The sequence below is a fragment of the Bradyrhizobium sp. 2TAF36 genome, from assembly GCF_052114925.1.
GTDB classification, from domain to species: domain Bacteria; phylum Pseudomonadota; class Alphaproteobacteria; order Rhizobiales; family Xanthobacteraceae; genus Bradyrhizobium; species Bradyrhizobium barranii.
Map to the genome: position 1 here is coordinate 1 of NZ_JBFRFR010000066.1, position 51,481 is coordinate 51,481.

Sequence of the window (51,481 nt, forward strand, 5' to 3'; positions counted from 1 at the left end):
TCTTTCTTCATCTTCACTTGTCAAACAGCCCGGGACCACGAGGCCCCAACCTTCCAGAGTGGAAGGGTTCCGACACCCTTACCGACGATGAATGAACTCCAATCGACTTACGTCGACTGTTGTGTCACTCAACAAGGTGAGGAGCATCAAGAGCGTGCATGCTTCCCTTGGCATCTAGGCCAAAGAGAGCGCCCGACAGACGAGCAACGCTGGAAAACGCATAGACGCTCACTCACCTGACTTCAAGCAGAAAATGAAAAATTTCCACTTCGCCAATCTTCTCGTATCCGCGTAGCAGAGCAGCAAGCCTGCTCGTCCTGGTTAAGCCCAGACGTTCATCGACTTTCCACCCGGGCACTCAGATAGTCAGGACCTCGGAAGAGACCGCTCTGGCCGTCGAGTTAGGGAACGATGCCTCTGCACGCCCACGCGACGTTTGCAAAGGACCTCGGGCCGTCGGGCCGGCCGGCCTCGTAGGCATCGCGCACGGCGGCGTCGGTGCGCGCTCGCTCCGCAGCGTCGAGCGCTGCCACATACTTGCCGAGCGGCCCTTCGCCAGCGGCAATCGGCGTCCAATAGTCGGCAAAGCTTTTGTAGTCCATGCGGATCATCAGCTCTACTTCCGCAATGCTCACGAGACCCTGTTCGGCAAAAGTCCGTCTCAGTTCGCCCGGCTGCATCATTGGTTGAAAGCAATAGCGACTGCGCAGCTGGCGCCCGCTTTCACCGAGTGCCGCCACCGTGTCGACCATCATGCGCATGCCGGGCATCCCGCCGAGATGATCCCACACCGCTGCCGCGACCACGCCGCCCGGCCGAACGACGCGGCGCATCTCGGCTACTGCCTTACCGGCTTCGGGAACGAAGTGGAGCACGAGAAGCGCCAAAGCGCGATCGAACGTGCCGCCCTCGAAGGGCAGTGCACAGGCATCAGCCTGCCGGACTTTTATTCGCGGGTTTGTGTTGCGCCGGATCACGTCCTCGACAAAGACTGGTGAATAGTCGATCGCGGTAATCTCGGCGAGGTCGGCGGCTCTGGCGAGCGTGAAGGTCAGGCTACCGGTGCCACAGCCGATGTCGAGAATCCTTTCGCCGTCGGAAATCCCTGTGAAGTCGATGAATTTCCGCGCGAGTCTTCGGCTCCAGCGGCCCATGAGCTGCTCATAGCCCGCGGCGTTGTGGACGTTGAATTCTGAGGTCATCGAAGTCTCCGTGCGCTTCCCAGATTTTTAGATCTCCACGAGGTGGCTGCACAGCCGCTAACACAATCGCATTGCGATCGCGGCGAGAACGCCGTGCTGCTTGCTCTGTGGATGCGTATGAGAAGATCCGTCACGGCGAGCTCCTTTTGAGGGCTACCATGCCTCATCGAGGCCGAGTTGCCCAAACACCTCGCGACGAAGCTCAACGAAGTGCGGATCGCCCCGGTGGCGAGGATAGGGCTGGCTGTTGACGACTTCAGCCTTGACCCGTGCAGGCCGGTCGCTCAGCACGATGACACGGCCAGCAAGCAATAGCGCCTCCTCGACATCGTGCGTGACCATCAGCGCCGTGAAGCGCGAGCGCTGCCAAAGTGATACGAGTTCCGCCTGCATCGCGATGCGAGTCAGCGAGTCGAGCTGGCCCAAAGGTTCGTCGAGAATGAGCAGCTTTGGGTCGTTGACAAGCGCACGCGCCAGAGCCGCGCGTTGCGCCATGCCACCGGAAAGCTGGTGCGGGTAGGCATTGGCGAAGCCCGTGAGCCCCACCAGGCGCAAGGCGTCTTCGATACGCCCGCCATGAGTGCGTAGCAACCCGCGGGCTTCCAGACCGAGCGCAACGTTGCTCCGTACCGTCCGCCATGGATAGAGCGTTGGGTCTTGAAAAACGACGACGCGCGACGGATCGGGTGCTTCGATCTCTCTTCCCTCCGCTAGCAGGAAGCCGGCTGTTGGAGTGTCGAGCCCCGCGACCAGCCGCAGCAGGGTCGATTTTCCGCACCCACTCGGCCCCAGGAGAGCGACAAATTCGCCGCGGCCGACCTGAAGGCTGATGCGGTCCAATACCGGCAGGGGCTGCCCTTCGAGATCGAAGCTGTGGCTCACTTCGCGGAGCGTTAGCGTCGATCCACGGACCGCGTGATCGCTTGCGATCGCCGCTACCATCGCACCAGACCTTTCTGCCAGGATAGCAGGCGGTCCCGCAAGCGGAACAGCAGCGTGATCAGCCCTGAGCACAAGAACGCCATGAGCAGCAGCGCGGCGTACATATTGGCATAGGCCGCCCAACCTTGCGCCCATTGCAGGTACCAGCCGAGCCCCGCCTTCACGCCCAGCATCTCGGCTACGACAAGAACCGCAAACGAGTTGCCGAGACCCATGAACAGGCCAACAAAGACATGTGGCATTGCCGCCGGAATGGCAACCTTGAGCACGAGGAAGCGCTGGGTTGCTCCCAATGTCCGCGCAATATCGTAATAGGCGCTCTTCACGCAGGCGACGCCCGACCAGGTCAGCACGGTGACCGGAAACCCGGTGGCGAGCGCAATCAGGAAAATGCTGGCGCTGAAGCTCGACGGGAAAACAAAAAATGCGAGCGGCAGCCAAGCTGTCGCGGGCAGCGGCCCGATGAACCGCAAAACTGGGTGGATCCAATAACCGGCGAGCCGCGACCAGCCGATCGCCACGCCGGTTACGAACCCCACCGCCGCACCGAGAAAGTAACCGGTCGCGAGCAGACGCGCTGAGGCGAAGATGCCTTCAGCCAGCCGCCCCCAATCATCGATTACGACTTCGACAACGGCCTGCGGCGGCGGAAAGAACGGCAACGGCAGCAATCCAAGCTTTGCTGTGACGGCCTCCCAGGCAGCAAAAAACAGCGCGAGCGCAAACAGCCACGGGGAGAGCCACTGGAGACGCTGAAAAGCAACAAAACGAACGCCGGCAAAGGCTGCCAGGGCGAGCGCAAGGGCCAACGCGCCGCAGGCAATCGCGAAGCCGCCGGTGTAGGCCCAATCGCTCTCGGGCTTATCCGGCCAGAGCGCAGTGAGCACGGCGACCATAGACCATGCGGCGGCAACAGACAGTCCGCCGATCAACGACCGAGTGGTCGAACTTTCAAAAAAGCCGAAACCCGATTTCTCTGATGGCCTCGGCACTTCATCGATGACCGAGCTCACTGCGGATCTTCCCAATCGGCTCAGCTTAGAACGTCAAGATAAATCCGCTCGGCGAATTTGGCCGGGTCAGTGCTTCGCTTCATGACGTTCACTGCCTTGAGTTCGTCGGTGTAGAGTAGAAGCTGCTTCTTGAGCGTTGCCCCGACCGGGTGATTGTGGTGAGTATGGCTGCGATACATCGTGGCGAGATCCTCTACGGATCCTCTCCCGCCGTAGCCCGAATAGATTGCTGCGGCATCGGCGGGATCGCTGGCAACTAGGTCTGCCCCCTCCAGTATCGATCGGGTCAGAGCGGCCGCCACCGGCATTTCGCTTCGGGTGAGGCTGCCACGTATCGCGAGAACGCAGCAGGTGCGGTCGGCGAATTCACCCGTCAAGTTCGTCGCGATCTCGTTGAGTTTGCCTTCCTTGAGCCAGAGGTAGGGCAGCGGATCTATCTCGGCCAGCGCCTGCACTTCGCCCTTGTCGACGGCAAGCGCGAGCAGATTGGCCGGGTACTGGCGCCACTCTACCTCTTGGGCCGGATCGATGCCCTTTTTGGCGAGGTAGATCGAAAAGAAGTTCTTCGCTGGGCTCGCTTGATCGCTAATCCCGATAGCCTTGCCGCGCAGGGATTCCAGGCTGTCAATATTCGCAGCCTTGGAGCCGAGGAGCCGGATGCAGCCGCCGTGCACACCGGCGGTGATCCGAACGTCGAAACCTTGCTCCAGCGGTTTGAGCCAGCGCAGGGCCAATCCCAAACCGGCATCCGCCTTGCCAGTTGCAATCGCCTCCAACAACTGGTCGGTCGAACCGCCGAAATTGACGAATTCGACATCGAGGTTGTGCTTGGCGAAGATACCCCGCTCCTTTGCGACTGCCGCAGCGACGGTGCACGCCGCGTTCGCATTCCAGGCGAGTYTGAGTTGGCGGGGTGGGCCCTGCAGCTCTTCACTGCTCGCTGCGGCGCGACAAATAAGAGGCTCGCCGGGAATATAAGACAGCGATCCAGTCCCGGATGCCGTCAGCGCGCGAGCCGCTCCAAACATTCCAAGCGGCGCCGTGGCGCCGAGGGTGCAAACCAACGTCAACACCGAGCGGCGGGAGAAGGCGCCCCGCTTCGCTTCGGACAGACCTTTCGTCAAGCTGTTGCCAATTTCGCGCTTTTCCATGTGTCGCTCCCAAACTCGCGTGTGAATGGAATAGAACTGGGCGGCGCTTTGCGGGGCCTTAGCTCACCTCTCTTTGGGCATCATCCGAGCCCGTCTGCTACACGGGTGTGAAGAGCTTCACATTAACGCAAAAAATTGAAAGGAGATAGCCGCGCGGCGATTAAGGCTCTTGTCAATCGTGTTGACCTACTCACGGCGGCGTCTGTCGCATTTGATCGCGATCGGCGCGAGTAGATGGTCAATATCTGAGTCGACACGCACCAGCATGCATGGAGCCTGCGTTGCGCGAATTGAGCAACGCCCGGACCGAGATCATGCAGGATAGGCTGAACTTCGACGCTAAGTTCAGCATGCTTTGGAATGGTCGGCTTCCCGCTTCGCTAGCTTGATCCCGGGAATGGCATCAATGTTGCGCCGGGGCATACTTACAAGGAGGTCGCATGATTACCGCCGTTGTACGATACACACTGCCGCCGCAGATCGACCACGCCGCGTGTCGCGAGCACTTTCACAAGATCGCCCCCAACTTCCGCGGGGTGACGGGGCTGATCAGCAAGCACTTCATCTGGTCCGAAAGCGGCTGGGCGGGCGGCGTGTACCAGTGGGAGCGTATCGAGGACGCTACGGCGTTCTACACCGGGCCGTGGCTCGAGGGCATCATCCAGCGCTACGGCATGAAGCCGCAGATCGATTTTTACGAGGTTTTTGCGGTAACAGACAACACGCGCGGTAAGGTTGWGCTGTTCGAGGAGGCCGTTGCTCCAAATGACCCCAGCAGATAGCTCTTCTACCGCACTAGCGCGTAGAGGTGGCGTTGTATGAGAGGATAGCTGCGGAATCCTCACGTCATCGTAGGTAGCAAGTCCACGCCGCGACCGAATGCGACGATCACTCTGATCTTGGCTCTTCGGAGACGTGCCGATCAGGGCAAATGTCCGCGTTTCGCCAAGAACTGCCCTCCCCGTTAAGTCGCAGTTTGACCCAACCCGGACATATCTTGCACCGGAGACAAGTAGCCCTTTTGGGCGTCCGGTAAGGCCGCCGCCTCGCCGGACCGATTAAGCTTCGACCGCTTTAGTTGAATGTTTGCAGCCTCAATTTGAGCGATCCGTCGGCTTGGCGTTCGAAGACGTGCGTCGCCAAACCACTGAAGGGAGACGGCTTGCCCTCCTTGTCCTTACCCGTAGCGCTCCACTTGGCTGTGCCGAAGACTACCTTGTCGTCTCCGCCGGCATCGATCATCTCCAACTTGTGATCCGTCACACCGCTCGCGAAGAGTCCGGCAAAGAACTTCTCGATCTCGGCCGGCCCCGACGCGACCTGATGTGTGGGCGGCATCAATTTTGCCGTCGCGACATAGGAGGCGCCGATGGCTTTCTCGTCGTGCTTATTAAATGCGGCATCCCAAGCGGCGTAAGCCTTCTCCACGTCCCCCTTGGCGTCCGCGGCCAACGAAATTCCCGGCGCGCCGAGCAGACAAATGAGTAGTGTTGATGTTTGAGCCAACTTCATAGGATACTCCTCTGTTGGATAACGCCTTTCCCGAATGATTAGATCATCTCTCCGGTCGTCTGCCGCGGCTGCGCTCCCGCCAGCATGACGACACCGTCGCCGGTCGCGCTGTGGCCGGCCATTGTTTCATTACGAAAGAGGTGCAGGCGATGGCAACTTCAACGGCGCCGTTCACCTCGGGAGTCCATATCGCGCGTCATGACATCGCTAATGCATCCGGTCCACGCGCCGAACTTCAACCACCACGACCAGTTTTGCGAAGGCAAATTCAGCTGGTTGCCGGAAGAGTCCATCCAATAGTTCGCGGAACAGCAATTCCGGGCAATTACCGTCAACCACGTTGACAAATGGGAGAGAGCGACGGCGCACACATTGCCTAGACCGGAAATCCCCGAGCTGGTCACGGTGTAATTCGCCTTTTGGCCCTTAGCTGACTTTGCCGCGTTGGAGATCGCGCCGGAAGGGTTTGACCATACTTTCCTCGCCGGATCCGGCTCCGAGGCGGTCGACACCGCCCTTAAGATGGCGCTGGCCTATCACCGGGCGCGCGGCGAAGGCCATCGCCAGCGCCTGATCGGGCGCCAGCGCAGTTACCATGGAATGGGATTCGGCGGACTCTCGGTCTCGGGCATCGGATGGCAGCGGGCGCAGTTCGGCGTCATGCTTCCGGGGGTGTCACACCTTCCTCACACACATGATCTCGCGCGAAATGCGTTCAGCAAGGGCGAGCCCGAGCACGGCGTCGAATTTGCAGATGCGCTGGAAGGTCTCCTGACCGCGGTGGACCCCTCGACAGTCGCAGCCGTCATCGTCGAACCGATAGCTGGCGCCGGCGGCGTGCTGCCGCCGCCCAAGGGCTATCTCAAGCGGCTGCGCGAGATCACCAGCAAGCACGGCATCCTGCTGATCTTCGATGAGGTCGTCACCGGCTTCGGAAGACTAGGGGCGCCGTTTGCCGCACAGGCTCTAGGCGTCACGCCGGACCTCATGCGCGAATGGGATGAGTAACGGCGCCGTTCCAATGGGAGGCGTGCTGGTTCATCATCATGTGCACGAGGCCATGTCGCAGGGACCGGAGGCCACCGTCGAGCTCGCTCACGGCTACACCTACTCCGGCCACCCGCTTGCCTGCGCCGCCGCGATTGCCACCCTGGATGTCTATCAGGAGGAAGGCATCTTCGAGAAAGTCGCGCGCATCGCCGGGACATGGGAAGCCGCCATTCACGACATCAGGGGCGCCGGCGGCGCGGTCCGCGATATCCGCAACCTCGGGCTACTTGGGGCCGTAGAGATCAAAGCTGCCCCGAACGCTCCTGGTCAACGGGCCCGCGCCGTGGCGAACAATTGTTTCGAAAATGGGATCTTTGTTCGCGCTGTTGGCGATACACTGATCCTGTCGCCGCCTCTTATCATCAACGAGGAGCAGATTGGTCAGATCGCCGATGGCATCAAGAGCGGCATTCGGACATTGTAAGATACTGAGGCGCAAACAGAGGCCGCCGGAGACCGTTACAGGAATTTCTCGCGGCCCTGTGCTTTGATCTCGGTCTCCAGTTGCTGATCGAGCTTGTCGAGGCTTCGCCTCAAAACCTCGATTTCGTGCGGATCGAGCGCGGCCATGAGCTTGCGCTCGACCCGAACAACGAATTTCTCGATATCCTTGTAGACCTTGCGGCCATCGGTCGTGAGGCTCAGGCTGGCGCGGCGGCGGTCCGCTTTATCCACGTCACGATGAATCAGCCCTCGGCGCACCAGCAATTCGATGGAGCGCGCGACCTTGAACGCATCGGACGAGGTCAATGTCGCAAGTTGCGTGGCCGTCAGCGGCTGATGCCTGGCAATGACCGCGAGGCTTCGCCAGGCCGGCATCGTCAGCTCGTAACGATCTTCGTACATGGGGGAGATGAAGCTGCCCAGCCGCGAAGCGATGAGACCGAACCGGTATCCGGTCCAGTTCTCGAGCGGGAGGATCGTGCTGACCTTGTTCATCAAGACAATTTGCTCGCGGTGATGGGAGCAGAACCATAACGAGTTGCACTGCACCGCTCAACCGCTCGCTTTCCGGACGATCGCGTCATTGACGCAGGGGCGAATTACTTGCATAATGCAAATAATAAGCATTCAAAAGAGCTAGGGAGGATCACCATGTCGAAATCGACTGACGGCCAGGATCTGACGCTGGTTGGCCCGGGTACGGTCATGGGCGAGATGATGCGGCAATACTGGATACCCGCCGCCCTCTCTTCGGAACTATCGGTCGACGGCGATCCAATGCGCCTGATGCTGCTTGGTGAGCAGCTCATTGCCTTCCGTGACAGCTCGGGCCGGGTTGGCGTGCTGGATCATCAATGTCCACATCGCTGTGCCTCGCTGTTCCTCGGCCGTAACGAGCAGGACGGCATCCGTTGCGTCTATCACGGCTGGAAGTTCGACGTTGACGGCCGCTGCCTCGAAATGCCGAACGTCCCCCCTCCGCAGGATTTCAAGGAAAAGGTCCGCGCAAAAAGCTACAGGGTTCGCGAGTGCGCGGGCCTCATATGGGTTTACATGGGCGCGCGGGCCGAGGCGCCGCCGATGCCGATGCACGAAGCGCTGTTCGTTCCGGAGCAGGATCTGACCGTCACCATCCTCCAACGCGAAGCCAACTGGCTCCAGGGCCTCGAAGGCGATATCGACACGTCGCATTTCGGCTTCCTGCATGCCGGACACATCAACCCTGATGATTTCGAGGAAGGCCACCCGGCCCGTCACACGGTTTCCAACCGAGCGCCGGAGTACAAGGTCACCGAGACCGACTGGGGCACGATGTACGGCGCGTTTCGGCCGGAAGCGGACGATCGAATGCACTGGCGCATGGCGCATTTCTCACTGCCGTTCTGGACCCAGACCCCGAACGCCGACTTTGCCGACCACGTGGTCGCCAAGGCGTGGGTGCCCATGGACGACACCCACACGATGCTGATCTCGATCTATGGCGGCCGCGCCAAGGGGGCGACTTACTCGAGTTCCAAGCTGAAATCCGGTGGCGGCATCCCCGGGGCCGACGGTCTGGATTATCTGCCCAACACCACGGACTGGTATGGGCGCTGGCGTGCGGTCCAGAACATCGGCAACGACTGGCAGATCGATCGCGAAGCTCAGCGCACCAACAAGATCTACACCGGCATCCGCAACATCGTGATGCAGGACCAAGCCGTCACGGAAAGCATGGGGCCGATCGTCGATCACACCAAGGAACATCTCGCACCGAGCGACGTGATGATCGCGCGGACGAGGCGGCGCCTGCTCAACGCTGCACGGGCATTCGCCAACAGCGGCACCGTGCCGCCCGGCGTCGACGATGCCGAGGTGTTCTGGAACGCGCGCGCAGGCTCCTACTACGCTGACGCGAAGATCGACTGGCTCGAGGCCTATCAGGACAAGTTGAAGACCGCCATTCGCTGGCGTGCCCCGAGCCCGCAAGCCGCGGAGTAGCGACAATGGCCACGCCGGACCGGGAAAAGCGCGCGCGCATCACGCGCCGCGCTACGGTGTTTGGACTGACCGCCTCTTCGATCCTGCCATCGATCATGGCCCCGTCGAGAGCGGAGGGCGAATGGTCCGCGTTGGTCGCAGCCGCAAAGAAGGAAGGCCGCGTGGTGCTCTACAGCGCGTTCGTCGGCCTTGCCGCGCACAAGGAGCTCAAGAAGGAGTTCGAGTCCGCCTACGGAATCACCGTGGACATTCTCGAAGCGCGCGCGAGCGAAGTCCGGGAGCGCATCCGCATCGAGCAGGCCGCGGGCCGCAACGCAGCCGACGTCTCCGAGAACGGGCGGACCACGACCACGCTGCAGATCAAGGAGGAGCGTGTCTTCGAACCTCACGGCCCCCTCCCCAGCCTCGGCCGTCTCAAGGCGGACTTCCCAAGCGACGGCATGCGGCTCCCTGTCTTTGCGATCGTCTACGGCATCCTGGCGAATACCATGCTGGTCAAGCCGGCGGACGAGCCGAAAAGCTGGCTCGACCTGACGGATCCGCGCTGGAAAGGAAAAATCCTCAGCGACGATCTGCGGACGCTCGGCGGCGGCGGCGTGCTCTTCTCGGTCCTGCAGGACCTCTACGGGCGCGCCTTCCACGAGAAGCTTGCCCAGCAGGACCTGAAGTTCAGCCGGGAGATACCCGCAAATGAGCGCCGCGTAGCGCGCGGCGAATACCCGCTCTACATCCCCGACAGTCTGACATCGCTGCTCGAACTCAAGGGCCTCCCGGTCAAGTTCATCGCGCCAAAGGAGGGGCTGCCCTACGTCGGCTACGATCTCGCGCTGCTGAAGAATGCGCCTCACCCAAACGCGGCGCGGCTGCTGATGGAATACTATCTGGGCAAGACGATGCAGCAGAGCCTTGCGAGGCTCGGGCTGCTGCCGACCACGGCGGACGCGCTGACCGGTGTCGATCCCGCGGTGGCACAGATCGAAACAACGAAGCTTCTCGGCACCACCGATCCCGAACGCATGAACGAGATGCTGTCTTTGGCTCAGCAGATCTATCGCTGAGAGGCACCCCCGGCTTAAGGGGCTGCGCCGGCCTGCTCCGGCACTGCCCAAGCTGATTGCTGCGGAACGACGACGGTCACATTGTCTCCGACGGAGAAGCCACCGAACGGCGGCGCATCGACATTGAGGCGGCTATCGTCGGTCTGCACCACGACCGACCGGATCGGGCCGCGGAAGATCGTGTGCGCAATCTGTCCGGACCATCGAAGCTCGTGGTCACTGTGAGCCGCATCCGGCGCCGCGATACGCGCGTCCTCGGGACGAACCATGACGGTCACGGGCCGCCCGGGCCGGATCTCGCTTGCCGACTCGCACGCTCCACGCCAGCCCTTGCCGACGACGTTGAGCCGCACCCGGCGATCGTCGATCCGCGTGCAGGCCTCCACACTGGCCTCCAGCAGGTTCGGTGTTCCGAAGAAGGCCGCCACGATCYGGTTTGCGGGATAGCGATAAATTTCCTCGGGCGCACCGATCTGCTGGATTCGGCCGCGATCCATCACGACCACACGGTCGGACAACGCCATCGCTTCGGCCTGATCATGTGTCACGTACAGGCTCGTCATCCCAAGCCGTCTCTGGATCGAACGGAACTCGTCGCCCATCTGCAGACGGAGCTTTGCGTCGAGATTGCTGAGCGGCTCGTCGAGCAGCAGCACCTTGGGTTCGAAGACGAGGGCCCGCGCGATCGCCACTCGCTGCTGCTGGCCGCCGGACAGCGCCGGTGCCGGCCGCTCGGCGAAATCCTGCATTTCGACGAGGCGGAGTGCCCTGGCGACGAGATCGCGTATCTCGGCCGCGGATTTGCGGCGCACCCGCAGCGGATAGGCGACGTTCTCGAAGACGGTCATGTGCGGCCAGATCGCGTATGACTGGAAGACCATGCCGAGCCGCCGGCGCTCCGACGGAACAAAGACGCCGCGAGCCGCATCGCTGACGACCTCGTTGCCTATGCTGATGCGGCCACCGGAATTTTGCTCGAGGCCCGCGACCATCCGCAACGTCGTGGTCTTGCCGCACCCCGACGGCCCCAGCAGGGTGACGAATTCACCCTCGCTGACGCGCAGGTCGACGCCGTCGACCGCGACGAAATTACCGAAGCTCCGGCTCACCTTCTCAAGAACGACATTCGACATGGCACGATCCAAGCCTGGTCACATTCCACCGATACGGCTGCTGATGAACTTGAGTTGAACCCAACGGAAGACGATCACGAGAACCATCATGATGAGCCCAATGACACTGACCTGCTCCGCATTGCCGTTCGCCCACAGCTTCAGCAGCACGACAGACAACACCTCGGAGCCGACAGAATAGAGCAGAACGGATGCGCTCAGCTCGCGCATGATGCCGAAGAACACCAGCACCCATCCGACGGCGAAGGAAGGCCAGGCCAGGGCAAGGACGATGCGCCTCATGGTTTGCAGCCAGCTTGCGCCATGCACCCGGGAGCACTCCTCGAGGTCGAACGAAAGCTGCGCATATGCGCTCGACATGGCGCGCACCGAAAGCGGCGTCCCAAGCGAAATATAGGCCAGCAGCAGCGCCCAGATCGTGCCGTAGATCGGAATCGCGTGAGGCAGCAGAGCAAACCCCCAGAGAAACCCGACACCAAGGACGATGCCGGGCATCATCCACGGCAGCCAAGCCATCGAATCGATCAGCAACCGGCCTCGCCACTTCGTTCGGACCGAGACATAGGCGACGGTTGCGCCGAGCAACATCGTCAGCGTGGCGCCGACGAGGCCCAGGAACATCGTGTTGCTGAACCCGCGCCAGAACTCGCTGCTGCCGAACACCGCCTGATAGTGCTCGAGTGTCAGCATGTCCCACTGGTAGAACCCGAAGAACTTGAAGAACGAGCCGATGATGAGTTGCCCGACCGGGAGGACCACCGTCACCACAAAGAACAGAACGCAAAAGGCAAAGGTTGCCCATCGCCATGCACCGAGTTTCATCACCGAAGGTGAATAGCCCTTGCCGGTGATGGTCTGAAAACTCCGGCCGCGCAGCATCCGCCGCTGCAGAAGAACGATCAGGAACAATAGCGCCATGATGACGAAGCTGATCGCGGTTGCATACTGATATTGCGGCGGCGACCGCTGGTTGATCGAGTCGTAGATGTCCGTCGTGATGACCCGAATTCCCGCCGGTGAGCCGAAGAAGAGCGGCGACTCGAAATTCTCGATGCCGCGAATGAAGCTCAGGATGGCCGCACCGGTCAGCGCGGGCAGCATAAGCTGCAGCGTGACAGAGCGAAAAGTTCGCAGGCGTGATGCGCCGCACATGGTCGCCGCCTCCTCGAGACTCGGATCCATCGCTCGGAAGGCGTCCACGATAAGAAGAAACAGGAACGGCACGGAATACTGCATCATGTGCCAGACTACGCCGCCATATGAATAGACGTTGATCGGCGCTGTCTCTGATCCCGTGACCCACTGATAGAGCTGATTGAGCAATCCGACCTGCGGATTGCCGAGCATGCCCCACGCCATTGCGGTCAGGATCGGGGGAATGAAGAATGGCAGCGTGATCAGGACTTCCAGAGCCCCCCGGAATGGCGTGTCGGTTCGCGCCAGTATCCAGGCGAGCAAGACGGCCAGGATTACCGAAGGGATGGTCTTGGCCAGGGATATGCCGACGGTGTTGAGGAGTGTCACCGCGCTTTGCAGCGTGATGACGTCGCGATATCCGTCCAGATTGAAAGTGCCGGCCATTCCCGGCGGCGTCGAATGCAGGCTTCCATAGAGCAGCATCGACAGCGGATAGACGGAAAGGAAGGCGAGAACGACGACGAGCAGAGCGAGCGCCGCAAGGCGGCCTGCCGCAGTCGCCTGCAGCCACCGCCCGATCCCGCTCAGGCCGGTCGTACGCCTCTCGACGAGGTTGTTCACTCCCTCTCCGGCTGAAACGCTCATGGGTCTCTCAGGGGTAAAGCTTCTTGGCGAGATCCATCATCGAGGAGCGCTCAGCCAGCTTGGCGGGACCAATGATCTTGGCGTTCACGAACTGCTGCGCGTCCGGATTGGCGCGCTCGGCGGCCGCGGCGTTCACCGGAAGCATCCATGCGTTCGCGTAGAGCAATTGCGACTCGACGCTGAGGAAGTGGTCGATGAACAAACGCGCAGCGTTGGGATGCGGCGCGTTCTTGAGCACCGCGAGATCCATCTCCGCGAAAGGTGCACCCTCCTTCGGAATCACGACTTTCACCGGCAGCCCCTTCAGATCGGACGTAAAGGCAAAGATCTGYGGGATATAGATGGCGTACTCGCCGCGAGCGACGCGCCGCGCGTCGTTTCGCATATCGCGGCTGAACACGGGCTTTTGCTCGGCGAGCTTCTGGTTGAAGTCGGTGCCCATGGTCTTTTCCAGGATGGCGAACATGGTATTCCCGCTGCCGAGCGGCCGCATGTCGTCCGAGAGGATCTTGCCCTTCCATTTGGGATCGTTGAGATCGTTCCAGCTCGTCGGGATGTCCTGCTCCTTGACCAGCCGCGTGTTGATGAGGATGCCCATCGGCTGCATGAAGGCCGGCACGCTGTATTCATTGGCTTTGAACGGCGGTCGCAAATGGGCGGCATTCGGGATCGGCGGCAGTTTCTGCACGAAATCGCCGTTCTTGAGTTGCTCCTCGATCATGGTCGTCGTGACCATTTCCGCGTCGCCCAGAAAGCGGCCGGCCGCCTGCTCGGTGCGGATGCGCTCGGAGAGCTCACTGGCACGGAGGTCGAGACTCTCGACCGGAATTCCGTACTTCGCTTCGAACGACTTGAGGACAGCCGTGAAGTAGGGAGCGCCCAAGGCCATGTTGTAGACCACGACTTTGCCTTCCTTCTTGGCGGCCTCGACGACCTTGTCCCAAGAACCGTCCTCGGCTTGCGCGGAGCTCAACAGACCCACGAAACAGGCGACAGCCGCCGACATCCCTAGCTTGAACACCACTTACTCCTCCCAATGCGCTTTTATTTGCTTAATTGATTCACTGGTCTTCAGACTTCCAAGACAACATATTGCTTGTCGATCGTGACCTGAAACGTTTCGGCGCGCAGCTCGCCTTCGATCAGCGCGCCTCCGGGCTCGACTTTCAGCTCATAGCTTCGGACCTTGGTGCGATCCGGCTCGCACCATGACCGACCGGTTCGCAGATCGAATTCCCAGCCATGCCACGGGCAGCGCAACAACTCACCACGACGGCTGTATTGATAGTCACCGGGCCCCGTCGCCTCGACGAGCCCGACGATGCGTCCCTTGCACAGGGACGCCCCCTCATGCGGGCAACGATTGCCGACGGCGAAATACTCGCCCTCGACATTGAAGATGCCGATCTCGCGTCCATTGACCTGGACCAGCAGGCGCTGGCCCGGCGGGATCTGATCCACGGTCGCAACCACATGCCGCGCCATCAGTCCAGCCTGTAGAACTTGCGCGCATTCTCGTAGAGAAGCTGCTCGCGCTGGGCCTGTGTGAGGTTGGCACGAAACGCGTAGCGCGGATCGTCGAAATCCCAATGCGGGTAGTCGGTGGAGAACAGCAGCCGATCCCATCCGATCCTGTCGAACAGATCGATCAATTCGGCCGACGTCGCCGGCTCTTCCATCGGCTGCGTGCTGAACCACACCTGCTCGCGCACATATTCCGACGGCGGCTTCTTCACATGAGGAACCTCGCTCCGAAGGCGTGCCCAGTGCTTGTCCATGCGCGCATTGAGCGACGGTACCCAGCCCAAGCCGCCTTCCATGATCACGACGCGCAACTCGGGAAAGCGCGCCAGGACCCCTTCGAAGACAAGGCTCGCCACGACCGCCTGCATGGTCTGGGCGACCGAGTGATGTTCCTCCATGTAATAGGATGTCCATCCGCCGCCGGTCGATGGATGGCCATTGGTGCCACCGACATGAATCGTGATCGGCAGGTTGTTGCGCACGGCCGCCTCATAGATCGGCCAGTAGCGCCGGCGTCCGAGCGGCTCGTCCGTCTTGGGCAGGATCAAGATCTGGGTAAAGTTGGGATCCCCTCCCCTGGAATCGATCTCGGCGACGGAGGCAACCGTGTCTTCCTGGGCGATCAGCACCGAGGCCCTCAAACGCGGCTCCTGCTTCACCCAGCGTTCGACCTGCCAGGTGTTCATCGCGCGGGTCAATGCGACGCCAAGGTCGAGATTTCTCTGACTGCCCGGATTCCAGCGCAGGGGTATCAACATGCCCACCTCGATCCCGTTCGGATCGAGGTGCTGCTTCTTCATCAGGTCAAGGCTCGATCCCGGCGGCCCACCCTCCTCCGGATAGGCATCGATCCGCGCAGCGTCGGGCGACATGCGCGGATGCGACAGCGCCTCGGAGAAGGCGTGGCGCAGGTGGCTGCCATAGACCGTAAGATGCTCGATCCATTGCCTTTCCAGATAAGGATGCACCTCGGTCCAGGACGTCATCGCCGGATGGATGTCGCAATCGATGACTTTCAGCTTGTAGTTCGAGGCCCGTGGCCGTTCCAGTTCAACGGTGCTCATGGCACAACCTCCATGATCTGATCGGCCGTGGCCAATCGCGAGTAAGTGGCGAGCGCATTTTCACTGGCGATCTTGCGGAAAAGCGCATCAGGGAGCCGGCCGGAGAGAACCGCATCCCCGTCGAAATGCCAATGCGGATAGTCCGTCGAGAACAGGAACAGTTCGTCCGACTTGATGTGATCGGCGAGCCGCATGATGGCCTCGCCGTCGTCCGCCGCATCGACCGGCTGGACGGTGAAGCGCACATTGTTACGGATGATCTCCGACGGCGTGCGCGTGACCCACGGAACCTCGGCTCGCACGCCTTTCCATGTCTTGTCGGCGCGCCAGATGAACCCGCTCAGCCACGTCAACCCGGATTCGATTGCAACGACCTTGAGCCCGGGAAACTTCGCGAACACGCCCTCCGATATCAGGCTTTGAAGCTGGCTCTCGAATGCGGCGGATTGCGCCACATAGTCCTCGACATAGTATGACGGCCACCCGACGGCGGTAGGCGCATATCGATAGGCGCTTCCTGCGTGAATTCCGATCGTCAGGCCGAGGCGCTCGGCGCGTTCGTAGATGGGCCAGAGATGTCGCCGGCCCAGCGTAGTTTCACCGGACACCAGCATGAGGACCTGCACGAACCGGAAGTCGTCGGCGCGGCGGTCGATTTCCGCCACGGCGAGTTCCGCGTTGTGCGACGGGATCACGATCGAGGCGCGGAGGCGCGGATCCCGATTGAGCCAGTGATCCCTGATCCAGTCGTTGGTCGCCCGGCAGAACGCTGCCGCCATATCCTCACTGTGAAGGACCTGCGCGCCGTAGAGGCAGTTCAGAATTCCATAGCGTGGTCGAAACCGATCGAGCACATGGTCTTGCATCGCTTCGAGCGAGGAGCCCGCCTTCGCACCACCCGGGAGAAGCCAGTCCGGACGACAGGATAGTGGCGAGTTCTGCGGGTAGCTGGTCAGGCTCAGATTGAGACGGTCGAGCGCGCGGACGGAGACCATCTCGCGCCAATAATCGTCCAGATAGGGCAGGAGGACGCCCATCCCGGGCACAGCCGGATGAAGGTCGCAATCGATTGCGCCGGCATACGTCCTCGCCTGATCAAGACCGGCGACCAAGCCGTTTCCTTCCATGTCACTCTCGCCACTTTTTTCTTGGAATTGGAAGATTGGACGCTATGTTGATACATCAATAAATGTTTTGTCAAGAAATTTGATCTGGATCAATGCGCTGCAAAATGCGGGACTTGGAACGAAGTCCATTGGAGATCTTCGAAAATGCCGGCGACCAAGAAATTCGAGAGGGAGAAAGCTTCGGACGAACGTTCCCGGAATGCCGGAATGCTGGCCCGTGAACATGTGGCCGTGCTGGTGTCGACCCTCGGCATGCGCCTCAACAGAGGCGCGACTGCGTATTACCGCGCGGCCTGGAACATCGGCATCGTGGAATGGCGTCTTCTCATGACGCTCAAGAGCATCGAATCCCTCAATGTCAGTGAACTTTCCGACGCTGCCGACGTCGACAAGGCTGCAGCAAGTCGCAGTCTCGCCATCCTGGCGGATCGAGGGCTGATCTCGATCGAGCAGACTCGCTCCYGTGGCAGAGCCGCTATCGCCAAGCTTACCCGCGAAGGTAGAGATTTCGCCACTAGAATGGCCGAAGCCTCGCGTAAGCGCGAGGCTCGGCTATTCAAAGATTTCCCAATCGCCGACAAAAAACAATTGTCGCAACTTTTACTTCAGCTTTCTAATGCCTTGGATCATGCTGATTGGGAGCACTAACGGATCAGACAGCAGCGGAAGGATCAAGTGAGCTACGACGCTCAAGTCCACCCCGCAGAACGTTTCTCGATAGGATGTCCCCGTCTCACTCACGGCACGCGCGACGCTCTTGCCCTCCTTAGGGAGACGACCGGCGGTTTCGGATCGCCCCCAAGGTCCTGCTAGATGGCGCATTGTTCTGAAAGTTGTAGCCGTCTCTCGCTTTTCAACCCGGATCGGCCGCAACAATTCGTAGACGTGGCTAGGCTTGATCTCTGGGATCGTGAGTTTCCAATTGTCGGGCCAGCGTACCGTTTGAGCGACGACGGCCATTGACTGCGATGCTTCGTGCTCCAGATCGACCAGTGCTTGCGCATGTAGATTTCGGCGCACAGCTCGAAAGTAGGCAGGGTGACCTTGGTCTCTCCGGCTTTCGCTTCCTCAGGCGCCGCTCGCTTCTCCACACGATGTCGACGCCGGGTGCGCTGCGATCGCCTTTGACACGAAGACGCGCTGCGTCGCGGGCAAGCCGCGCGTCCTTTAGCGACACGTCTTTGAGCGATCCTAGACCGAGCCAGCGCGGCTTACCTTCTTTCCAGTATCGGTAGCACCAGTTCTGGCACTCGCGACGACGAGGTAGAGACCGTCGCCGTTGTTGTTGCTGGCTGAGAAGATGATGACGGCACTGCGAAAATGCGAATAACTTCCGTTGGTCACTTTTGAGGGGCTGTGTAATAGGCCAAGCGGTCTCCCATCCTCAAGCAAGTCGATCTGGTCGGACCACTGTCAAAGTCTTGGCACTGGCCTGTTTCCGGCGACAGTGGCCTAGTTTGAAATGACAACGTGGCCCGTTTTGTTCTGGGCCAACCATACGGTGTATTCACGGGCGGAACACGCCATAGATTGCCGAACTTTCCCGATCTTGGCACGATCTGCAATAGACGCCGCATTCTGACGGGCAATATCATTTCCCGTTTCAGGACTATGGAGGGCGGGCGCGCTTCGCGGGCTAGCTCTTAGTCCGTATTCCTGACCGCCTCAGCTAGTATGGCGTAAAGCTGGCGCTTGCTGAGCTCTTTGGGCTGCCGCTTCTCCAGTGGTTTCGACACCTTCTTACCTACAGTGCGGGCACAAGCGGCGGACAATGCCGCTCTCTTCCGGTCTACCCCTGTGAACGGAAATCGTCAGACTGCACCGGCGTGTATCACGCGGGCCAAAACCGGACTCGTGCACCGCAGAAAATGATGCGCATGATCTACTTATCCTATCGGTTCTGGTATGATCCCTAAGGTGGTTGAAGATCTCGGGAAGCGGATGAGCCCGAATTTTTCGAGCAGGAAGGGCATCTGCGGAACCGAACGTAGCATCAGACGTTCTTCCGGCGTATGAGCAGCGCCGTCGCCCCGGCGCAGCCCGCGCAGAGGCGTCGCGCTGTGCTGGTCGGAGAGAATGCTCATGAGACTCACTCTTTCGGTCATCAAGGCTGACGTTGGCTCAGTCGGCGGGCATACGAAGCCATCTTCACGCATGATGGCAGCTGTCGAGGGCGAGGTCGCGAAGGCGATCTGCAATGGTCTGTTGATCGACGGTTTTGTCTGCCACACCGGCGACGACATTGCGATCATCATGACGCACACACGTGGCGAGGGGAGCTCAGAGATCCATCAACTCGCCTGGAAGGCGTTTCTTACGGCCACTTCGGTTGCAAGGACTTCCGGTCTCTACGGCGCCGGCCAGGATCTTCTCGCAGACGCACCTTCCGGAAACATTCGCGGTGCCGGCCCGGGCGTCGCCGAGCTCAGCTTCGACCACAGCCTCTCGGGGCCGAGACCCGCGGAATCATTCATGGTGTTCGCCGCCGACAAATGCGGCCCCGGCGCCTATAACCTGCCGCTCTACCTCGCCTTCGCTGATCCCATGTATTGCGCCGGGCTGATGCTACCCCCGATGATCAAGGGATTCCGTTTCCATGTCATCGACATGGACCACACGGCGGGCGACAGCGTGATCGAACTCGACGCGCCCGAGGACAACTACCACATTGCCGCGCTGCTCCGCGACAACGAGCGCTTTGGCATTGATCGCATCGTTTCTCAAACATATGGCGAGGTTGCCGCCGCCGTGTCGGCGCAACGTCTTCACGCAATCGCAGGCAAGTACACCGGCAAGGACGATCCGGTCGCAATCATCAGGAACCAGGGAATTTTCCCGGCGCCCGAGGAGATTATCTCGCCCTTCGCCAAGGCACACTTCGTGGGTGGCGATGCGCGCGGCTCGCATGTGATGCCGCTGATGCCCGTGCCGCTCAATACACCGGTCACTGGCATGTACTGCCTGCCGATCGTTTCTTGCGCTGGCTTTTCGGTCGACAAGGACGGCCGCTTTTCCGAGTCCTATACCGATTTCTTCGACAACCCGGCGTGGGACGAGGTGCGCCGGCGCGCGCAACGCAAGGCAATCGAGATGCCCAGCCAGGGCTGGTCCGGCGCTGCGATGCTGCCATATTCTGAGCTGGAATATGGCGGCTTCCGCGACACCGTATCCGCACTCGTGAAGCGATTTCGGCTGCGTGAGGAGCGCAAGCCGGAGGCGGCCGAGTAGCGAAGCTGCGCTGTGCATTATTACGACCTGCCAATGCTGGGAGGTTTGGCTTGGCGAAAAGACGCATCGGCATTCTCACGGGCGGCGGCGACGTCGCCGGCCTCAACGCAGTCATCAAGAGCGTGACTTATCGCGGCAGTGAGAACGACATCGAGGTCGTCGGTCTCCGCCGTGGTTGGGAGGCCCTCACGCACTTGAACCTCGAGGACCCGACCAGCAGGTCTCACTATGTCATCCCGCTCAACCGTGAAAACACTCGCACTATCGACCGGCGCGGCGGCACCGTGCTGCACTCGAGCCGCATCAATCCGTCCAGAATACAAAAGCTGCCCGATCATCTCGTCGGCAGGGACGTTCCAGTCTCCCTGAGTACCAAGGACGGCATCGTAACCAAGACCTGGGACCTCACCGGCCAGGTGCTGGCGAACCTTTCGGGGCTCGGAATCGAACACCTGATCGCCATCGGCGGCGACGACACGCTCAGTTATGCGGCCAAGCTCAACGAACTCGGCGTCAAGATCATCGCCATCCCGAAGACGATGGACAACGACGTCCGCAACACCGAGTACTGCATCGGCTTCTCGACCGCGATCACCCGCGCCAGCGATGCCATCCAGCGACAGCGCACCACTGTCGGCTCGCATGAGCGAATTGGCATTTTCCGCGTCTTTGGCCGCGATGCTGGATTCACAGCGCTCTACGCCGCGTATGCGACCTCGATACGATGCGTCATACCGGAGTACAAGGTCAACCTCGACAAACTGATCCAGCTGCTCCTCGAGGAGAAGCGAGCGAACCCAAGCAACTACGCGCTGATCGTGCTCAGCGAGGGTGCCGAGTGGGAGGGCTTCAACCTGCAGGAATACGGCGAGCCTGACGCCTACGGTCACCGCAAGAAGGCCAACGTGGCGGAATCGCTTGCCGACGAGATCAGGCGGCGCGCCGGCGAGGAGACGATCACCTCCGACCTCACCTACGACCTGCGATCGGGCGATCCGGACTTCATCGACAAGCTTGTGGCCCTGACTTTCGGCAACATGGCCTACGATGCCATCCTGGAAGGCAAGACCGGCCTCATGTCGGCGCTGGTAGAGGGCTGCTACGACCTCGTGCCCATCCCTGACGCCAAGCTCGGCCCGCGCAAATTGGACGTCGCCAGCAGCTACAACACGGAGCGCTATCGCCCCATCTACGGCAACAAGCAGGGGTTGCCGATCTTTCTCAACCGCGCGTCATAGATAGATGGTGACCCAAGCGCCGGCATGACTGGTTGCTGCGGGTGCGTCGCAACCGGCCTTGTCGCCGCAGCGCCACCGAGATCGGGGAGACGGCTCATGAGGACCTTGCTGCTGCTCGTGCTTTCTATGGTGACCGTCGTGCGCGAAGTGACCGCACAGGACGCGCAATGCGTCCTCGAACGCGCCGCCATGGTCGAAACCATCCGGTCTTACGCCCGGTCCCACGTCAGTGTTTTGGGACAGCAGGGGCTGTCGGGGAGAGTCCTTGAGGCCATGGGGCAAACACAACGCCATCTGTTCATCCCTGAGCGATCTTGCTCCATCGCATACGCAGACATGCCGCTTCCGATCGGCGCCGGCCAGACCATATCGCAGCCATTCATCGTGGCCTTGATGACTCAGCTGGCTTACGTCGCGCCCGATGATGTTGTGCTCGAAGTCGGTACGGGTTCGGGCTATCAGGCTGCCATCCTTGCGCACCTGGCGCGAAAGGTCTGCACCATCGAGATCATCCCGCAGTTGGCCGCAGCCGCAGCCAAAACGCTCAAAGACCTCGCGTATGACAATGTGAGCGTTCGGCTTGGCGACGGCTATGCTGGCTGGCCCGATTGCGGTCCTTTTGAAGCAATCATCGTCACCGCAGCGCTCGGGCACGTACCGGCGCCGCTGATTGAGCAGCTCAAATTGGGTGGCCGGCTGGTGATGCCGGTGGGACCTGCCTACACCACTCAGCAACTCACGGTGGTGGAAAAAACCGGCCCGGGCAAGACAACAACGCGCGCCGCCAGCCTCGTGCGGTTTGTACCCTTTACGCGCTCACCAGATTAAAAGCCAATCGACGTTTAATTCTTGAGCAGCACTTGCGCAGTCGCCTCGCTGGCTGGAGCCTTGCGGAAAGCGCCAGCTGTTCGAACCTGTCGGCTTCGGGTCAAAAGCTGCACTGACCGCCGCGAAGTCCAACTTCCGCTCTGCCCCTGTTAACGGACATCGTCAGACGGTCAGTCAGGTCCACCACCAGTTGTAACTCAAAAAGACCCGCGCGCGAAGGGGAACCGAATGCGCTAGGTCGCATTTCTAGACGTACAGGCACACTTGCTACGTCAAGCTGACCCTTTCACGACAACTTCCGAAAGGATGGCGACCATGCCACGGGTGAAGCAAGCTGCGAAGCACGCACGCGCAACCAAAGCCGCCGCCGTGACGGCACTCGGTACGGCCGGACTGGGTCTCTCGCTGGCGGGGAGCGCATCCGCGCACACGATACCCACTGCTCATATCCCGCATTCTGACAACATCTCGCCCAATCAGCGCTTCGTTCTTGGCGAAGAGGAAATGGCCGACGTCAGTCTCGCCACGTTCTATCTCTTCGATAAGGAAAATGCTGGAAGCGACGTGCAGCTAGCCGCTGTTGTTGTTCGCCGAGGTTGCGGTGGTTGCCGTGGCTGCCGTGGTTGCCGAGCTGTGCGTGGTTGCGGGGGTTGCGGCGGCTGCTGCGCACGCTGGGGACGGTGCCGCTGGTGCTAAGTTCCGCGACCTAGCGGATGAACGATAAAACTTAACGAACAATCGTGCGGCATCTCCGCCCCAGGTCGGCGATGATATCCCCCCTGTAGCCTGCTTCTCAGTACATCCGTGAAACCGAAGCGTCGACCGATGTTATAGGGTCTTCAGATTTTCAGCGCTCGTCTTTCCGCGCCTCGGATCGGTCTTCTCCTCGAAGGAGACCTTCTGCCCTTCGGCTAGTCCATGAAGGCCCGCACGCTCGACGGCGCTAATGTGAACAAATACATCCGGYCCACCATTGTCCGGCTGAATAAAGCCAAAGCCCTTCTGGCCGTTGAACCACTTCACGACACCCGTTGCCATTATCCGTCTCCAACAATACCCACGAAAGAGTTCGCTACCCACAATCCGTGTGAGCAAATTCGATCCAGCGATGTCTTGGAAAGGCCCCCTCGGGGCGCGGCCATCAAGTCATTCAATAGGTCGAACCCCTTCACCATACCACCGGTGGCATGGGTTGCCACGGGAATGAGATGAGAGGGCGCCGCGGCTGGCCTCGGGTTCCGCGGCCTTCTCGAAGGGACTGTTCACGGCCCGCAAAACCTTGATTGCAATCAGCGGGCCGGCGGGCTTCTCTGTGCGGCGCACGCGCCCCAAATGCTGTAAGGAACACAATGCCCTACATCTTCTCGATCAACGACGACGTTCATCATCAAGCCCAGCGACCGCAGGGCCGCGCCGACAATGGCGGACGGACCGTCTACACAATTGTTGCATGCCTCCCGATTGAGGCGGACGGACGCATTCGATACCGCATCAAAAGCAAAACCGAGAATTTCGAGCGTGTTGTAACTGAAGATGAACTCAGTCAGTGGCCACAGCAGTAGGCGCGACAGTGGGCCTGTCGGTTGGTTCACAGGGGAGATCCGGCTCGACCTGCTTGCGGTCCACCTCGCTTCTCAGTGGCATTCGTACCGCGAGTGCAAACACCGCCTGTATCGCATCAAGCTCAAGGCCTCTCTTCGTTGCGTGTTCAGCCCGAACTATGCAGCCCCTGTGTTCTCCAATGAGCGCCAAAGGAGCCGCGACGCTAGTGGCCCGTGGCGTGCCGGTTCATTTCCTCCAGAAGCTCGCGCATTGCGTCGAACTGCGTGCCAAAGCCTTTCCAGTCGCCGGACTTCAATCGTTCAACGGCATGATTGTAACGGTCGAGCGCCTCCCGTGCCTGACTTGCCGACGGGCGTGCGACAGGAATTTCCTCCTTCGTGTTCGAGACCGGCCGCACCGCGCCAGGCTCGATAAACAGTGCTGACAAGGCCTCGTCGAGCGTCTCCTTCATCACCACATGTTCACCATAGGCTGCGATCACGCGTTTCAACTCCGGCAGGTGTCCGTGCTCCGCTCGCAAATAGAGCGGCGTTACATAGAGGATCGAGTTCTCGATTGGGATCACAAGCAGGTTCGCACCGCGTATCACCCGCGAGCCCATCTGATTCCACAGCGTGATCTGCTGCGATATATCGGTGCTCTGATTGATCCGCGCTTCGATCTGGAACGGCCCGTAGACGAGCTTCTCCTTGGGAAACTCGTAGACAATCAGCTTGCCGTAGTCGGGTGCGTCGCAACGCGCGGCGAGCCACGCGATCATATTGTCGCGGCGGCTTGGCACCATGGGAAGCATGAGGAAAAACTCGGCCTGCGGCTCGCCGGGCAGTCGCATGATGATGTAATATGGGGCCATCGTCGCAATGCCGCCGCCGCCCGGCTGGCGCGGGAACTGCCAGAGATCCTCGCGGTTATAGAAAACGTCAGCGGCCTCCATGTGATAGCTCTGATAGAGCTGCGCCTGAATCAGGAACAGGTCCTCCGGATAGCGAATGTGCCTCTGCATATCCGCCGGCATGGCCGAGAATGGCTTGAACATGCTCGGAAAGATACGCCTATAGGTCGCTGCAATCGGATCGCCGGTGTCCATCAGGTAAAAGTCGACGGTCCCGTTATAGGCATCGACGATGACCTTCACTGAATTGCGAATGTAGTTGATATCCTCGTCTTGCGCCGGCTGCGCGGAGGGGAAGTAGGAACTCACCGTGTAGGCGTCCTGCATCCAGAACATCCGCCCATTGCTGATGACCAGATAAGGATCGTGATCGAGCCTGAGGAACGGGGCGATCGTTCGTACTCTTTCCCCGATATTGCGCCGGATCATGATACGGCTGTCGGTCGTGATGTAGCTTGAGAGCAGTAGGTTCGGGTCGTTGAAGTAGTAAGCGAACAGGCCTCTCCACACCATCGCTCCTATCGGAACGCCGCCCGTACCGTCATAAGCCGCGTAGACATTGTCCTTTCCCTTCGGATAGTCGAACTCCGGCGTGCTCCCCTTGACGATGACGTAGTTGTCGCTCCGTTCGCCGTAGTAGAGGCGCGGCTCGTGGATTTTGGGGCCTCCATCCGCAACCGGAGGGATATCCCGCAAATAGAGCAGCGGTAGCCCCTCGGTGCTTTTGCGCGTGACCGGGCTCATCACCGCGCCATTGCCGTGAGTAAACAGCACGTGGCGGTTGACCCATGTCTGGGCATTGGGCGGCAGCAGGGAGGGCTGCAATTCGCGAGCCGAGAGCATCACGCTTTGGTAGGAGCCATCGAGCCAGTAGCGATCAACATCAAGATCATGGAATTTGTAGTAAGTGCGGATCTCTTGCAGCTGCGCGTAGGTGTCCGACAAGGGCAGCCAGTCCCACAGCCTGATATTGTCGATTGTCGCCTTGTTGGCGTCGAGCGTCTTGAAGCTAAGCTTCTGTTCCGCCGCAAACGGCTTGGCTGCGATCTGATCGAGATTGTAAGCCTGCCGGGTGAGCGCAATGTTGCGTTCGATATAGGGCCTTTCCAGCTCCAATTCGCTTGGTTTGACGAAGAACTCCCGGAACAGCACGGGAATCACGCTGGACAGCACGAAAGACCCGATCACGACAAGCAGGAACGCGGCGGCAAGAAGCCGGTAGGTGCGCACCCGCAAATTTGCCCACGTGGCGAACGCCGCGATGACCGAAAGTCCGATCATCAACCACAAGGCCGGGAGCCTCACGTGGACATCGGTGTAGCTTGCGCCGACGACCACACCGTTGTCGCCGTAGAGCAGCAGATAGCGATCAAGACCATAGGACCAGGCCTTCACCGCAAAGAAAAGACCGAGCAGCACTGAGCCGTGGGCAATCGCCATCGACGACATTGATCGACGATGAAGGTCGTATTCGATATCGCCGTGCACCCAGTAGATCGCCGCGGCGAAAAGCGCGCTGAGAACGAGCGCGAGCATGATCCAGTTTTTGATGAGGATATAGGCGGGCAGCGAGAAGAGATAGAAGCCGATGTCCTTGTTGTAGAGCGGATCGTCTGCGCCATATGGCACCTGATAGACAAACCGCAGGAAGACACCCCAGTTGCCGACTTCTGCGGCGGCGACGAGCAGAGCGATCAAAGCTGCCCCACCTACGATCAACCGGGACCACGGCAGTCGATCGCGTAAAAGCGCAAGCAAATCTGGCGGCGCGTTGACCGCGAAGTTCCACACCGAAGCGGTGACAAGCTGTGTCGACCGCCGTCGGGCAAAGCGCAGTGCGAACCATCCGTTCAGCCAAAGGATGATGGCGGTTCCGGTCCAGACCGCAAGAAAGATGACGGTTTTCGCACCGATTGTCGTCCAAAAAACCTGCGGATAATTGATCGAGGAAAACCACAGCCAGTCGACGAGGAGGTCGCTCGCGAGCCAGAGAAGGATCAGGCAAACCCCAATGACAGCGGCCGCAATAGTGAGCCCGACCACGGCACTCTGCCTTGGTACCTTCCGTTCGGGTCCGGTGATCCCGATCGTCATGGCTTGATCATAGCGGAAATGAGGGACGCCCGCCGCTCGATTTCGCGGTCGGAATAGCGCCTCAAGGCGGGGGCACGGGTGCTCGAACCTGGGTCGCCAGGATCGCGAAACAGCGCAAAGTGGCGAGGTCGGCCGCGAATTCCCATTCGGCCTCGGTCGGAAGTTCCTTGCCTGCCCACTTGGCAAAAGCCTCGGCGTCGTTGAACGCCACATGCACGACCGGGTGCTCGTCCAGCTCGCGGATCGAGCTGCCCGGTCCGTAAGGCCGCCGCCAGCAGAAAATTTGTCATAATTCAAAGGCGCGCGATGTACCGATCATCGGCGCGACCTAAATGATCTGCGGACAGTTTTCTTCCTGACGGCTCAGCGATTGCGCCAACGAGTCGCGATGATTGCCTATGTTGTTTCGTCAAACTACTGCTCGACAGCTGACTATGGTCGCTCCGTTCTTGTGGTAGATTCGGCGGCGCTATCGTGCCAACCGACCAACCAACGATCGGATTTTGACACGTGCTGATTCAGTTGTCCGCAGGTTGCTCGCTCATATAAACTACCCCCCGATCTCCTGCGGAGCCTTGCCATGAAAGCCTTCTTGCTCGCCTGCGCAGCCGCAATTGTGATCGCGGCGGCCGGTTTTGTCGTCCTTGACCAGATCCAGGAACCCGTCCAACAAGCGTTTGCGACGACGGGCGTGCGGCTCTGACCAAGCGCCTGGCACATTTATGGGCCGCGCGATCCCTACTCCGCCGCGGTGGCCGCCGGCCGGGGCCGTGCATTCGCTTCGGCGCGCGCATTCTGCTCTTCAAGCCAGAGCCCATGGTGCTCCTTGGCCCAGTTGACATCGACAGTGCCGCTGCCCATTGCCTCGAACGCGCCTTCCATACCGATCGTCCCGATATAGATGTGCGCCAGCATCGCCGCGATGAAGAGCATCGCCACGATGGAGTGAACGATCTGCGCGAACTGCATCCCTTCGATACCTGACAGATAGAACGGGAACATCAGCACATATCCGGTGGCCGCCACCAGGCCTCCGCCGATGACCACGATCCAATAGATCGCCTTCTGGCCGGCGTTGAAACGATAGGCCGGTGGATGATCGTGACCTACTATACCGCCACGGCGCTTGATCCAATCGACATCCGCCTTGTTCGGGACGTTGCCAGCGATCCACATCAGGAAGATCAGCACGACTCCGATGGTGAACGGAAAGCTGAGGTAGTTGTGCGCATACTTCGCCCACTGCGACCATTCGGAAAACGCCTCGTGGCCAATCAGCGGCAGGAGCAACGGACGGCCGAAGGTGATGTTCAATCCGGAAATCGCCAGAACGACAAAGCAGGTCGCAGTCATCCAATGCACGAAACGCTCGAATAAGGAAAAGCGCACGATTGTGCGGCCGGATCGTCCGCTTTCCAGACGGACCATGCCGCGCGTCAAATAGAAGATCACGAGAACCGCCAGCATGCCGAGGATGGCAACCCCGCCAATCCAGCGCAGCGCCACGTTGCGGAATTCACGCCACTCGCGGCCAGCCGGCTGCATGAGCACGCTGGAGCGCTGGTCGGGAATGCTGACGCGCCCCTGGATCCGGTCCATTTCCTGGAGCAGCTGCCGCTCGTTAACCGAGCTCGCTGTCGGATTGACCTGCTGGGCCAGTGACGGTGCCGGCGCCGCAATGATCAACAGAAGCAATGCCCACGCGCCGATGGTGACTGGAATGAACCTTCCGGATGACGACATGAACTCCTCCTCGGCATCTGCGCCGCGTGGCCGCGGCCTGCTTCAGGACTCGATCGTCTCGCGATAGGCGGTTTTCCAGCCCCATGCGCCCGAGCCGTAGCCGCGCTTCAGTACGCGCTCTCTGTAGATCTGGGCGATGATCTCGCCATCGCCGGCGAGCAGCGATTTTGTCGAGCACATCTCGGCGCAAAGCGGCAGCTTGCCTTCGGCAAGCCGGTTCGCGCCGTATTTCTCGTATTCCTCCTTGCTGCCGTCGGCTTCGGGACCGCCGGCGCAATAGGTGCATTTGTCCATCTTGCCGCGGGAGCCGAAATTGCCGACCTTCGGATATTGCGGCGCGCCGAACGGACAGGCGTAGAAGCAATAGCCGCAGCCGATGCAGAGGTCCTTGGAGTGCAGCACCACGCCGTCGGCGGTGGTGTAGAAGCAGTTCACCGGACACACCGCAGCGCAGGGCGCATCGGTGCAGTGCATGCAGGCCATCGAGACCGAGCGTTCGCCCGGCTTGCCGTCATTGATGGTGACGACACGACGCCGGTTGATGCCCCAGGGGACCTCGTGCTCGTTCTTGCAAGCCGTCACGCAGGCGTTGCACTCGATGCAACGGTCGGCGTCGCAGAGAAATTTCATACGTGCCATCGTCGTTGCTCCTTATGCCGCCGCGATCTGGCAGAGAGTGACTTTCGTCTCCTGCATGTTCGTCGCGGGATCATACCCGTAGGTGGTGATCGTGTTCGCGCTTTCGCCGAGCACGATCGGATCGGTGCCCTTGGGGTAGTTGCTGCGAAGATCCTTGCCTGCGAGCCAACCGCCGAAGTGGAAAGGCATCCAGGCAACGCCCTTGCCGACACGCTCGGTGACGAGCGCCTTCATCCTGGCCCTCGAATTGTTCTCTGCGCCCGTGACCCAGACCCAGCCACCGTCCGTGACGCCGCGCTCGGCGGCATCGGCTGGATTGATCTCGATGAACATGTCCTGCTGCAATTCGGCGAGCCAGGGGTTGGTGCGCGTCTCCTCGCCGCCGCCCTCATATTCGACCAGACGGCCGGACGACAGGATGAGCGGAAATTGCTTCGCGATCCCCTTCTCGACCGCCGCCTTTTGCACCGAGAAGCCGATATTGGGCACCCGGAACTGCTCGGCGTCGGGCAACGTCGGATATTTCGCGACCAGGTCGACGCGCGGCGTGTAGATCGGCTCCCGGTGTACCGGAATGGGGTCGGGCAAGCCGAACGCATTCATCCGCGCCTTGCCGTTGCCATAGGGCACGCAACCATGCATGAGCGCGACACGCTGGATTCCGCCCGACAGGTCGAGCGACCACGACACCACGTCTGGCTTGGCCGGGTTGATCTTGTTGATAACAGCCATTTCGGCTTCCGTGAGCTCCGTGTCCCAGCCGAGCTTCTTCAGGCTCGCCAGCGTGAATTCCGGATAGCCGTCCTCGATCGCCGAACCCTTCGAGTACGAGCCGTCCGCGAGCAGGCTGACCTTGCGCGTGGTGCCGTCGGGCAGCTTCTCTTCGCGCTCGACGCCAAAGCGCGGACGGAACGTGCCGCCACCGTCCATCACGTGCAGATTGGTGTTGTAGAGCAGCGGCGTGCCCGGATGCTTGACTTCAGGTGATCCCCAGCACGGCCAAGGCAGACCGTAATAGTCGCCGCCGACCTCGGGATCGTCCTTGGGCGCCCGCATCGTCAGCATGTCGAACTTCGCCTGGTTCTTCATATGCGCCTTGAGGCGCTCGGGCGATTGCCCGCAATATCCCGTCGACCAGCTGCCGCGGTTCATCTCACGCAGCACATCCTCCGCCTCGGGCAGATTGTTCTCGACCTTGATGTTCTTGAACATCTTGTCGGCGAAGCCGAACTTCTTCGCCAGGAGATAGATGATCTCGAGGTCGTCCTTCGATTCGAAGATCGGCTTCACGACCTGCTCGCCCCATTGCAACGAGCGGTTCGAGGCAACGCGCGAACCCTTGCACTCGAATTGCGTGGCAACCGGGAGAATGTAGACTCCATCCTTGCGTCCCGCCTCGACCGAGAGCGAGGCCCAGGTCGTCGGATGCGGGTCGGCGATGACGAGCAGCTCGAGCGCCTTCAGGCCATTAAGGGATTCAGGAATGCGGGTGATGCTGTTGCTGGCGTGCCCCTGCACGAACACGGCCCGCACATTGTCCCTCTGCGCGATCCGATCTTTCGGCAGCGTCACCGCTTCGAACCAGCGGGTCAGCGGGATGCCGGGCGTTTCCATGATCTGCTTGGAGTCGAAGCGCGACTTCAGGAACTCATGGTCGACTTCCCAAACCCGCGACCAGTGCTTCCACGCGCCTTCGGCGAGCCCGTAGTAGAACGGCAGCGTGACGATATCGAGCCCGACATCGGTCGCGCCTTGCACGTTGTCATGGCCACGGAAGATGTTGGCGCCCATGCCCGCTCCGCCGACATTGCCGGTCATCAGCAGTGCGATGCAACTGGCCCGCACGTTGGCGGTGCCAACGGTCTTCTGGGTCTGGCCCATGGCCCAGATCAGCGTTGCCGGCTTCTCGGTAGCAAACATCTTGGCGACGCGCTTGAGCTGCTCGCCGGGAATGCCGGTGACACGCTCGACTTCTGCCGGATTCCACTTCTCCACTTCTTTCCGGAGATCATCGAATCCATAGACCCGCTGTCGGATGAACTCCTTGTCTTCCCACCCGTTCTGGAGGATGTGCCACATCATGCCGTACAGCACCGGGATGTCGGTGCCCGGCCGCATCCGAACATATTCGGTCGCGTGTGCCGCGGTTCGCGTCAGGCGCGGGTCGATGACGACAAAGTTGGCCTTTTGAAGCTCCTTGCCCTCAAGCAGATGCTGCAACGATACAGGGTGCGCCTCGGCTGGATTGCCGCCCATGATGACCTGGGTCTTGGCATTGCGGATATCGTTGAAGCTGTTGGTCATCGCGCCGTAGCCCCAGGTGTTGGCCACACCGGTAACGGTCGTTGAATGGCAGATGCGCGCCTGATGATCCGTGTTGTTGGTTCCCCAGAACGCGCCGAGCTTGCGGAACAGATAGGCGCCTTCGTTCGTCATTTTGGCCGAGCCGAGCCAATAGATGGAATCGGGCCCAGATTTCTCGCGGACTTCCAGGAGCTTGTCGCCGATCTCGTTGATCGCCGTATCCCAGGAGACACGCGTCCACTGCCCGCCCACAAGCTTCATCGGATAGCGCAGCCGCCGCTCGCTGTGCACGAGCTCGCGCACAGAAGCGCCCTTGGCACAATGTGATCCGCGATTGATCGGGGACTCCCAGCTCGGCTCCTGGCCGATCCACACCCCATTCAGCACCTCCGCCGTCACGGTGCATCCAACCGAACAATGCGTGCAGACGCTCTTGCGAACGGTTGCTCCCGATGTGAGGGGACCTGCCACTGCTGCTTTCGCCTTGCGGACGCCGCCGACCGGCAGCGTGCTCACTGCAGCGAGAGCGCCGCCACCAAGGCCAGACCGGAGCAGGAAGGTGCGGCGGTCGAGACCATTGGTTTGCCCGGACAAACCTCCCGCGATTGATCCGCGTGAAGCGGATTCGGAACGCTGTTGTGTTCTCCTGATCAGCACGGCCGCCTCCTCTCAACCCGGATAGCGATTGACACGGTAGTACGCCTTCACATGATCGGTCTCCTTGTAGCGCGCCTTGCGTTTCTCATCGTCGGTCTCGCTGTCCGCCTGAGCAGGCGTGATCAAGGGCGTTGCCAGCGTCGCGCCCGCACCGACCGTGCCGATGCCGACCTTGCGAAGGAAATCGCGGCGTCCGACTGTCGTTCTCTGCTCGTCCCTCATCGCATCTCTCCTGGACCAGCGGCGCTGGTCAGTTGACGAACGTGAAAGCCTCGGATTCGATTTCCAGAAAATTTCGTCCAAGTGTTCCGACCGACCGGTAGAATTTGGCGTTTTCCGCCTTCTCCATGTCGGCAAACAAACGTCCCATCCAGCGGGACACATGCTTCTCGAAGAATGTGCGCTGTGCTTCCGTTGGCACTGGGAAGCGTGCCACCGCAAGGCCCGCCATGATCTCGCACAGCGTCGCCGCGTGATCCTCGGGCTCAAAATTGCTCTCGACCCGCTCAATGCCGAGCGCGGCGAGATCGTCGCGCAGGCGCGACAGCGGACGTTCGTGGAGAAACCCCGTCAAGTAATAGGATGCGTAAGGCAGCAACTCGCCGCGACCCAGACCGACGAAGAGGTCAAAATATTCGCGCTCGACCTCGGATACGGCCGCTACCGATGCAGCTTCTGCAATGGTTGCATGGGCGCGTCCAAGCGGCGTCGCATCGCCATGCAGTTGCGCGATCTGCTCGAGCAATGCGGCCGACGGCGCGGACGAGAGCAAGGTTGCAAGCAGCGCGTATTCCTGCGCGCGCGCGGCATCGGTCGGATCAACCGCGTCGTCCGGCGCGGCCGGCTCGCTATAGAGATCGGGACGAAGCACTTCGCGCGACACACCCGTTGCGCCTTCGACCGCAATCACACGTTGCGCGGGCACCCTGTTCCAGTTCGACACCGAGGGCTGGGCAATACCGATTTTTCGGGCAAGCTCGGCAACGCCGCCCGCCGCATCGATGGCTCGTTCAAGGCCCGCATCGCGCATGCCGACCTCCCATCCAGGGGGCCAAGCGCTTGATTGCGTTTGCGTAACAAAGACTAGCCGCGTGTCCGGGAGCGGTCAATTGATAGCCATAGCCTGAGGCTATCGCATTTAGTCGCAGTCTACCGGGGCAACGCCCCGCCATGTGTGCGGTGCCGAAGGGGAGTCTCTTCACTCGCAGCTACGGGTTGCGATGCAGTAGAATTCGACGGCAATTCCGCGGCTGCGAACTCGCCGAGCGGTCGAGGTTCCGTGATCGCCTTCACCGGATTTGATGATTGCTCGAAACCGGCCTCCGCGGGAGCCGATCGCGCGGCGTCTTCGGCAGCCTCGCGCGGATTGGGGCGGCCCTCGGCGGCCTCTACCACGCCCCCGACGACGCGGCGGACGAGAGCGTCAATTTGCTCGGCCGAATAGTCCAGCGGACCGAAGCCAGCCATGGCGTTCGGGTCGTTGAAGTCCCAGGCGTTTTCCGCCAACCCCACGAAATCGCGGATGGTGGGATCGGCGCTCCAGGCGCGACGGAGCGCCGCCCGGCTCAACTCCTGCGGAATGCCTTTGCGCAGGAAAGCCGTGATGTCGGTGGCAGCATCGATCGATTCAATCGGGGGCAATTTCGACAGCTCCGTCTCCGGGGGAGCCGGCTCTGCCGCGGCCCGGTTGGACAGCGCCGGCCCATGCGCCTCAGCGGCTTCTTCAGGGGCTGGTTCAGCGTGACCGGCCTTCGCCTCTTGCTTGCGGCGCGCCCAGCGCGCCAGGAATTGCTCGTCGCTCATTCGTGCTCACCGTCGTGGTGACGCCGCGCAAGCGCCTCAGGATCGGCGCGGCGTCGCTCGCGCTTGACGAATTCCCTCTCGACGTGGTGCTCGGCGATGAAATTTTCAATCGCCTTATGCAGTATCTCAGGCATTGGCACCGCTTCGACCAGATTGGCACCTGCTTCCGTGAATGCCTCGCCTTCCGCTGGATCTGCGGTGACGGCCGAAACGGCATAGGGCCAGGCGCCCTCGGAGGGAGTCAATACGATCCAGATGCGGGGAGCGCCCGTGGCAAGATTGTCGCGGTAGCGCTCGGTTTCCGAGCGATAGAGATCGACCATGGCGTTCCCGGCATAAAAGAGCGTCAATCCCTCCTGCGCCCGTAGGACAGTCCACGGCATCATCTCCGACTCATCCGGCAAGACGCCGATGCCGCGCCAGACAAAATCAATCCATGGGGAATCCGCCTTGCGGCGCTCGACGACAACGCCGACCGGAATGCGCAACAATGGCAGCGCGCCGGGGCTCACGTTGCAGCCTCCAGGTGCTTGATCGGCAACCCCGTCAACAGATTCTGCGGCTTCATCTGCACCAGCTGATCGGAGGTCGTTGCAAGGATCAGGTAGACCGGCTCGCCCCCGACCGCATCAACGACCAGGCTGGAATCTGGAAAAGTGAGCCGGAACAGCGCTAGCACACGACTTGCGGTGCGGTCGTCCAGCGCCTCTCCATGCCAAAGCTGGTCGCCCATCCGGGTGGCTTCAGCATCGAGCCCAACATACCAGGTGAGCTTCGCATCGCGCAGGGCGGTGAGCGGCTCAATTCCGACGGCAAATCCAAGCAAATGAGTAATCCAGCGCCCCATGGCCTCTGCCAGCGCAGCGGGGCCCCGCGTTCCGCCGGTGAAATCGAGCGCAAGATCGAACTGATCGCTGCGCTGCCAGTAGCTGTCGGCATTCCCCTCGCTGAGGACGTCGATCTCCGCGCCGGTTGTTGCCCCCAACATGGACATCAGCGACAACACGGGCGTTTGGCTTGGCCCGCCAATGATTTCCTCGTCGCCCAACAGCAGCAAGTGTTCGTGCGGCACGATACGCTGCGGCCGGAAGAACAGTTCGGCCGCGCGCAGCACGAACGGGTCCTCGCAGCCGTCAAGCGCATTTCGCAGGATCACGTGAACAAGGTGGTTCACAAACAGCGGCGGCAGGTTGACGTGACGTGAGCGAACCAATGCAAGATAGGCCGCTTCCAACGTGGGTTCGCGCAGCAGAAGCTTCCGAAATGCCAGTACGAATTGCCAGTTCTCCCGCGCATCCGCATCGGCGATCGCAGCTACCTCCTCCGCAGCGACTGCCCGGCCCGGGTCAGCGAGCAGCTCCTGGTGCAACCTGCGTTCGACCGCGCAAGCGTCGTTCGGCGGCATCAGTTCGGGACGCACGAAGTAGGCCTTCAGGAACTCATCCGTGACCACGAGCCCGCCGCTCGCATTGTGATCGAGCAGGTGGTGGCCGCAGGCGATCCAGAAATCCCTCATCGGCGCGACGGCTCCTCGCTCATATTCGCAAGATTGAGATCCTTGTCGGGCTCGGTGTCATCCTCCACTTCCATGAACGAGAACGCCTTGCCGTGACGCTGGCCCTCGCGCAGTTGCAATCTGCGGAATGACTCGCGGACCTCGCCATTGCTCGCCGAGCGGTGGACCGCGATCAGCGCGCTGATGGGATGTGTGCAGAGTGATTGCGCAAAGGCGACTTCCTCTTCAGCGGCAAGGCGCGCGGTTGCAAGGTCCGGCGCCCCGAACCGTTCGACCAGTTGTTTCGCAAGGAGCTCCACCAACGTCCGGCGATCGCCTTCAGTCGCGGGGACGATTTGCACCAGTGTCGACCAGCCCCAGGATTGCACGCCGAGGAAACCGCTTCGAAACGCCGAACGGTCCTTGCCGCTCAGCTTCGCTGCATCCCGATTACAAAAGCGGAAGGCGCCCGACACCGCCCAATCGCCGGGCTGCGCCGGCACGTCGAACACGAACGTGTCGGATGGATCGAGCGCGATGGTGCGCAAGAGCTTCACAGACGCGGTCCTCCGAGTATTGAATCGAACCATGACGGCGATAGCAAGCCCTTCTTCAGGTCGTGCCGATCGGTCCTGTTTGTCCCAATCCGGCGGGCAATAAGATCACCGTTGTCAGCGATCACATATGTGGTTTGCCGCGCACGCGGCAACCGACTTAGAAACTCGCGTGCGATGCCGTCGAATCCATCGGCTTGCCAGGCGTCGAGAGCGCGCATCAGATGCCGCACAAAGCTCTCCGTCACCTGAATCGCGCCGGCCTCACCAAAACCCTCCTGATCCAGGGCGGAAGCGAGCGGATAAACGCCGGCTTCCCTGTCGCTCATCGCAACCGTTCGGATCATGGCACCGAACACCAGCCAGCGCGGCGGCTCGTCCTCCTTTGCGGACGAAGGCCAGCCGAGCCGCCCGCCACCAACGAGGCCGCCGTCAACACGGATCGCGTCCGGCCAGTCGATCGCGATCTCCTTGTTCGGCGGCGCATACGCGCGCAAGGCGTCGGTCAGCGCCACCATCCCCGCATAGAAAGCGCGGCGCGCGGTACGCAACGGCTCGCCAGGTTCAAGGACGACTGCGAACTCGGCAAGATCGAACCGCCCCACGTAGGTCAGCGTACCTGCCCCACTCTCTTCGGCGATATGCATGGCATGGGCGAAAGAGTCACGACTTTCGCGCAGCCTCACCAGCGTGAATGGCGGAGGCAGATTGATTGGCTCCGTGACCGATGAGTGCCCAGGGGCTGTCGGTGTCAGGCGGACCTCCAGCTTTCTTTTCTTCTCTTGTGAGAATAACTTAATCGACCAGGAGGGGCGACGCGAGTCCGCTCGCCGTCGTTCCCGGACCTCTTCAGGAGGTGAAGGGCTGCGCATGCCTGATCCGCCGAACACGATCCTGATCTGCTCGTGCGAAGACACGATGCGCCTCGATACGGCCGCCGTGAAGCGAGGATGCCGCAAAAGCGAAATCGCCGAGTTCCGCCAGCTCTGCAGGGCCGAGCTCGATCATTTTCGCAACGCGGCGAAGGCGGAAGGACCGCTCATCGTCGGCTGCACCCAGGAGGCCCCACTGTTTGGCGACGAGGCGAAGGGGCGTTCGGGGAAACTGGATTTCATCAACCTTCGCGAGACGGCCGGCTGGTCGGTGGAGGGAACCAAGGCAGGCCCAAAAATGGCAGCACTGCTCGCCGCTGTGTCCGAGGCTGCGCCTGCTTTTCCGTTGGTCACCCTATCGAGCGAAGGGGTGATCCTGATCTATGGCCGCGACGAACTTGCGGTCGAAGCTGGTCGATTGCTTGCCGATCATCTCGACGTGACGATCATGATCACAAAGCCGTCACAGATTATGCCGCCGGCGACGACATCCTTTCCGATCGTCCAAGGAACGATCCGTAACGCCAAGGGCCATTTGGGGGCCTTCGAGTTGACGGTCGACGACTATGCGGCCCCCCGCCCCTCCTCGCGCGATACGCTCGTCTTCGAGGCTCCGTGCGACGGCCTGACTTCGCGCTGCGACATCGTCCTTGATCTCTCCGGCGGGAAACCGCTTTTTCCCGCGCATGACTTGCGCGACGGCTATCTCCGCGCGGATCCGCGGGACCCGGCCGCGATGCTGCGTGCGGTGCTCAGGGCACGCGACCTCGTCGGCAACTTCGACAAGCCGAAATACGTCAATTTCACCGCAGAGATCTGCGTCCATTCGCGCTCGAGGCTGACGGGTTGCCATCGCTGTCTCGATCTCTGCCCGACCGGAGCGATCACGCCACATGGCGATCACGTCAAGATCAACGCCGAGGTCTGCGCCGGATGCGGCCAGTGCGCCACGGCCTGTCCGACGGGTGCAGCAACCTATGCCCTTCCGCCGCCCGATGCGCTGCTGCACAAATTGCGCGCAATGCTTTTGACCTACCGCGAAGCCGGCGGCTCCGGTGCGGTCGTGCTGCTGCACGACACCCAACATGGCAGCACGCTGATCGATGCGCTCGCCCGCCACGGCGACGGGCTTCCCGCCAATGTGCTGCCGTTCGCCGTCAACGAGGTGACACAGGTTGGATTGGAAGCGGTCGTGGCATCCTTCGCCTATGGCGCAGCGGGGATACGCTTTCTCCTCCGCGCAAGACCTTTGCACGACATCTCCGGGCTTTCTCAAACCATAACGATGGCTGATGCCATTGTTTCCGGATTAGGTTTTTCGGGGCGCCGGGTTGCGACTATCGAAACGGACGACCCGGACGTGCTGGGCGAAGTGCTGCGGTCGATTGAACCCGCGCCGGCCGTGGAGCGTCCCGCAACCTTCAAGACGGTAGGCAAGCGGCGCGACCTGCTTCGCTTCGCTCTTCACGAACTGCACCGCGTTGCGCCTGTGCCGACCGACGTCATTGCGCTGTCCCAGGGCGCGCCGCTTGGTACGGTTACCGTCAATACGGACGGATGCACTTTGTGCCTGGCCTGCGTGTCGGCCTGTCCCACCGGGGCTCTCCGCGACGATCCCGAACGTCCCGTGCTTAAATTCGTCGAAGATGCCTGCGTGCAGTGCGGATTATGCCAGAGCACCTGCCCGGAAAAGGTGATCACTCTGAAGCCGCAGATCGATTTCCGGGCCGCAAGGGCTCCGGCACGGATCATCAAGGAGGAGGAGCCGGCGCTTTGCATCCGCTGCAATAAGCCCTTTGGGGTAAAGAGCACGATCGAGAAGATCGCTGCGAAACTCGAGGGCCGACACTGGATGTATCCCGCGGGCGACAAGCGGCTGGACGTGGTCAGAATGTGCGCGGACTGCCGCGTCACCGCCATGAGTGAACAACAGTTCGACCCGTTCGCCGGCGTGCCCGAACGCGCTTCGCCTCGCACGACCGATGATTATCTCCGTGAGCGTGAGACCAAGCGTTAGCTACTTGGCGGTGGCGCGCGCCAGGAAATCCGTAAGCGCCTTGCGATCCTTCGCGGATCCAATCCGCTGCTCCGGCATTTTTGTGCCAGGCGTATAGGCGTTCGGACCGAGTTCGAACAATTTTGACACGGTCTCGGGCGTCCACACGATGTCCATCGCTTTGAGCGCGTCGGAGAAGCGATAACCAGGCAGCGACGCGATCCTGCGGCCGTATAAGCCCGCAAGCGTGGGGCCGGCGCGCTGCGCGTCCTGCTCGGACAGGGTATGACAGGCAACGCACGCCCTGAACACCTCGGCCCCGTGATCTCCCGTATAGGCTGCAAGCGGATCGTGYGGCGTAGCTTGCAACGATGAGCCGATGGGGGCGCCGGTCAGCGCATTCCAGCGCCGGATCCTGCCGTCGACGCCGCCCGTCAGCAATGTTGCGTTGTCCGGCAGGAAAGCGACCGACCACACGGGCGAACCTGTATCGACCAGGCTTCGCGCGATGCCTCGCGCCTTTCGGTCGATGACCGTCACGACACCGCCAATTCCTGCAGCAGCGACCGACGTGCCGTCTGGAGAGATCGACAACGCGACAATCGGCGTCTGGCCAGCTTGCACCTCGCCGCTTTCCCGGCCCTCCGACATCAGAAAGCGTAGCTTGCCATCAGCACCACCCGTTACGATCTCGCCGTCAGGCGCGACTGCCACGGCATTAAGGGGTGAGCCCAGCGTGATGACATTAGGGGTGCCACCCGCCAATGGCCAGATCCTCAGTTCACGATCGTAACCCACGCTCACCAGCGATCGTCCATCCGGCGTGAATGCGACGCCGTTGACGTTCTGCGCATGCCCTTCCAGCACCTGCTGCGCGCCATCGCCGAGCGACCAGATACGAACTGTATGGTCCCAGGAGGCAGAAGCCACTCTTGCGCCATCCGGCGAGACTGCAAGTGAAGCGATCGGCGCGCCATGGCCCTCGAAAACCTGATCCGGCTGCTGCCGGCCAGGCGTCCAGATCGCTACCTTCGCATCCGCTCCGGCAGTCACCATCCGCCCATCCTTCAGGAAGGCCACCGCGTTCACCGCATCGGAGTGAAAGCGAAGGACCTGCTCGGCGGATTCGGTCTTGAGCGACCATCGGATGGCGGCGGTGTCGAAGCTGCCCGACAGAACATTTTTGCCATCACTGGAAATCGCAATCGCCCGCACGGGCCCACCGTGACCTGTCAATTGCGCTGGCGCCGGCGCTGAATGCATCGCCAACAGAGCGGCAACGATGCAGAGACTGGTGCTGAGACGTGGGACCCAATTCATCTGCGGCTTACAGGTCGTTCGGGCATGTCGTCGGTGTTGACACGGCGTACGTGCACTCGCTCGGTCTCGTCAATGATTGAAGCCGTTATCCGGTTTCCATGCTGCACCGCAGGACGGGCATGGCTCCGCTACTCAATGCCGCAACGGCTGTTGTCGGCTTGAACCGGGCATAGCCTGAACCTATGCTTGATCTGACACGTCGAGGACGACGTCATGCAAATACGACCTAAAACGTATCTGCATTTCATTTCGTTGTGGCGATCACTTCGCGATGCGATACCGCCACACCGTGACGATGTGCCCGCTGAAACGTCACCGTTCCTCATCTATACCGCGGCCGTGCTGATGCTTCTCTTGGCCATTCTGGAACTGGACGCTCATCGAGGCGAGCTGGAATTGCTCGGCCTTTTGGGGAACGACTACCCGATTCCGCCCGCTTTCCTGGGCCCGTAGCCCCGCCTCTCGACCACGATTTCGTTCGACCTCGCAGGCTCAAGCGCATCGATTTGCGAGCCCTGGCTGAACGGTCTGCTGCGCGGCCTTCTGCCTAAAGCGCGATGAGATTGGGATGAATCGTCATCGCGCTTTAGGTTGTTGTTTGAGCATGATCTTTTCGGAAAACCGCTGCGCACTTTTTCGGATCATGCCTTAGCGCTTGGAATCCCGCGGAAAGACCAATGACCGATCGTCAAAATCGTCGACCGGCAGCTTGTCTGCGCTTCGACCGCTTTGCATGCCCTGCAATGTCGACGTGCTTGATGTTCCGGCGCGCCCGACCGTTGCGTTCGAGTGTGATCGCGGGATGCCGGTCACAGCAGCAAGCAGACCAACAGCGGCGATGGAACAAATGATCAAAGGCTTCATGCGAAATCTCCTGTCCGCCAGAAATCCCCGCAGCGATCTGATTAGCGCGAAGCCTGACGTGGGGGTGTGAGCCGCCTCACACCTCCCGGGATTCTTGCGCTCAGCGCCTGTCAGGTTCCTAGTTTGGAACCGTCAGAGCCGGCTTCATCCCGGAGCGAGGTTCGTCGACCGCGCGGGGCGGCAAGGCTTGTTGGGCGCGATTTGTTTGGCGCGCTGGTCACGAACAATCTTCGGGAGGCGTTGCGAAACAGCACGTCAGGCACGAAAATCTCAGACCATCTACCGCACCAGTTTCGCACCAGAAACGATCTCACCGGAACACAACGAACACGACCGAACGCAGACCAAAACGCGTCCAGATCAACGAAGCCGACTTCGAAGCGGCCGCATTGGCACGGGGGCGGCTCAGTTTTCGGACAATCACATCTTGATCGCATTCGCGAAGAGCCCGTCACCCCACTCGTACAACGGCCGCATGAAGTCCGATTGGGTGTGGATTGCTCGACCTTTGCGTTCACGCCATTTTCGTCCGTAGGTATCGAACGGAAAGTGTCGCATGTAGTAGTCGCAGGTCTCTTCCCAATGGTCGACCGACAACGATTTGCCGTAGTGCTGGCAATAGAGGCCAGTCGCCACGCGTTCAACGCCACCCGGCTCGCGCGCATGGTGCTCTGCGAAGGTGACCTGCAACCGGTTTCGCCACAACATCAGAATGTCTCGCCTTTCCGGACCAAAGAAACGACGAAAGTCCAACAGTTCGCGATCGGCCTGATAGGGTGCGTGGTCCCCAGGAGTCATATAGGCATCGAACAGTTGAACCCGCACGCCGTCGCATTCGCTAGAATGCGTTCCTTCTATGAATCCGCGTAAATCCCCGGTAACGCGCTCATCCGCATCGAAGCAAAACATCCAGTCGAACTGCAAATGCTCGCGCGCCGTCTGCAACAAGAGGCCGCGATGCCGACCCTCAGCAATCCGGCGCGCCTCGATGTCAGCTTCCCATGAACGATTTGTCACAATCAGAGCGACTTTCGGGTGTTCGCATAGAATCTCCAGCGTACGATCCGTGCTCGCGTCATCATAAGCGACAATCGCATCGACCTGCTTGCCCACGTAATCCAGTGTGTCTCTGAGAATAAGCGCTTCGTTACGAACGCGGGTAGCGCCGATTAGAAGGTGCTTGTCACCCAATAGACCTGTGTTGCAAGCAATAATTCGTTCGCCCTCGCGAAGTAGCCAACCAATGGTGCCCGGCATGATCGACGCCTCCCGACTATAAAAAATTGACACCAACGATGGCGGACGGGCGCGTATCAGCAAGATTAAGAACTCTCGTTGTCGCCGCATCGAGCCGGCGAGCCGCCCCTCTTGACCATCCCTCCCCATACGCGATTTCGTGATATCTTCTCAAAGAGGTTGTTAGATCAGCGAATGCAAGGCCCTGACCGCGGCTTCGCGGGTCTCCACAGGAACGAACAAATTTATCGAATGTGGTGATAGAACGTACTTTTCAACGACAATCCCGTGGGATTGCAGAATTTGCATCGCCTGAAATGGCAAGTCTGAAGAAACGCCGCCGAAGCAAGTGAGGCTCACCGAACTCAAAGTCTCACGCCCTTTGCGCAAGTCCTTGCTCCTTTCCAGCGTGCGCAGCAGAGTGTCGAGCGTTTCCGACTCGCAAGTCATCATGATGCGCGTTTTTCCGGCGGTGAAAGCCGAGACGAGGACTTGCGGCCAAGATAGGCCGTTTTGCTTGAGATGCTGCGCAAATTTCTCAAAACCATGACTGAGATTCGTTGAAGCGATCTCCACATGCTCAATACGAGCCATCGAATTGACGGCCAGAATTTTTCCGGTTTCCATTCCGATAACCTCTTTCATCACTCGCGTGCTGTGTTCGTAATTGCCCCATTTTCGTAAGAACAAAGGGATATTTTGGCTTTGTGCCAGCTCCACGCTGCGAAAATGCAAAACCTTGGCGCCCCAAAAACACATTTCGGATAACGATGCAAAATCCAGCCGGCGCAATGGCTTTGCGCTCGCCACGACGCGCGGATCGGCCGAGCAAATTCCGTCGACCTCTTTGATAATTTCACAGCGCTCGGCCTTTAGCGCCGCAGCCATGGCGACGGCAGTGGTGTCGCTGCCGCCCCTGCCTAGTGTGGTGATCTCTTTGGTTCGCGGATTCACGCCTTGAAAGCCCGCTAAAACCACGATGCGTCCGCGATCGAGTTCTTCGAGCACGCGCGCAGGCCGCACATCTAAAATTCGCGCGGAAGAATGAGATTCGTCTGTCATTACACCGGCCTGACTCCCGGTAAAACTAATGGCTGGCGCACCGAGATCAGACAGGGCCATGCTCATCAACGACATGCTGATGCGCTCACCGGTCGTTAGCAACATATCCAGTTCGCGGCGGTTGGGATGCGGGCTTACTTGATAAGCCGCCTTAATTAATTCGTCGGTCGTCTTACCCATCGCTGAAACGATCGCCACGACGCGATGACCACGGCTGTGCRAATCGGCGAGGCTCCTCGCAACCGCGCGGATTTTTTCCGGGGTTTCTAGACAGACGCCGCCGTATTTTTGCACGATGGTCGGATTGTTGCGCATTTACGTGCGACGGCAGCTGTATGAGCGGTGGCCTGATGTTCGCTTCGCTCCGCCGGATAGTTTCATGCATCTAGCTCCAGAACTGCTTGCGGTCCGCGCAAAGATTGGATCACCCCTATCGAATTTCGCGACGTTTTTTCCGCGCGCCAGCGCGTCTCTGAGGTTCAGAGATTAGGCCAGTGCACGCGGTTGCCCACGTACCTCTCCGCTCATCGCCTTTCACAGCTCTCCAAGTATTCGATACAAGAATCGTTTTTCTTGGCGGAAGATTGGCGGTCACGACGAGATCGGCTGGGTAACGCTAAAGGTTCTGCCGACCCGAAAAATAATCCCTGAATGAAAGTGTCGTACCGGTTTCGCCGGGAAATGGCCACACGCACGTCCTCGGACCAGCGGTGCCGCCGACCCGTCTCCACCGCTTCAAGCCGTTCGACTTGGGCACTGAGCCCATCACCGTCCATCAGGACAGTTCTCAATACCGCGCCTCTTTCGGCAAGGCGGCCCCGCCGGATGTGTCCTAACAGAGTGGCCCGACGTCGTGTTTTCTAGGACGTACCAAGACTTGTCAGCCTTGCACTCCCCAAAGGCCTTGCCCAAGGCAGCTAACGAAAATTTGGGTCCAGATGCTGGACATAATCGATGTGGATCAAATATCATCCACCATTGCGCGCGATTGTTCCAAGCTCCGAGAGCTTGGCGGCCGGACCCTGTCGGCTGAGACAACAACTGACGCCCCCCGAGCCCGTGCCTACTTTCGCTTGGTTGCCCTGAGTTAGTGCGTCGCTACCAGCAGGTTGCGCTATGCTGAAACACTTGCTCATTGAAGTCATTGGTCACGTTTCCGGTCTCAGCGACGCGCAGCTTGAACAAATTGAGCGGTCGTTGCCCGCGACCAAGGCGCTGATCGATCTTCTCAGTAAGGCACATCCGATCATCGAACAGGCGGAAACGCTCTATAATGAGGCGCAGCCGCTAATCGATCAAGCTAGGAGAGAGTGGCAAACGGTCGGCCCTGCAGCGCACATTTTGATTGATGTGATCTCACATCATCTCAACAAAGGCAGTTCGCCGGCGGAGGCCACTGAGGCAGTGCGCGCGGCGCTCGGCGGGTCAATACAGAACGTTGCGCAGGATCGTGGGATGGACCGGGGAATGAACCGCGTGACCGTGTTTGGGGGGACCGGCTTCGTTGGTTGTCGCGTTGTACGCCATTTGAGCGTCTCCAGCGTTACGGTGCGTATAGCCTCACGGCATCCTGCGCGGGCCGAGGGCGACAACGCGGAACAGGTCATCGCTGATGCCCATGACGAGCGCTCTGTAGAGGCCGCCGTTATGGGTGCCGACGGCGTCGTCAACGCGATCAGCCTTTACACCGAGCATGGAGGCGACACATTTCATTCGGTGCACGTCGAAGCGGCCGCCAGGATCGCTGGAGTGGCACGGCGGGCCGGGGTCAAACGGTTTGTGCACCTATCAGGCATAGGCGCTGACCCCACATCGCCGTCGCCCTATATTCGCAATCGCGGCGAGGGCGAGGTGGCTGTGCAAGCGGCGTTCCCTGGCGCAGTCGTTATCCGCCCGGCGGTAATGTTCGCGCCGGACGACGCCTTTCTCACGACAATTCTTGGGCTGCTTCGGACCCTGCCGGCTTATCCGCTATTCGGCGACGGCAGGACGAGGCTTCAGCCGGTGTACGTGGACGACGTCGCCGCGGCGATCGCACAGGTCCTGCGGCAAACACAAAGACCGTTTCCAATCTACGAACTGGCCGGCCCGCGCGTTTACTCATACGGCGAGCTGTTGCGGACCATTGCGCGCACCGCCGGATTGCGGCCAATGCTGGTGCGAATACCCTTTGCTTTCTGGAATGCCGCCGCCGGCCTCGCTGAGATCCTGCCGCACCCGCCGCTCACGCGCAATCAGGTTGAGCTTATGCAGATCGACACGATGGTCTCGGGCAGCCGGCCGGGATTCGGTTCACTCGGAATTTCGCCGCGATCGCTCGAAGAAGAACTCAAAGCGATGCTCAAGCATACAAACGAGGAAACTCAAAACACAAATGAGGGTCGAGCCAGGTAGGGTTGAGACTTCGTTACCGTGTCACGATGTGACTACTGATGTCGGAAAGCGGCTTACCTCCGAGGTCGAGCACTAGGCCCGATAGATCGATGGTCGCAGCTCAGGGGTCAGTTCATCCGCCAAAGTTTTTACAAGAGCCGAAGGGGAATGACCCTCCCGAGTGAACCCTTAGCGTGCGGCCAGCCGCCTGGAGCTGTCCGAATTAGGACAATCGATCTGTCACATTAGGATACCCAACGGAGTGCTCCTTTTGCGCAGTCACCTCTTCACTTTGACCGGGAATAAATTGAGTTGGCCGGCTCGACTCATCCAGCCCAAGTCCGGACGGCAGGCGGCCCTACCACGCGACTCGCGAGGCGGGGTCGTTGCGTGTAGGGCTATCAGATGTGCTACCAGTTGGGCCGCAAGATGGTAGCGGGAAAAGCAGATCATGACTGACGATCAGGTCAATCTCGTGGTTCGGCACCTTTGCGAGCAGTTGCACTTGACGCTCCGATTGAAGGGCAGCGAGGCACATCCACCAAACGCCAAGGATATTGGTTTCGATCCTGCCTCTGTAAGAACTGTGTTGCTGACGTTCGGCGGGCTTCACAATCCACCACGAGGCAATCGGGGCGAGCGAAGAGCCGCCGTGGTCCTAATGAAAAGCCCAGGACAGAGGTCCCGTGCCAAGGTCCGGGTCGTACGCACCGGTCCACCTTTGAGCCGGTGACTTCCGGTCTACTCGCGTGAACGGAATTTGGCAGACCAACGCGACTGGTCGGGCTCGTGCCAATAGACGTCTTTTGCGTCTACTCAATTATTTGAGTCAGCTTGTGCGAGTAGTGTCGTCGGAACTACGAGCTTGAGCGCTTTTGCAGTTCTAACGTTGATCCATAACTCGACCCGCGTCGGCTGTTCGACGGGCAAGTCGCTGGCTCGTGCACCCTCAAGGATTCCTTTGACGTGGTAAGCTGATCGAATAAAATGACGCCGTCTCGACGCACCGTAAGCGAGTAGACCACCTTCCCCGACGAAATCCGGCGATGTTGCGAAGCTCGGAATGCGGTGCATCAACGCCAACGCGGCGATGCGGCTTCGATACGCGAAACGAGGACGACTTCGCGACTCCATCGACCATCGGCCCCGGACCCGGACCCGGCGAGCGCAAGAGCGCACCCGCGTTAGCATTACTTGGGCCGCTTAACGATACCAGATCGCTTCGCAGATGGCCTCCGGGTGACGATCGTTTCAATACCTTGCAGCGTCCGCGCGAATTCGGACCGCAGGTGCTGCGCGTGTGCTGCATCCTTCGGCTCAGATAAAAATGCAATCTTCACGAAGAAGCGGTTCAATCGCGATGTGACGAGAAGATTGTCAGAGTGTTGCGAGCGTAAGTTCGTGATCTGTCGTCGCATCTCAACGAGATCGAACCGGTCATCGTCGGGCTTATTCGCCAAATGAAGCTCATACCGTTGCGGTAGATAAACGAAGCCGCCGCGCCGAGTATCTTGGCGCGACGACCTCGCCATGGTGAACCCGGACGGGGCAATGTCCGGTGCAGAGAGGTTAGCGCTCCGCAGCTCGGGTGCAATCGAAGACGCGGATTAAGCTTGATGTCGTCGCGGAAGGTTAAATCTGGAACAAGCGCTACTGTGGTCTGCAGCACGCCCGCGCGTCCAGTTAAGCGCTCCTTCTCCAGCGACGTCCCGGCCACGCGATCAAGGTCGGAGCCTAGCGCTTTGGCGCGGGTTACGTCGCGCTCAATCGATCGCTCGGACTTGCCAGATTTTGCCGCCGTGTCCTTAGCGAAACTGTCCATAAGGCCGTCAAGCCGCCTTTCGCTTGGAGATCAGCTTCGCCCGTTGCGCCGACGTCAGGTCGCGGCGGATCAGGTTTTCGTCGATTTCCATATCCAACCAAATTCAACTTCACGAAGCACTCGCCCGGCGAGCGTGGCGACCCCGCGAATTGCCGCTATCGAATGCCGCTAGCGCCGCTATTTGTTGATGTAAGTGACTGAAAAACACTTGCTGGCGCTCCCTAGGGGAATCGATCCCCTGTTTCAGCCTTGAGAGGGCTGAGCAGCAAGAGTGAGTTCGCCGCCGGAGTTGTGGCTAGGATCAAGAGCCGAGCCCCTGGTTCAGGCGGAGTTCCATCCATCAAGGACTAGGTGGTTGGCTCGAGCTTTTGTCAGAATTCGCGGCCTAGTTCACGAGTCGCGACCCGCTAGGCTGCCTTTGACGAGACTTCGACCTACGACATTTAGCGGGCAACGCGAACTCAGAACTCAATATCGAGCGCGCTTCCCCTATCGACTCACGAGTTTTGGCTTTTGGTGAAAATCGACTCATGATTCTTGGGTTTCTCGACTCGCGAATTTTTGGCAGGCCACGATAAATCAATGGGTTAAGCGACTCGCTTTTGATTGGTCCCGACACGCTTCGCGAGCTTCGGCTAGGCAAACCGGTGCCGCAAATGGCAAGCGAAGCGGCGAAGGCTGCCGCGCCGAAGCCCGACGGGCGAAGGCGGGCTGCGAAATCAATGATTTGGGCCTTGACCGAATTTTCCGGTGGACCGGCTGATTTTGTTGGAGCCAGACATGATCAAGATCGCGACACTCCCCGTTGCGACACGCGATGCCCGCGAGCGCATCCAGCGGCGGATGTGTGGCGCCGTTCCTGCCTCTCTCATTCCTGCCTCTCTCATTCCGGGACTGAACATGCGCAAGCTTCTGGCGATTTTGGTGATCTCGTGCTGGGCCACTTCGGCTTACGCACAAACGGCCGACCTCATTGTCACGAACGCAAAGATCGTGACGCTGGATCCTGCATCGACGATCGCGCAGGCGCTCGCCGTCCGCGACGGCAAGATCGTTGCAGTTGGCGGCAACGATGCCATGGAAGGCCTGATCGGGCCCGCGACGCGCCGCGTCGACGCCGGCGGACGCACGATCATTCCGGGATTGATCGATTCCCATATTCACGCCGTGCGCGCCGGCCTCACCTACGCCACCGAGGTCAACTGGATCGGCGCAAAGACCATTGGCGAAGCCATGGAACGCTTGCGCCAGGCGGCCAAAGCGCGCCCGGCGTCCTGGATCATCGTGGCCGGTGGCTGGAGCGACTTGCAATTTGCGGAGAAGCGGCGGCCGACGCTCGCCGAGGTGATGTCGGCCGTTCCCGACAATCCGGCCTACATCCAGCTGTTCTATTCGGCGCTGCTGATGACGCCGAAGGCGCAGCAAGCCCTCGGGATCTCCGCGGATCAGTTGCCGGCCGGGATCACGGCCGAGCGTGCCACATCGGGCGAAACCACGGGCTGGTTCAACGGCTCCATCGTCAGTATCTCCGCGCTGTTCGATCGCCTGCCGAGGCCCAATTTCGAGGACAATGTCGCCGGGACCCGGCAGTTCTTCACGGAGCTCAATCGTCTCGGAATTACCGGGATCGTGGATCCCGGCGGTTTCAGCATTTATCCCAGCCACTACGCCGCCTTGCAAAAGCTCTGGCGTGAAAAATCACTTTCGGTGCGTGTCTCCTACAGCCTGTTCGCCCAGAATGTCGGCGCCGAATTCGAGGAGTACAAGAACCTCACGCCGTTCCTGCCGATGGGATTCGGCGACGACATGCTGCGATTCAACGGAATCGGCGAGCGGATCACCGGCGCCATGTACAACAACAACGCGCCCGACGCGGCGGCGAAGGACAAGTTCCTCGAGATCATTCGCTGGGCGGCAAAACAAGGGCTGACGGTCACCATCCATTGGCAGGAAGACAAATCCGTCCATCACCTCCTCGACCTCTATGAAGAGGTCAACAAGGAGACGCCGATCGCGCCGCTGCGCTGGTCCATCGCCCATCTCGACAACACCTCGCCCGAAACGCTGGCGCGGATGAAGGCCCTTGGTGTGGGCTGGACCATGCAGGACGCCATGTACCTCGGAGGCGACCGTATCGTGGCGCAGGCGGGCGAAGCCGCGCGCAGCATGCCGCCCATCGTCACGGCGTTGCGGACGGGCGTCCATGTCGGGGCCGGCACGGATGCGCATCGGGTCGCATCCTACAATCCGTTCGTGGCGCTGCAATGGATGCTCGACGGCAAGACCGTCGGCGGACTATCGACGCGCGGCCCGGACGAAACACCCAGCCGCGAAGAGGCCTTGCGCCTCTACACCGTGGGAAGCGCCTGGTTCTGCTTCGACGAGACGCGGCGCGGCACGCTCGAAAACGGCAAGCTCGCCGACTTCGCGGTTCTCGATCGGGACTTCATGTCCGTCCCCGTCGAGCAAATTGGCGCCACGGCGTCTCTGCTGACGGTCGTGGGTGGCAAGGTCGTCTACGCAGCGGATGTATTCGCAAACGCAAAATAAGAGCTGGAGGCCCGCCGTGCCGCTCTCGCGAAATCTCGGCCTGTTGTCCAATGCAGCGATATTTGCTCTCGTCTCACACCATGCAGCTCGGGCCGACATACGTTCCAGCCAGTTCCTGGGCGGCGGTCCCTTGGTGGCTGCCCGGCAGCCGCGCTCATTCAACCACCTCGTCGGCGCGTAACAGGAATGACTCCGGTACTTTCAGACCGAGTGCCCTGGCGGTCTTCAGATTGATGACGAGGTCGAACTTGGTCGGCTGTTGGACTGGCAAGTCGGCGGGCTTCGCCCCACGCAAAATCCTGTCGACAAAGGTCGCAGCAAGCCGCCATAGGTGGGTTGCGTCCACGCCGTAGGACATCAGCCCGCCCGCATCGACGAACTCTCGGTATTCAAACATCGTTGGAATTCGCGCGGTCAGCGCTCGGGTCGCAATGGCGAAGGTGAGTGGGACGCCGACGGCATAGAGTGCGTCCGCACGGTCCCTGAGGGCCTCGAAAGCCGATGCAACGTCCTCTGCGCGCCGGATTTCCAATATCGTCGCCTCGAGGCCGAGCGCGGATGCCGCCGCCTGCACCTCATCCATCCTGTTTTTGAAACCGGGGCTATTGGCATTGACCATAACGGACAAGCGGCGGAAACCTGGGACAACCTCGCGCAACAGCTCGAGGCGCTTGCCGGCAAGACTGATGGGGTTGAGCGCCAGGCCGGTCGCATTGCCGTCCGGTCGGGCCAAACTTGCGACGAGGTCGCTGCCAACAGGGTCGCCAGAAATGGAGACAATTGGGATGAGCGATGTCGCGCGTTTTACCGCGAGAGTCGGAGATCCCCCCACCGTGACGATGACATTCACCTTGAGCCGGACGAACTCGGTCGCAATTTCCTTGGAGCGTTCGGTATGTCCCTCCGCAGAGCGATACTCGATCGCAACGGTCCGCCCCGCGATCCAACCGAGTTCGCGCAACTGATCCTCGAAATCTTGGGCCGACCAGGCCGGGCCCAAGAATCCGATGATGGGTAGCTTTTTCGTCTGCTCCGCCCGCGCCGGGCTCGGGCCCATAACCGCGGCAACGCCGACGAGCGTGATGAACTCGCGCCGCCTCATTGAATTACTCGTTTGAAGCGCCCGACTGAGGCATACAGCCTAGCATTTTTCAACCGGGAGCCGAGCGAGAAAAGGGCTGGCAGCCCGCCCTAACCGTGCGACGCAATGTCCGCAACGGGTCTTGGGTGTGTGCAAACGGATAGGTCGGCACGCGGCCGTGGTCGCCAATCGTTGCAGGCGGCCGATGTCTCGCGTCGGAGCGTCCAATGACTGGCCAAAGTGGGTATCGCGACGCGATATTGCGCTTTTGGAGGCACTTTCCGG

At 60.6% G+C, this 51,481-nt stretch carries 48 protein-coding genes, 1 tRNA gene and 1 pseudogene; 15 read left to right on the forward strand and 35 right to left on the reverse strand.

Annotated features, from left to right (window positions below; genetic code table 11):
• Nucleotides 1–401: 401 nt before the first annotated feature.
• The 4 genes from AB4Z51_RS31940 to AB4Z51_RS31955 form a co-directional block, all read right to left on the reverse strand.
• On the reverse strand, nt 402–1,202 hold the full coding sequence (locus AB4Z51_RS31940; protein ID WP_085398209.1) for a class I SAM-dependent methyltransferase: 801 nt from the start codon (nt 1,200–1,202) through the stop codon (nt 402–404).
• A gap of 153 nt (nt 1,203–1,355) precedes the next feature.
• Complete coding sequence (locus AB4Z51_RS31945) at nt 1,356–2,144, reverse strand: ABC transporter ATP-binding protein (protein ID WP_085398208.1); 789 nt, start codon at nt 2,142–2,144, stop codon at nt 1,356–1,358.
• A complete protein-coding gene (locus AB4Z51_RS31950) occupies nt 2,138–3,157 on the reverse strand; it encodes an ABC transporter permease (protein WP_245343889.1) in 1,020 nt (339 codons plus the stop codon). Before AB4Z51_RS31950 ends, AB4Z51_RS31945 begins: the two co-directional genes overlap by 7 nt.
• Nucleotides 3,158–3,177: 20 nt before the next feature.
• Entirely contained in the window at nt 3,178–4,308 is a 1,131-nt protein-coding gene (locus AB4Z51_RS31955; protein ID WP_441498728.1) for an ABC transporter substrate-binding protein, read from the reverse strand.
• Nucleotides 4,309–4,748: 440 nt separating this feature from the next.
• Here AB4Z51_RS31955 and AB4Z51_RS31960 point away from each other — a divergent pair, with 440 nt between their 5' ends.
• Complete coding sequence (locus AB4Z51_RS31960; RefSeq protein WP_441498729.1) at nt 4,749–5,090, forward strand: hypothetical protein; 342 nt, start codon at nt 4,749–4,751, stop codon at nt 5,088–5,090.
• Nucleotides 5,091–5,382: 292 nt separating this feature from the next.
• Here the strand turns inward: AB4Z51_RS31960 and AB4Z51_RS31965 are convergent, their stop codons facing one another.
• The gene (locus AB4Z51_RS31965; protein WP_071916327.1) at nt 5,383–5,820 is read right to left on the reverse strand and encodes a YybH family protein; all 438 of its coding nucleotides are present in this window, start codon (nt 5,818–5,820) and stop codon (nt 5,383–5,385) included.
• Between the two features lie 444 nt (nt 5,821–6,264).
• Here AB4Z51_RS31965 and AB4Z51_RS31970 point away from each other — a divergent pair, with 444 nt between their 5' ends.
• On the forward strand, nt 6,265–6,828 hold the full coding sequence (locus AB4Z51_RS31970) for an aminotransferase class III-fold pyridoxal phosphate-dependent enzyme (RefSeq protein WP_275552147.1): 564 nt from the start codon (nt 6,265–6,267) through the stop codon (nt 6,826–6,828).
• Nucleotides 6,821–7,294, forward strand: coding sequence for an aminotransferase class III-fold pyridoxal phosphate-dependent enzyme (locus AB4Z51_RS31975; protein WP_283808584.1), 474 nt, complete (start codon nt 6,821–6,823; stop codon nt 7,292–7,294). Before AB4Z51_RS31970 ends, AB4Z51_RS31975 begins: the two co-directional genes overlap by 8 nt.
• Nucleotides 7,295–7,329: 35 nt before the next feature.
• On the opposite strand, the gene AB4Z51_RS31980 is transcribed toward AB4Z51_RS31975, so the two are convergent.
• Entirely contained in the window at nt 7,330–7,809 is a 480-nt protein-coding gene (locus AB4Z51_RS31980) for a MarR family winged helix-turn-helix transcriptional regulator (protein WP_085403315.1), read from the reverse strand.
• Nucleotides 7,810–7,965: 156 nt separating this feature from the next.
• Between AB4Z51_RS31980 and AB4Z51_RS31985 the strand changes: the two genes are divergently transcribed.
• Together AB4Z51_RS31985 and AB4Z51_RS31990 are read left to right on the forward strand one after the other, a co-directional pair.
• Nucleotides 7,966–9,294, forward strand: a complete 1,329-nt coding sequence (locus AB4Z51_RS31985) for a Rieske 2Fe-2S domain-containing protein (protein WP_063985290.1) — start codon at nt 7,966–7,968, stop codon at nt 9,292–9,294.
• A gap of 5 nt (nt 9,295–9,299) precedes the next feature.
• Entirely contained in the window at nt 9,300–10,352 is a 1,053-nt protein-coding gene (locus tag AB4Z51_RS31990) for an ABC transporter substrate-binding protein (protein ID WP_085403314.1), read from the forward strand.
• 14 nt (nt 10,353–10,366) lie between these two features.
• On the opposite strand, the gene AB4Z51_RS31995 is transcribed toward AB4Z51_RS31990, so the two are convergent.
• The 6 genes from AB4Z51_RS31995 to AB4Z51_RS32020 are packed head-to-tail and all read right to left on the reverse strand — an operon-like array spanning nt 10,367 to nt 16,982.
• Nucleotides 10,367–11,485, reverse strand: a complete 1,119-nt coding sequence (locus AB4Z51_RS31995; RefSeq protein WP_441498730.1) for an ABC transporter ATP-binding protein — start codon at nt 11,483–11,485, stop codon at nt 10,367–10,369.
• Nucleotides 11,486–11,503: 18 nt separating this feature from the next.
• A complete protein-coding gene (locus tag AB4Z51_RS32000) occupies nt 11,504–13,243 on the reverse strand; it encodes an ABC transporter permease (protein ID WP_441268745.1) in 1,740 nt (579 codons plus the stop codon).
• Nucleotides 13,244–13,274: 31 nt separating this feature from the next.
• Complete coding sequence (locus AB4Z51_RS32005; protein ID WP_245344197.1) at nt 13,275–14,291, reverse strand: ABC transporter substrate-binding protein; 1,017 nt, start codon at nt 14,289–14,291, stop codon at nt 13,275–13,277.
• A 47-nt stretch (nt 14,292–14,338) separates the two neighbouring features.
• Nucleotides 14,339–14,752 (reverse strand): Rieske (2Fe-2S) protein, encoded by a 414-nt coding sequence (locus AB4Z51_RS32010; RefSeq protein ID WP_063985295.1) that lies wholly within the window; start codon nt 14,750–14,752, stop codon nt 14,339–14,341.
• Complete coding sequence (locus AB4Z51_RS32015; protein WP_135217089.1) at nt 14,752–15,855, reverse strand: amidohydrolase family protein; 1,104 nt, start codon at nt 15,853–15,855, stop codon at nt 14,752–14,754. Before AB4Z51_RS32015 ends, AB4Z51_RS32010 begins: the two co-directional genes overlap by 1 nt.
• Entirely contained in the window at nt 15,852–16,982 is a 1,131-nt protein-coding gene (locus AB4Z51_RS32020; protein ID WP_354113996.1) for an amidohydrolase family protein, read from the reverse strand. Before AB4Z51_RS32020 ends, AB4Z51_RS32015 begins: the two co-directional genes overlap by 4 nt.
• A gap of 144 nt (nt 16,983–17,126) precedes the next feature.
• Here AB4Z51_RS32020 and AB4Z51_RS32025 point away from each other — a divergent pair, with 144 nt between their 5' ends.
• The gene (locus tag AB4Z51_RS32025; protein WP_441498731.1) at nt 17,127–17,630 is read left to right on the forward strand and encodes a MarR family transcriptional regulator; all 504 of its coding nucleotides are present in this window, start codon (nt 17,127–17,129) and stop codon (nt 17,628–17,630) included.
• A gap of 241 nt (nt 17,631–17,871) precedes the next feature.
• Here AB4Z51_RS32025 and AB4Z51_RS32030 read toward each other — a convergent pair whose 3' ends face one another.
• Nucleotides 17,872–18,345: an Arm DNA-binding domain-containing protein gene (locus AB4Z51_RS32030; protein ID WP_343287581.1), complete on the reverse strand. Its 474-nt coding sequence runs from the start codon at nt 18,343–18,345 to the stop codon at nt 17,872–17,874.
• Nucleotides 18,346–18,868: 523 nt separating this feature from the next.
• Nucleotides 18,869–19,066: a hypothetical protein gene (locus AB4Z51_RS32035; protein ID WP_135217087.1), complete on the reverse strand. Its 198-nt coding sequence runs from the start codon at nt 19,064–19,066 to the stop codon at nt 18,869–18,871.
• Here AB4Z51_RS32035 and AB4Z51_RS32040 point away from each other — a divergent pair.
• The 3 genes from AB4Z51_RS32040 to AB4Z51_RS32050 all read left to right on the forward strand — a co-directional run bounded on the left by AB4Z51_RS32040 (nt 19,065) and on the right by AB4Z51_RS32050 (nt 22,276).
• Nucleotides 19,065–20,210: a fructose-1,6-bisphosphatase gene (locus tag AB4Z51_RS32040; RefSeq protein WP_085403307.1), complete on the forward strand. Its 1,146-nt coding sequence runs from the start codon at nt 19,065–19,067 to the stop codon at nt 20,208–20,210. The two genes, AB4Z51_RS32035 and AB4Z51_RS32040, sit on opposite strands and share 2 nt — an antisense overlap.
• 50 nt (nt 20,211–20,260) lie before the next feature.
• Nucleotides 20,261–21,448, forward strand: coding sequence for a 6-phosphofructokinase (locus AB4Z51_RS32045; protein ID WP_085403306.1), 1,188 nt, complete (start codon nt 20,261–20,263; stop codon nt 21,446–21,448).
• Nucleotides 21,449–21,544: 96 nt separating this feature from the next.
• Nucleotides 21,545–22,276: a protein-L-isoaspartate(D-aspartate) O-methyltransferase gene (locus AB4Z51_RS32050; RefSeq protein WP_084795290.1), complete on the forward strand. Its 732-nt coding sequence runs from the start codon at nt 21,545–21,547 to the stop codon at nt 22,274–22,276.
• Nucleotides 22,277–23,104: 828 nt separating this feature from the next.
• Here AB4Z51_RS32050 and AB4Z51_RS32055 read toward each other — a convergent pair.
• Complete coding sequence (locus AB4Z51_RS32055) at nt 23,105–23,314, reverse strand: cold-shock protein (RefSeq protein WP_038945713.1); 210 nt, start codon at nt 23,312–23,314, stop codon at nt 23,105–23,107.
• A 311-nt stretch (nt 23,315–23,625) separates the two neighbouring features.
• On the opposite strand from AB4Z51_RS32055, the gene AB4Z51_RS32060 reads away from it, so the two are divergent.
• A complete protein-coding gene (locus tag AB4Z51_RS32060; RefSeq protein ID WP_085403304.1) occupies nt 23,626–23,838 on the forward strand; it encodes a hypothetical protein in 213 nt (70 codons plus the stop codon).
• 203 nt (nt 23,839–24,041) lie between these two features.
• On the opposite strand, the gene AB4Z51_RS32065 is transcribed toward AB4Z51_RS32060, so the two are convergent.
• Both AB4Z51_RS32065 and AB4Z51_RS32070 read right to left on the reverse strand, forming a co-directional pair.
• A complete protein-coding gene (locus AB4Z51_RS32065) occupies nt 24,042–26,825 on the reverse strand; it encodes a UPF0182 family membrane protein (protein WP_085403303.1) in 2,784 nt (927 codons plus the stop codon).
• Between the two features lie 130 nt (nt 26,826–26,955).
• Nucleotides 26,956–27,099: pseudogene (locus tag AB4Z51_RS32070) on the reverse strand (SUMF1/EgtB/PvdO family nonheme iron enzyme); the annotation flags it as partial.
• 306 nt (nt 27,100–27,405) lie between these two features.
• On the opposite strand from AB4Z51_RS32070, the gene AB4Z51_RS32075 reads away from it, so the two are divergent.
• Nucleotides 27,406–27,528, forward strand: a complete 123-nt coding sequence (locus AB4Z51_RS32075) for a hypothetical protein (protein ID WP_256376430.1) — start codon at nt 27,406–27,408, stop codon at nt 27,526–27,528.
• A 35-nt stretch (nt 27,529–27,563) separates the two neighbouring features.
• Here AB4Z51_RS32075 and AB4Z51_RS32080 read toward each other — a convergent pair whose 3' ends face one another.
• The 10 genes from AB4Z51_RS32080 to AB4Z51_RS32125 all read right to left on the reverse strand — a co-directional run bounded on the left by AB4Z51_RS32080 (nt 27,564) and on the right by AB4Z51_RS32125 (nt 36,727).
• Nucleotides 27,564–28,568 (reverse strand): formate dehydrogenase subunit gamma, encoded by a 1,005-nt coding sequence (locus AB4Z51_RS32080; protein ID WP_063985304.1) that lies wholly within the window; start codon nt 28,566–28,568, stop codon nt 27,564–27,566.
• Between the two features lie 42 nt (nt 28,569–28,610).
• Entirely contained in the window at nt 28,611–29,207 is a 597-nt protein-coding gene (gene fdh3B / locus AB4Z51_RS32085; protein ID WP_063985305.1) for a formate dehydrogenase FDH3 subunit beta, read from the reverse strand.
• 12 nt (nt 29,208–29,219) lie between these two features.
• Nucleotides 29,220–32,168, reverse strand: coding sequence for a formate dehydrogenase subunit alpha (locus tag AB4Z51_RS32090; RefSeq protein WP_063985306.1), 2,949 nt, complete (start codon nt 32,166–32,168; stop codon nt 29,220–29,222).
• A gap of 12 nt (nt 32,169–32,180) precedes the next feature.
• Nucleotides 32,181–32,390 (reverse strand): twin-arginine translocation signal domain-containing protein, encoded by a 210-nt coding sequence (locus tag AB4Z51_RS32095; protein ID WP_063985307.1) that lies wholly within the window; start codon nt 32,388–32,390, stop codon nt 32,181–32,183.
• Between the two features lie 28 nt (nt 32,391–32,418).
• Nucleotides 32,419–33,198, reverse strand: a complete 780-nt coding sequence (locus AB4Z51_RS32100) for a molecular chaperone TorD family protein (protein ID WP_085403302.1) — start codon at nt 33,196–33,198, stop codon at nt 32,419–32,421.
• Nucleotides 33,199–33,317: 119 nt separating this feature from the next.
• The gene (locus AB4Z51_RS32105; RefSeq protein ID WP_085403301.1) at nt 33,318–33,971 is read right to left on the reverse strand and encodes a DUF3306 domain-containing protein; all 654 of its coding nucleotides are present in this window, start codon (nt 33,969–33,971) and stop codon (nt 33,318–33,320) included.
• A complete protein-coding gene (locus AB4Z51_RS32110; protein WP_071916335.1) occupies nt 33,968–34,483 on the reverse strand; it encodes a DUF3305 domain-containing protein in 516 nt (171 codons plus the stop codon). Before AB4Z51_RS32110 ends, AB4Z51_RS32105 begins: the two co-directional genes overlap by 4 nt.
• The gene (locus tag AB4Z51_RS32115; protein ID WP_085403300.1) at nt 34,480–35,487 is read right to left on the reverse strand and encodes a DUF6352 family protein; all 1,008 of its coding nucleotides are present in this window, start codon (nt 35,485–35,487) and stop codon (nt 34,480–34,482) included. Before AB4Z51_RS32115 ends, AB4Z51_RS32110 begins: the two co-directional genes overlap by 4 nt.
• Nucleotides 35,484–36,023: a DUF6505 family protein gene (locus tag AB4Z51_RS32120; RefSeq protein ID WP_063985312.1), complete on the reverse strand. Its 540-nt coding sequence runs from the start codon at nt 36,021–36,023 to the stop codon at nt 35,484–35,486. The genes AB4Z51_RS32115 and AB4Z51_RS32120 overlap by 4 nt, the downstream gene beginning before the upstream one ends.
• A complete protein-coding gene (locus AB4Z51_RS32125; RefSeq protein WP_085403337.1) occupies nt 36,020–36,727 on the reverse strand; it encodes a biotin/lipoate--protein ligase family protein in 708 nt (235 codons plus the stop codon). The genes AB4Z51_RS32120 and AB4Z51_RS32125 overlap by 4 nt, the downstream gene beginning before the upstream one ends.
• A gap of 211 nt (nt 36,728–36,938) precedes the next feature.
• On the opposite strand from AB4Z51_RS32125, the gene AB4Z51_RS32130 reads away from it, so the two are divergent.
• Nucleotides 36,939–38,909, forward strand: coding sequence for a 4Fe-4S binding protein (locus AB4Z51_RS32130; protein WP_085403336.1), 1,971 nt, complete (start codon nt 36,939–36,941; stop codon nt 38,907–38,909).
• Here AB4Z51_RS32130 and AB4Z51_RS32135 read toward each other — a convergent pair whose 3' ends face one another.
• Nucleotides 38,910–40,208: a c-type cytochrome gene (locus AB4Z51_RS32135; RefSeq protein WP_085403299.1), complete on the reverse strand. Its 1,299-nt coding sequence runs from the start codon at nt 40,206–40,208 to the stop codon at nt 38,910–38,912.
• Nucleotides 40,209–40,421: 213 nt separating this feature from the next.
• On the opposite strand from AB4Z51_RS32135, the gene AB4Z51_RS32140 reads away from it, so the two are divergent.
• Nucleotides 40,422–40,661, forward strand: a complete 240-nt coding sequence (locus tag AB4Z51_RS32140) for a hypothetical protein (protein ID WP_085403298.1) — start codon at nt 40,422–40,424, stop codon at nt 40,659–40,661.
• Nucleotides 40,662–40,856: 195 nt separating this feature from the next.
• On the opposite strand, the gene AB4Z51_RS32145 is transcribed toward AB4Z51_RS32140, so the two are convergent.
• The 3 genes from AB4Z51_RS32145 to AB4Z51_RS32155 form a co-directional block, all read right to left on the reverse strand.
• Nucleotides 40,857–41,072 (reverse strand): hypothetical protein, encoded by a 216-nt coding sequence (locus tag AB4Z51_RS32145; RefSeq protein WP_085403297.1) that lies wholly within the window; start codon nt 41,070–41,072, stop codon nt 40,857–40,859.
• 420 nt (nt 41,073–41,492) lie between these two features.
• On the reverse strand, nt 41,493–42,329 hold the full coding sequence (locus tag AB4Z51_RS32150; protein ID WP_085403335.1) for a glycosyltransferase family 2 protein: 837 nt from the start codon (nt 42,327–42,329) through the stop codon (nt 41,493–41,495).
• Nucleotides 42,330–42,491: 162 nt separating this feature from the next.
• Entirely contained in the window at nt 42,492–43,685 is a 1,194-nt protein-coding gene (locus tag AB4Z51_RS32155; RefSeq protein ID WP_441498732.1) for an aspartate kinase, read from the reverse strand.
• A gap of 801 nt (nt 43,686–44,486) precedes the next feature.
• On the opposite strand from AB4Z51_RS32155, the gene AB4Z51_RS32160 reads away from it, so the two are divergent.
• Nucleotides 44,487–45,764 carry a complex I NDUFA9 subunit family protein gene (locus tag AB4Z51_RS32160; RefSeq protein WP_244623454.1) on the forward strand — a complete coding sequence of 426 codons (1,278 nt, stop codon included), beginning with the start codon at nt 44,487–44,489 and terminating at the stop codon, nt 45,762–45,764.
• 795 nt (nt 45,765–46,559) lie between these two features.
• On the opposite strand, the gene AB4Z51_RS32165 is transcribed toward AB4Z51_RS32160, so the two are convergent.
• The 3 genes from AB4Z51_RS32165 to AB4Z51_RS32175 all read right to left on the reverse strand — a co-directional run bounded on the left by AB4Z51_RS32165 (nt 46,560) and on the right by AB4Z51_RS32175 (nt 47,862).
• Entirely contained in the window at nt 46,560–46,934 is a 375-nt protein-coding gene (locus AB4Z51_RS32165; protein ID WP_135216936.1) for an ABC transporter substrate binding protein, read from the reverse strand.
• Between the two features lie 160 nt (nt 46,935–47,094).
• Nucleotides 47,095–47,565 carry a hypothetical protein gene (locus AB4Z51_RS32170; RefSeq protein ID WP_167768314.1) on the reverse strand — a complete coding sequence of 157 codons (471 nt, stop codon included), beginning with the start codon at nt 47,563–47,565 and terminating at the stop codon, nt 47,095–47,097.
• Nucleotides 47,566–47,777: 212 nt separating this feature from the next.
• A tRNA-Glu gene (locus AB4Z51_RS32175) sits at nt 47,778–47,862 on the reverse strand.
• Nucleotides 47,863–48,345: 483 nt separating this feature from the next.
• On the opposite strand from AB4Z51_RS32175, the gene AB4Z51_RS32180 reads away from it, so the two are divergent.
• On the forward strand, nt 48,346–50,115 hold the full coding sequence (locus AB4Z51_RS32180; protein WP_245344195.1) for an amidohydrolase: 1,770 nt from the start codon (nt 48,346–48,348) through the stop codon (nt 50,113–50,115).
• Between the two features lie 154 nt (nt 50,116–50,269).
• Here AB4Z51_RS32180 and AB4Z51_RS32185 read toward each other — a convergent pair whose 3' ends face one another.
• Nucleotides 50,270–51,217, reverse strand: a complete 948-nt coding sequence (locus tag AB4Z51_RS32185; RefSeq protein ID WP_085403293.1) for an ABC transporter substrate-binding protein — start codon at nt 51,215–51,217, stop codon at nt 50,270–50,272.
• Between the last annotated feature and the right edge of the window lie 264 nt (nt 51,218–51,481).

Coding starts and splice junctions, on each gene's coding strand:
- AB4Z51_RS31940 (WP_085398209.1), bottom strand. CDS start 1,202: ATGACCTCAGAATTCAACGTCCACAACGCCGCGGGCTATGAGCAGCTC.
- AB4Z51_RS31945 (WP_085398208.1), bottom strand. CDS start 2,144: ATGGTAGCGGCGATCGCAAGCGATCACGCGGTCCGTGGATCGACGCTA.
- AB4Z51_RS31965 (WP_071916327.1), bottom strand. CDS start 5,820: ATGAAGTTGGCTCAAACATCAACACTACTCATTTGTCTGCTCGGCGCG.
- AB4Z51_RS31975 (WP_283808584.1), top strand. CDS start 6,821: ATGAGTAACGGCGCCGTTCCAATGGGAGGCGTGCTGGTTCATCATCAT.
- AB4Z51_RS31980 (WP_085403315.1), bottom strand. CDS start 7,809: ATGAACAAGGTCAGCACGATCCTCCCGCTCGAGAACTGGACCGGATAC.
- AB4Z51_RS31985 (WP_063985290.1), top strand. CDS start 7,966: ATGTCGAAATCGACTGACGGCCAGGATCTGACGCTGGTTGGCCCGGGT.
- AB4Z51_RS31990 (WP_085403314.1), top strand. CDS start 9,300: ATGGCCACGCCGGACCGGGAAAAGCGCGCGCGCATCACGCGCCGCGCT.
- AB4Z51_RS32010 (WP_063985295.1), bottom strand. CDS start 14,752: ATGGCGCGGCATGTGGTTGCGACCGTGGATCAGATCCCGCCGGGCCAG.
- AB4Z51_RS32015 (WP_135217089.1), bottom strand. CDS start 15,855: ATGAGCACCGTTGAACTGGAACGGCCACGGGCCTCGAACTACAAGCTG.
- AB4Z51_RS32020 (WP_354113996.1), bottom strand. CDS start 16,982: ATGGAAGGAAACGGCTTGGTCGCCGGTCTTGATCAGGCGAGGACGTAT.
- AB4Z51_RS32040 (WP_085403307.1), top strand. CDS start 19,065: ATGAGACTCACTCTTTCGGTCATCAAGGCTGACGTTGGCTCAGTCGGC.
- AB4Z51_RS32035 (WP_135217087.1), bottom strand. CDS start 19,066: ATGAGCATTCTCTCCGACCAGCACAGCGCGACGCCTCTGCGCGGGCTG.
- AB4Z51_RS32050 (WP_084795290.1), top strand. CDS start 21,545: ATGAGGACCTTGCTGCTGCTCGTGCTTTCTATGGTGACCGTCGTGCGC.
- AB4Z51_RS32060 (WP_085403304.1), top strand. CDS start 23,626: ATGCCCTACATCTTCTCGATCAACGACGACGTTCATCATCAAGCCCAG.
- AB4Z51_RS32065 (WP_085403303.1), bottom strand. CDS start 26,825: ATGACGATCGGGATCACCGGACCCGAACGGAAGGTACCAAGGCAGAGT.
- AB4Z51_RS32075 (WP_256376430.1), top strand. CDS start 27,406: ATGAAAGCCTTCTTGCTCGCCTGCGCAGCCGCAATTGTGATCGCGGCG.
- AB4Z51_RS32080 (WP_063985304.1), bottom strand. CDS start 28,568: ATGTCGTCATCCGGAAGGTTCATTCCAGTCACCATCGGCGCGTGGGCA.
- fdh3B (WP_063985305.1), bottom strand. CDS start 29,207: ATGGCACGTATGAAATTTCTCTGCGACGCCGACCGTTGCATCGAGTGC.
- AB4Z51_RS32095 (WP_063985307.1), bottom strand. CDS start 32,390: ATGAGGGACGAGCAGAGAACGACAGTCGGACGCCGCGATTTCCTTCGC.
- AB4Z51_RS32100 (WP_085403302.1), bottom strand. CDS start 33,198: ATGCGCGATGCGGGCCTTGAACGAGCCATCGATGCGGCGGGCGGCGTT.
- AB4Z51_RS32105 (WP_085403301.1), bottom strand. CDS start 33,971: ATGAGCGACGAGCAATTCCTGGCGCGCTGGGCGCGCCGCAAGCAAGAG.
- AB4Z51_RS32115 (WP_085403300.1), bottom strand. CDS start 35,487: ATGAGGGATTTCTGGATCGCCTGCGGCCACCACCTGCTCGATCACAAT.
- AB4Z51_RS32130 (WP_085403336.1), top strand. CDS start 36,939: ATGCGCCTCGATACGGCCGCCGTGAAGCGAGGATGCCGCAAAAGCGAA.
- AB4Z51_RS32140 (WP_085403298.1), top strand. CDS start 40,422: ATGCAAATACGACCTAAAACGTATCTGCATTTCATTTCGTTGTGGCGA.
- AB4Z51_RS32145 (WP_085403297.1), bottom strand. CDS start 41,072: ATGAAGCCTTTGATCATTTGTTCCATCGCCGCTGTTGGTCTGCTTGCT.
- AB4Z51_RS32150 (WP_085403335.1), bottom strand. CDS start 42,329: ATGCCGGGCACCATTGGTTGGCTACTTCGCGAGGGCGAACGAATTATT.
- AB4Z51_RS32160 (WP_244623454.1), top strand. CDS start 44,487: ATGCTGAAACACTTGCTCATTGAAGTCATTGGTCACGTTTCCGGTCTC.
- AB4Z51_RS32165 (WP_135216936.1), bottom strand. CDS start 46,934: ATGCTAACGCGGGTGCGCTCTTGCGCTCGCCGGGTCCGGGTCCGGGGC.
- AB4Z51_RS32170 (WP_167768314.1), bottom strand. CDS start 47,565: ATGGACAGTTTCGCTAAGGACACGGCGGCAAAATCTGGCAAGTCCGAG.
- AB4Z51_RS32180 (WP_245344195.1), top strand. CDS start 48,346: ATGATCAAGATCGCGACACTCCCCGTTGCGACACGCGATGCCCGCGAG.
- AB4Z51_RS32185 (WP_085403293.1), bottom strand. CDS start 51,217: ATGAGGCGGCGCGAGTTCATCACGCTCGTCGGCGTTGCCGCGGTTATG.